We start from the raw sequence: 56,863 nt of genomic DNA on the forward strand, positions 1-56,863 counted from the left end.
CCTCACCACCGGGATCTTCGTCATCAACCTCCTGCTCCACCGCCCGCTGCTCGACGCTCTGCTCTTCTCGCTGGCCATCGCGGTGGGCATCACCCCGCAGCTGCTGCCCGCCGTGGTGAGCACGAGCCTGGCCACCGGCTCACGGCAGCTGGCGCGGCGCAAGGTCCTGGTCAAACGGCTGGTGTGCATCGAGGACCTGGGCGACATGGACGTCCTGGTCACCGACAAGACCGGCACGCTCACCGAGGGCCGCATCCGTTTCGAGGCGGCCCTCGACCCGGCCGGTACACCCTCCGACACGGTGCTGAAGCTGGGCCTGCTGGCCACTGAGGGCGACCTGGACCAGGTGGGCGGGAACGCGCTGGACGCCGCGCTGTGGCAGGCCACGGACACACCCCCGACCGGACACCACCGGCTCGCGCTGCTGCCCTTCGACCACGACCGGCAACTGGGCTCCGCGCTCGTCGAGCGTCCGGACGGCAGCCGCCTGCTCGTCGCCAAGGGCGCGCCCGAGGCGGTCCTGGCCCGCTGCGGTGACGTACCCGAGGAGGCCGCGGCGGTGCTCCAGGAGCACTTCGCGGCGGGCAGCCGGGTGGTCGCCGTGGCCACCCGGGACACGGGCGGGCAGACGTCCCTCACCGCCGCCGACGAATACCGCCTGCGTCTGGCCGGCTTCCTGGTCTTCCTCGACCCGCCCAAGACCGGCGCCGCCGCCTCACTGCGCCGCCTCGCCGACCTCGGCATCACCGTCAAGATCTGTACCGGTGACAACGCGCTCGTCGCCCAGAAGGTCTGCGCCGACCTCGGCATGCCGCCCGGCCGCGCCCTCACCGGCCAGGACATCGGTCAGCTGGACGACGACCAGCTGACCCGTGCGGCCGAGACCACCACCGTCTTCGCCCGCGTCTCGCCCCAGGACAAGGCCCGAGTCGTACGGGCGCTGCGGCGCCGAGGCCGGGACATCGGGTTCCTGGGCGACGGCGTGAACGACGCGCTGGCCCTGCACGCCGCCGACGTGGGGCTGTCCGTGGACACCGCGACCGACGTGGCCAAGGACGCGGCCGACGTCCTGCTCCTGGAGAAGGACCTCGGCGTCCTCGCCGCCGGGGTCACCGAGGGCCGCCGGATCTTCGCCAACACCATCAAGTACGTCCTGATGGGCACCTCCAGCAACTTCGGCAACATGTTCAGCGCGGCCGGAGCCTCCCTGGTGCTGCCGTTCCTGCCGATGCTGCCCTCGCAGATCCTGCTCAACAACCTTCTCTACGACGCAGGGCAGTTGACCATCCCCACCGACCACGTCGACCCGGAGCAGCTGCGCGCGCCCTCGCACTGGGACATCGCCTTCATCCGTCGCTTCATGCTCTTCTTCGGGCCCGTCAGCTCCCTCTTCGACTTCCTCACCTTCGCGGTCATGATCGAGGTCTTCCACACCGGCGCCGAGCTGTTCCGCTCCGGTTGGTTCGTGGAGTCCCTCGCCACGCAGGCGCTGGTCGTCTTCGCCATCCGCACGCGCCGGGTGCCGTTCTACCGCAGCCGGCCCAGCCGCCCCCTGCTGGTCAGCGCCATAGGTGTCGTCACCGTCGGTGTCGCACTGCCGATGTCCCCGCTCGCGGGACCACTCGGTTTCCAATCCCTGCCGCTCGGACTCGTCCTCGCCCTGGCCCTGATGGTCGTGCTCTACCTGGTACTGATCGAGGGCGCCAAACACGTCTTCTACGCCCGCGCCGACGCACGGGCCGCGCTTCCACCGGTACGCCACCGCACCCTCCGGCACCGCATCCAACGGCGTGCCGGCCGCTTCAGCCACCCCGGACCGCTGCGACCCTGGTGACACGCTGTCATCAGGGCCGTCAGCGGCACCCCCCACACCGAGACGATCACGTCACCCCGGGCGGCCCGGAACGGTCAACCGCTCAGGGATTCCTCGGCGTCCCGGCGCGTCGGCCAGTTGTCCCGCCGCTCCCGGGCCACCTCCGCACGGCTGCCGGCCCGCTCCCCGGGCAGGGAGACCGACGGTGTGAGGGCCGGTGCGGGGGTGGCGGGCTCGGGGATCAGGGCGCTGGTGGTCAGCGCGGGGCGCCTGGTGATCCGGTGCACGCGCCGTCCGGCCGACTCGCCGTCGGTTTCCCTGCTCTGGTGGTCGAAGAAGCGGAGCATCTCCACGGGGAACGGCATCACGAGGGTGCTGTTCTTCTCGGCAGAGACGTCCACCACCGTCTGCAGCAGCCGCAGTTGGAGTGCTCCGGGGGTGTCGGCCATCGTCGCGGCGGCGTCGGTCAGCCGCTGGGACGCCTGGAACTCTCCGTCGGCCGCGATGACCCGCGCGCGGCGTTCCCGCTCGGCCTCGGCCTGCTTGGACATCGAGCGCATCATCGACTCCGGAAGGGCTATGTCCTTGATCTCGACGCGTTCGATGCGCAGCCCCCAGGGCTCCTCGGTGGGGGCGTCCATCACCTTCTTGAGTTCCGCGTTGATGTGGTCGCGGTCGGAGAGCAGCGTGTCCAGGTCGGCCCTTCCGATGACCGAGCGGAGCGACGTCTGCGCGATCTGGGAGACGGCGGCAGGATAGTTGCGCACGTTCACCAGGGCCTTGACGGGGTCGATGACCTTGAAGTAGACGACCGCGTCGACGGTGAGCGTCACGTTGTCGGCGGTGATGGATCCTTGCGGCGGGATGCCGAGGACCTCGGTCTGGACGGACACCTTCCTCATCCGGTCCCCGATCGGCCGGATGACGCGCAGGCCCGGCCCGCGGATGTCCGGCAACAGCCGTCCGAAGCGGAACACCACGCCCTTCTCGTACTGCTGGACGTTGCGCACGCTCAGGGCGAGCAGGACCAGCCCGGCCACGGCGCACACCGCCAGCACGGTGATCAGAACACCCATGGTTCTCACTTTCCTTACGTCGATGACGGTCCCGGACCCGAGCGGTCCGGGAAGCACACGGCACGGGAGGACCCCGGCCTGTCGTCTGAGGTGCGGCCGGGGTCTCGGGCTGCTGTTGAGGCTCTGGTGGGTCGGCCCGGCTCAGCCGGGAGCACTCCGCGGTACACCGGTCCGGGCACCGCCGACTGTGGCCCCGGTGGCCGCTGGAGTGCGCACGGCCCTCACCTCGCCGTCGGCGGAACGTAAACGGCCGGGATCCGCGGGCGTGCAGCCGGATCGCGGACCTCGTGGTCTTCCTCGCAGTCCCAGGCCGCCTGAACGGCCGAGCCGGTCTCCGACACCGTGCGCAGGAGCGCCGCGTCCACCATCAGCCGGTCCACGTGCGAGGTGCGCAGGCAGTCTCTGCCGGCGGCCATCAGCCACAGGGCCGAGACGGGCGTCGGCTGCACCTGGCCGCCGAAGAGCACCGCCCCCAGGCCGGCCGGCCAATACGGGCGGTTCGTCAGGCCCCCGGTGATCAGCCCCGACAGCGGATCGGGCACGGCCGTCGGCGAGGAACCGGGAGGAGCGGAAGGGATCCGGAGTGACGTAGAGCAGGCCGGACTGCCGGGGATCGGCGTGGGGGAAATGGTCGCAGTCATGACGCGAACCCTGCTCCAGGCCGACCGAAACCGGCCCGGCGTGATCAAATCACCGAAAGTGACAACGACATGGAAGCCGATGCGCGAAATACCCTCGGTAACACCAGCGTACTCCGTCGACGGTCCGAGCGGACTCCCCGTCGGGTAGCGCGGCCGGTCCAGGGCCGGGCACGTGGGGCCTCCCCAGCCGGGTCCGGTGACAACACCCCCGGGCCCGCACCCGGGGGTGGTCAGAAGGCCACCGTCAACGGACTGCGACTCCCCAGCCCACTCTGTCCCGCACGACGGCGGCCATACTCTCCATGAGCCGCCCGGCCTCCGCGTCCGTGGCGGCGGGCGGCACCACCAGCAGGTCCCACCGGCCGCGGCCGGGCGCCAGCAGGCAGACGGTGGACGGGGAGCGCTGGGTGGTCGTCCGGCGCAGGCGTACGACCTGGTTGGCGACGAGCAGTCGGCCCGGGAACGGGGACCATACGGCCTCATCCACGAGGACGCTGGTGACCTGTCCCCAGGCGTGCGGCAGGACGCCCAGCAGCCCGGGCAGTTCGGACGCCAGGTCGGACGACTGGGGCCACCAGGCGCCGTCGATGCGCTGGGCCATGTGGCCCTGTGCCGGCTGGGGCACCAGGCGCAGGCGGACAGCGGACGTCGAGGAAGGCGGGGGCGGTGGGGCGAGTGTCATGGGAACTCCTGAAGGGGATGCGGTCGCTCGGGTTCACACGCGGCGGGCGGCGATACGGTCCGGGGTGGGCCAGCGCACGTCCCAGGCCCAGCCGAGGCGTTCGAAGAAACGGATCACGGCGGCGGACGGGTCGAGCTGGCCGCGGTCGACGCCGTGCCGGGCGCAGGTGGGGTCGGCATGGTGCAGGTTGTGCCGGCTCTCGCCGAACGAGACCAGGGCCAGGGGCCACAGGTTGGTGGCGCGGTCGTGGCGACGGGTGCGGAACGGCCGCTCGCCGATCACATGGCAGAGGGAGTTCACGCTCCACGTGACGTGGTGGAGCAGGGCGATGCGGACAAGTCCCGCCCACAGCAGGGCGGTCAGGGCGGACACCCAGCTGCCGCCGATCAGCCACCCCACGGCGAAGGGCAGAGCGAGGGTGAGTACACACAGGGCCGGGAAGGCCCGGCACACGGCCCGGATGTCACGGTCGGCCAGCAGATCGGGAGCGATGGGGGTCCCCCCGCGCGAGCGAAGCCGAGTGTGGGGGAGCGCCGCGGACGTGGGGTCGTTGCGGAACAGCCAGCCGACGTGGGCATCCGCCAGTCCCCACAACTGGCCGCATACAGACGTGCCGTAGCGATACGGAGAGTGAGGATCGCCCGGCCGGTCGGTGAAGGCGTGATGGCGGCGATGGATGGCGACCCAGCCGATCACGTCCCCCTGGAAGCTCATGGACCCGGCCACCGCGAGCGCGGTGCGCAGCGGCCGTACGGCCCGGTAGCTGCCGTGGGTCAGACCACGGTGGAAGCCGACCGTGACGCCGAGGCCCGTGACGGTGTAGAGCACCGCGGCGAGCAGGACATCGACGGGATGGATCAGGCGCCCCCGCAGCAGCCAGACGGCCAGAGCGAGTGCCAGGAACGGGAGAAGGACGATCGACGCCGTGATCGCCAGGGACAGCCGCTCGCTGCCGGTGCGCTCGGCAGCCGTTCCCTGGCGCGAGAAAGGTGCCCTCCCGTCGTACTCAGGGGACGGCGGGGCGCCTTTAGGCGGGACGGCGGACGGGCAGCGGAGGATATGGAGAGACATGCGCGGTCCTTGACCTCGGTGATGACAGTGCGGCCGGGGTCTTGGGCTGCGCCTCTTCGACGTGAATGCGTGGCATCGCTGAGAGCGGATGCGAGTCACACGAACGGTGAATACAGGGGCTTGGGCTGGTGAGGACGTGGAGAGTGGGCGGCGGGGCCGTCAGGCGGTCTCGCCCTGGTGGGTGCGATCGGCGGGCGGTCTGCTGGAGTCGAGCCAGGAGCCGAGCGGACCGGCGGCACGCGAGGCGTCCAGTGTGAGGTGCAGCCGCGTCCCGGTTCCCGAGAGGCCGGGATAGCTGCGCTGTTCATCGCCGGCGAACAGCAGCCGGAGCGCGTCCGCGACGCGTCGGGCCGCTTCGGAGTCCGCGGAGACCAGGCGGACCTCCACCCGGCTCTGCCCGCTCGGTTCGTGCTCGGCCTCGGGACGGGGTGGGCGGTGCGGGGCTTCGGATGTCATAGGGCGGAGCCCGATCCGGACCTGAGCGGTCCACATCTCTCTTGCGACGAGGACGAGACCGGTCCGGACACCGGCGTACGACGTGCCCTCGACGTTTTCAGCCTACTCCTGCTCGGGACAGCCGCTCCGGCACCTGTGAAGTGGTGCGGTGACCGCCGAAGCCACCGGCCGGCGCCCGATGAGGGGATGACGGTTCGGTCGATCACGAACAACTCCCGGGACGACGACGTGACTCCGACGCCGGCCACACCGTTGGCCGTCCGTCGTGTGGCAGCCCGGGGAGTCCTGCTGACAGACCGGCTGCGACGACAGAGGTGGGGGGCGGAGCCGTCGGGCCGCCCTGGGTGGGTGCGATCGCCGGGCGGTCCCAGGCGCGCTCGGCAGGTGAAGCGAGACCGGTCCGATCACCTGCGACGCCCCTGGTTCTGTCGGCCCGCTCCTGCCGGTACGACGGCCACCGCGGCGAGCGGCGGCAGGAGTAGAGTGGAGACACCGAGGGCATTTCGCACACCGGCTTCCACGCCGGGTCGTTCTCGGCGAGAGATGAAACCCGGGCCGTAACCCCAGGGGCGGCCCGGAGACGGGTCCGCATCATGACCGCGACCTTCGAAGCAACCCTGCCGCGGCCCGCACCCGTCGCAGCCCCTCCCGCCCGGCTCGTACTGAAGACGGACGGCCCCTCCCGTGGACTCCTGGACGGCGCCTGGTGGCCGCGCTCGCGCGACCTGCTGCGCGAACTACCCGCACTGACCGACGCGCTGGACCCCGTCTGGGGCCGCATCACCCGTATCGCCGTCAACCCCGAGCACTGGCCGGTCATCCCGCGCAAGGTGCCCGTCAACGGCCATGTCGTGAAGGTCGGCTGGTTCACGCCGGAGATCGACCCGCACAAACTGCTGCTGCTCTCCTACGGCACCGGACGCTGGGATCTGCTCGTCATCCCACCCGAGACCGGGGCGCGGTCGGCGGCCCGCCTGCTGGCGGCCGCATCCGACTACGACGGCCCGCCGCTGACCGCGAGCGCACTCATCGCCGCGGACCGAGCCGGGCGCGCAGTCTCCACGGCCGACCGACCACTCGATCCGGACGAGGCTTGGGAGTACGAGGGCGGTACCTGCGTGACGTCCGCAGCGGTACCGGCAAAGGCCGGTGACGTCAGCCGCCTGATCATCGGCATGTGAGGACGACCGTCATGCATGCCTTCTTCACGCCCGTCGGCCGCTGCACGTGAACGCCGAAGAGAGCGACGGGGGCCGTAGCCGCTACCCGCTGGACGCTCCGAGGAGCTTTCACGTTCGTCGACGCCCCGCCACGGGTGTCGACGAACAAGGCGCCACCATGCCGGCCCATTTCCGGGGCATCATCGCCCGGCACATTGTGAGGGTCGGCATCTCGAAGGTGACTTCTGGAGCCGGCTCCCAGCCCCGTCTGCCGACGAGCGCGCAGGAGCGTGTGGTCAGAGCCAGTCCCAGTGCTTGAAAGCGAAGTACAGCGTCAGAGAGACACCGACGATGACGGCGCTGGAGACGATGAATCCCGACTGGTGTGCGAAGCCGGGATAGGGAAGGTTCTGTCCGTAGAAGCCGGTGATCGCCGTGGGCACGGCGATGATCGCGGCCCAGCTCGTCACCTTCTTCATGATCAGGTTCATCCGGTTCGCCTGCACCGACAGGTTGGTCTCCATCACCGAGGCCACCATGTCGCGCAGCGACTCAGTCCACTCGCCGGCACGCAGCACGTGGTCGTACACATCTCGGTAGTAAGGCAGCAAGAGACCGTCGACGACGTCGAGGTCGGGGCGCATGAGGGCGTTGACGACCTCCCGCATGGGCAGGACCACGCGACGGAGCCGGACCAGTGATTTCCGCAGGGCGTAGGACTGGCGCTGTACGGTCTGGATCTGCCGGCCGCCTTCGGCGAAGAGCAGAGCGTCCAGTTCCTCGATACGTTCGTCGAGCTGCCGTACCGCGGCGAAGTGCCCGTCGACGACATGGTCGAGCAGGCCGTGGAGCAGAAAGGCGACCCCGTGTGCCGCCAGAGCCGGGGTACGGTCCCAGCGGGCGACCAGCTCGTCGAGGGCGAACGCGGCGTCCTTGCGGACGGTGATCAGCGCCTGTGGCGTGAGGATGACCGCGAGCTCGCTCATCGTCAGTCCTGCGCCATCCGGGTCGACGGCGACCGCGTAGACACTGAGGAAGTGATGGGTGCGGTAGTTGTCGAGTTTCGCCCGTTGTCCCTCGTGCAGCGCGTCCTCGAGAGCCAGCTCGTGGAGGCCGAGTTCCTCGCCGACCGCCGTGAACTCGGCGCGGTCCGGGCGGTACAGGTCCAACCACACGGTCGAAGACCGGTCCGCCAGATGCTGGGAGATGTCCCGGACCGGGAAGTCCTCCTCGACCAGGGAACCGTCGCGGTACAGCCGAGTACGGGCCATGTCGCGGACCCTAACGGCACCGGCGGAACTTCAGGGGACAACACTACCGGGCATCCACTCCGACGGGCGGCGCCTCGATCGCGTTGAACTCGGGGGGCCGCCCGGCAAGGACAGCCCTGCCGGCGCCCGGACCTGGCAGAGGTCATTCCTCGGGCTCGTGACGTGTCTCGCCGGTCCGAGGGTCCTCCATGGGGATCGGGTGTGCCTGATGGGTGCCGGTGGCGATGAGGATCTGTGCGGCATCGGTGACGTTGTCGGCTCGGACAGCCCTGGCCATCGCGGCAAGGGCGGCGTCGGGTGTCGCGTGCGGCGGGACCACGAGAAGGGAGAAGTGGTCCCCGTCGCCCCGAGTGATCAGGACGGTGTCATCACCGACCGGGAAGGAGTCGATATGGACGACCTGGTCGTCGATGACCAGGCGCGTGGGAAGTTCATCCCAGGCGGTGGCGTCCAGGCCGACACGCGTGATGGGGCCGAGGTGCCCGGTCAGCACGTGGATGAGGCCGGGCAACTCCGCGCCGATGTCGCGGGAACGCGGCCACCACGCGCCGTCGAGATTGCCTTCCCGGGATTGTGTCGTCCGCAGCCGCAGAAGTACCGTCCCCGGTTTCGCGGCCCGGTGGATCGCGTCCGGCAGAAGCCCGGGGGCGCGAGGGGTGTCGGATTCTTTCATGGCGTGTCCGCCTGTCTGCGGGCTTCGGTGTCACCGCCGAACGCGGGACCTCCTCCTCTCAGCGTAAGTCGTGCGCGGCCGCACCGGCTGCGTTCGCCGGTGGTACCGGACTCGCTGCCTCTCGGTAAAGCTCCTGCTCACGTGCACGTTCCGGGGCCTCGGAACGGCGTAGAGTGAAAGGACCGGGAGTACTTCGCACACCAGGCCGCCGTGTCGGTGTCGTTCCCGGCGAGCGACAACACCGGCCTCCGAGAGGGGCCCGGGGACAGGTCCGTGTCATGACCGCGACCATCGAACCCACGATCATCAAAGAGCGCCTGCCTTCGGCGTCGGCCCGGCTGTCCCTGACCCCGGCCGGCCCGGTTCCAGGTCTCCTGGACGGTGCCTGGTGGCCCCGCTCCCGTGATCTCCTCCGGGAGATCCCCACTCTGACAGACGCACTGGACGCCTGCTGGGGCCGGATCACGCACATCACCGTGAACCCGACCCACTGGCCCGTCATCCCGCGCAAGGTCCCCGTCACGGGCCACACGGTGCATGTCGGCTGGTTCGCCGCCGAGCAGGACCCGAACAAAGTGATCCTCCTCTCCTACACGGTGGGCCGCCTGGACCTGCTGGTGATCCCTCCGGAGACGGAGCCGGCCGCCGCCGCCCGGCTGATGTCAGCGGCAACCGTTTCGAGAGGTATCCGCACCGCCAGCGGTCTGATGGCCGACGAGGCCCTCAGCCACGACGCAACAGATGTTCAAAGCCGGGAAGCGGTATGGGAGACCGACGGCGGAGCCGCGATCGGGATCTCGGGATCCGCCCCGAGGAGGTGAGGAGGTGGAGACCGTCGTCACCGTCGCCGTGATCATTTTCGTGATCATCGCGGGAATATTCCTGATTCACCGGCTCAACGCACAGCATGACGAAAGGATCGGGGCGTTCCGTTACAGCGAAGCTCTACCGGGAATCGGTCGGCGGACCCGTAAGAGCCCACCTGGCACCGTGCCGAAGGGCCCTCCTGCCGACGCCGCACGCCATGAGCATCAAGAGGGCAGCCGCTGATGACGCAGACCTGCTTCGAGCCAAGGGGGGGTGCGGGGCAACGGCCGTCACACCCACCGGCACGTCGCCCGTGATCCACGTCGTCCTGAACGAGCAAGGGCTCACATCGAGGTCACTTGAACTGCCGTCGGCCGGGCACGCGGAGGTTCGTATCGTCGCCGCCGACCCGGAGGCGGCTCGCCATGTCGCGGGGATTCTCCGCCGTTGTTTCGGCGCCACGGAAGCGCGCAGCTACCCCGCAGGCCCCGACGGCGGGATCCAGCTCATGGAGACCGAGGAGAGGGACTGCGACTGACGCTGCCCAGGCCACCCTCAGGGCTGCGGCCGGCCGCATGACGGCCATGTCCCGCCATATGACGAAATGGGATCCTGGGCATAGGCTGGTGAGTGGGCCGGCGCACTCTCACGTGCAACGACCCGGAAGGGCGGCCCCGGTGTGTATACGCCGGGGCCGTTGCGTCACCGGCACATGCCACGGGGAGAAGGTGGTGATCCACTCGGCCGATCTCCGCGAGTGACGCAGCTGCGACGTCGTCGACCCGCAGGGCCGAGAGATGAGTCCGCCGTCCACCTGGACGGCGGACCACGTCTTGCCCGCCGCTGACGCCCGGAGGCTGACGCGGTGCTGCTTCTTCTGCTGTTCATCGTGACGGTCGCGCTCGGTGTCATAGGGGCGCTCGCCAGGGGTCGAGAACGGCGTGCCGGAGCACATCAAGACCGCGGCGAACACCACACACCAGGCCCGTCCCCGAACACAGAAACCCCCGCCGGACCAGGTCGGCGGGGGCTCCTCACCTCTCCTGCTATCACCCGCGTATCACCAACAGCGTCGACGCATCTGGGGCACAAGGACCTGAACTGCAAAAACGCTCCTGCCCTAGACCGGCTGGACCCCACAGGACGGCTACTACACGTGTCTCGAAAACGCACGCAGCCGGGGAAGTCGGCGGCCCATGTGATCCTGTTCGCAGCAAACCCTGCGGCCTCGGACGTGGGTCTCGCCCGTTCGGCCGTCCCCGAACCGGGAGGCAGCCGCCCTCTGACGGCGTCGTGCGGCGACTAGGGTGACTCCCCGGACACCGCGCAGGCGGTACGGGGGCGGGGGGAACGCCGTGGGATCCACCGAACTGCTCATCACTCTGGACCGGGCGAGCGGTACGACGTTGCAGCAGCAGGTGTGCGATCAGGTCACCGCGCTCGTGCGCGCGGGCAAACTGCGCCCCGGCGACGCGCTGCCCGCCTCGCGCGAGCTGGCCCAGCAACTGGGCGTCTCGCGGACGGTGATCATCCGGGCCTACGAGCTGCTGCGGGCGCAGGGAGTCCTGACCGCGCGACGTGGCTCGGGCACCCGGGTCGCTGAGCTTCCGGCCACCGGTTCGGCGGGCGCGTCCGGCGAGGCGCCCCGGACGAGGGCCGTACCGCCGGTGCCCACGCCGCCCCGGCCCACCGACGACGGCAATCCGCTGTGGCAGCCGTGGGAGCCACCGCCCGTGCTGCGGCGTCCCGGCAACGTCCTCGACTTCCGGCACGGTACGCCCGCACTCGCCGCGTTCCCCGTCGCCCGCTGGCGGCAGTCGATGCACGAGGCGTACGGGCGGGCCGACGCCGCCGCGCTGGGGTACGGGCCGGCCGAGGGTTCGGCGGCCCTGCGCGCGGAGATCGCCACGCTGGTGCGGCAGAGCCGGGCCATCGACGCCGGTCCGGAGCACATCATGGTGACCGGTGGCGCGACCCAGGCGCTGGACGTCCTGGTGCGGATGCTGGTCGGGCCGGGCGACGTGGTGGTCATCGAGGACCCCAGCCATACCGTGCTGCGGCAGGTCTTCGGGTGTTCCGACGCGGCCGTGGTGCCGGTTCCCGTCGACGAGGAGGGTCTGCGGGTCGCGGACATCGACGAGCGGGTGCGGGCCCACGGACACGACCCGGAGCAGGTGAAGCTGGTGTACGTGACGCCGTCGCACCAGTTCCCCACCGGCTTCATCATGTCGCAGACCCGCCGCCGTGCCCTGATCGCCTGGGCGCACGAACGCGGTGCGACGGTCCTGGAGGACGACTACCACAACGAGTTCACCTTCACCGCGGAGCGGCTGCCCGCGCTCGCCGCCGAGAGGCACCGCGACACCGTCGTCTACGTCGGCAGCTTCAGCAAGACCCTGTTCCCGGCGCTGCGCATCGGTTACGCGGTGCTGCCGCCGCACCTCGTACAGCCGTTCCTCGGGATCAAGTGGATCACCGACCGGCTCACCCCGACCGTGTCCCAGGAGGCGCTGGCCGACTTCATCGCGACGGGTGCGTACGCCCGGCACATCAGCCGGATGACGCGGCTGTACCGGCAGCGCAGAAGGCGGCTGCTGGAGGCGCTCTACGAGCATCTCGGCGCCGAGGTGCGCATCTCCGGAGAGGCGGCGGGGCTGCATGTACTGACCAGCTTCACCGGGGCGCGCGGCGTACCGGAGGAGGAGATCGTGCGGCGGGCGGCCGGACGCGGGGTCCGGGTGTATCCCGCGTCCGGCTACTTCGTCCTGGACCCGCCTGCCGAGCCGACGTTCCTGGTGGGCTACGCCGCGCTGCCCACCGCCCGCATCACCGAGGGCGTCGCCCTGCTGGCCACCGCGGTGCGCGAGGCGCGGGGGCGGAGCTGAGCCGCACGGGCGGTGCGGCGGCGTCCGGTGCCGCCTCGGGCTCCGTGAAGCGGGGCCGGCGGAAGCGGTCGCGCTGCGCGTACGGCACCGTGCAGTCGAAGTGCGCCTTCGCGGTGCGCCCGTCGGCGGAGAGGGCGTCCGAGTAGGCGGTGGACTGCGTCGGGTCGAGCGGGAAGCCCTCGCGGTCGGGCAGGACGGTCAGGTCCCGGTCCGCCTGCAGCCGGGTGACCATCGCCCACCACAGGTCCGCGTCCGATTCGAGGTCGACGTCCGCGTCCACCGAGACGACCAGCTTGGCCATCCGGAACGTCTCCAGGACCGACTCGCCGGACTCGCGGACCAGCCGGTCGTCCGCGGAGGACCGCTTGGCCCGCCACTGGATCACCACCATGAGCTGGCCGCCACCCGCCGTATGGCAGTGCACCGCCCGGACCGGCGCTCCCAGGCGGCGCAGCCGGTCGAGGACCGCGGCCTCCATGCCGAAGCCGAGCAGCACCGACTGCTCGTGGCCGGGGCCCGAGACGGTCTGCAGGATCGCCCCGTCGCGTGCGGTGATCCCGGTGACGCGTACCGTGGGCAGCGCCGGGTGGGCGCGCCCCTGGTAGCCGAGGAACTCGGGGGTGGCGGACGGGCCGTGCGGGTTCTCCGGGGCCAGGTCGGCGAGGAGTTCGCCCTCGATGACGTACTCGGCGTGGGCGACGTACTCCGCGTCGACGGTCAGGCACCCGGCGAGTTCGACCGGCGCGCCGCCGAGGGCTCCCGCCACCGCCAGCTCGTCCACGCCCTCCGGCACCAGGGGCGCCGGGCAGCAGGACGCGAGCAGCAGGGCGGGTCCGAGGCCCAGGTGGATGGCGACGGGCAGATTCCCGCCCCGGCGGCGGGCCGCCTGGTGGGCCGCCTCCAGGTGCCGGCCGGGCACCATCCAGATGGTGAGCCGGTCGGGGCTCTGCACGCACATCCGGTGGATGGACAGATTGCGTACACCGGTGTCCGGGTCGGTGGCCAGGACCGCGCCGAGCGTCAGGTACGGACCCGCGTCCTCGTCGGTGAGGACGGGGATCGGCAGCGCCGTCAGATCGGGGGCGAGCAGGTCGCGGGCCCCCGCCCGGCCGGCCGGCAGGCGTGTCGGAGCCACCGGGGAGGCCGCGGCGTCCAGCAGCCGGTGGGCCATCTCGCCGGGGGCGAGCCCGAGCAGTCCCGCGGCGCGCCGACGGCTGCCGTACAGGCCGATGAGCACGGAGCGGGCCGCGCCGCCGCCGCTGGGTGACACCCGCTCGAACAGCACGGCTGGGCCGGGGCCGGTGGGCGGCGGGGCGGGCGTACCGGCCCACTTCGCGTAGCGGGCGCCGACCCCGAAGCGGGCCGGGACCTCCTCCCGGACCCGCACCAGCTCGCCGGGCAGCGGGTCCAGCCCGGCGAGCGCGGTGCGCAGATCGGCGAGTCCGCGGCGGGTCATGCCGCCCCGTTCACGGCCGCCGAGGCGGCCGGCACCGGGGCGGTGGGTGTTCCGGCGGCGGCCCGGCGTTCGGCGAGCCGCCGCAGTTGCAGGTTCGTCAGCTCATCGATGAGCGTGCGGTACACGGCCTCCGCGATGCCGGGCGGCATGCCCTGCGCGTCGGCCAGACCGCGCACCTCGGCGATCACCTGCTCCACCCGCCGGGGTGAGCGGACCGTCTGTTCGTCCTGCTTGAACTCGGTCAGCTCGCGGACGACGGCGGTGCGTTCGGCGAGCAGGGCGACGATCTGCCGGTCGAGTGCGTCGATCGAGACGCGCAGTTCCTCGATCCTGTCGTGGCCGTTCACGGCGCCGGCACCTCGTCGATGACGTAGACGACGGTGGACTCGCTCTCGGAGCCCTGCGAGCGGTGCCGTTCGTCGCCGGGGATGACGAAGCCCATGCCGGGCCGGCAGGGCACCGAGCGGTTGTCGAAGTGGATGGTGAACTCGCCCCGCAGGACGTAGCCCTGATGGCCCGTCTCGCACCAGTTGAGCTCGTTGAAGCCCGCGGGGAGCTCCAGCAGGCGCACCCGGTACCCGCCGGTGTACGCGATCTTCACTCGGCCGTCGGCGCCGGGCTTGTGCCACTTCTCCCACGGGATGCTGTCGAAGTCGATGCCGACGAGGGCGGGGGTGACGGTGGGCATGGTGTGGCTGCTCCTGTTCGTGCGGTGGGTGGGTGATGAGGGAGTGCGGGTCGGCGCAGGGCCGTCATGCGGGGTGCTGGGCGGCACTGTCGACCAGCTGGGGCCGGCGGAGTACGACGCGTTCGTTCCGGTCGTCCAGCGGCAGCACGGGCTCACCGGTCTCCGCCTCGTGGCGGCGCAGCAGCTGGACCATGTCCACCATCCGGTGGGCCATGCGCTCCAGGGCGTCCACGCCTTCGGGGTCGTTGAGGCCCGGCTCCTGCCCGGTGTTGCGCAGCAGGGCCGGGAACCCGCTGCCCACCAGGATCATCCGGTTGAGCAGCAGATTGTCGACCAGCTGGTGGTGGACGGAGGCGTCGCTGTAGCGGCGGGCCGTGACGATGATGCCGCCGACCTTGTTGGCGAGCGGCCGCTCGAAGCGCAGGAAGCCGACGCCCGCCCGCTCGATGAAGATCTGCATGAGGTGGGCGAGGCCGAAGCCGTGCACGGGCGCGGCGTAGACGATGCCGTCGGCCTGCCGCATCCGGTCGATGATGGCGGGCATGTCGTCGCGCACCGCGCACCGGCTGGTGCGGTTGTTGCAGTCGCCGCACGGGCTGCACGGCGAGATGCGGTGCTCGCGCAGGTACAGGGTCTGGAACTGCGCGCCCCGCTCGCGCACCAGTTCCCCTGTGTACTGGAGTGCCAGGTCGGTGTTGCCGCCCGCCCGTTCCGATCCCGAGATGCCGAGGATGACGGGACCGTCCCCCCGTATGTCCGGCGGTGTTCCCTGTGCTGTGAGCATGTTCTCCCCCTGTGGTGATCGCAGGGCGGAGCGGGGCTCCCTCCGCCCCGCTCCGCCTTCGGTTCTCGCGTCAGTCGGTCAGCTTGCCGCCGAAGTAGTCGATGTAGGCCTGCATGTCGAAGTGGCCGTGGCCGGAGAGGGAGAACAGGATGGTCTTCGCCTCGCCGGACTCCTTGCAGGCGAGCGCCTCGTCGATGGCGGCGCGCACCGCGTGCGTGGACTCCGGGGCGGGCACGATGCCCTCGTTGCGGGCGAAGGTGACGCCCGCCTCGAAGCACGCGGTCTGCGGCACCGCGCGCGCCTCCAGGTAGTCCAGCTCCTTGAGCTGGCTGATGATCGGGGACATGCCGTGGTAGCGCAGGCCGCCCGCGTGGATGCTCGGCGGCACGAAGTCGTGGCCGAGGGTGTGCATCTTGGTCAGCGGGGTCATGCCGGCGGTGTCGCCGAAGTCGTAGTCGAAACGCCCCTGGGTCATGGTCGGGCAGGACGCGGGCTCGACCGCGACGGCCCGCACGGACCGCCCGCCGCGCAGCTGCTCCCCGATGAACGGCAGCGCCAGGCCGCCGAAGTTGGAGCCGCCACCCGCCGCGCCGATCACGATGTCCGGGTAGTCCTCGGCCAGCTCCATCTGCAGCTGCGCCTCCTTGCCGATGATCGTCTGGTGCATCAGCACGTGGTTGAGCACCGAGCCGAGCGCGTATTTCGCGGTGCCGCCGCTGGTCACCGCGGCTTCCACCGCCTCCGAGATGGCGAGGCCCAGGCTGCCCGGCGAGTCCGGGTCGTCGGCGAGCGCGTCCCGGCCGGCCTGGGTCAGCTCGCTGGGGCTGGCGGTGACGGTGGCGCCGTAGGTCTCCATCAGGCCGCGGCGGTAGGGCTTCTGCTGGTAGCTGACCTTGACCATGTAGACCTCGCAGACGAGGCCGAAGTACTGGCAGGCGAGGGACAGGGAGCTGCCCCACTGCCCGGCGCCGGTCTCCGTGGTCAGGCGGCCCACGCCGGCCCGCTTGTTGTAATAGGCCTGCGGGACGGCCGTGTTGGGCTTGTGGCTGCCGGCCGGGCTGACGCCCTCGTTCTTGAAGTAGATCCGCGCCGGGGTGTCCAGGGCCTTCTCCAGCCGCCGCGCCCGCACCAGCGGGCTGGGGCGCCACTGCTTGTAGACGTCCAGCACGGCGCCGGGGATGTCGGTATCGCGCTCGGTGGAGAACTCCTGGGCTATGAGCTCGGCGGGGAACAGCGGCTCCAGGTCGTCCGGGGTGACCGGCTGCCGGGTGCCGGGGTGCAGCATCGGCTCCAGCGGCTTGGGCAGGTCCGCCACCACGTTGTACCAGGTGGTGGGGAGCTGGTCTTCGGACAGCAGGAACTTGGTCTGAGACATGAACACTTTCCTGTGATCGTCGGTGCGTCGGTACGAGAGGTCGGTGGTCCGGGTGGTCCTGGTGGCGGTCGGTCGGGGTGGGCGTCGTTCGGGTAGCGGGCAGTTCGGGTGGTCCGCGGGGGGGGCGGTCGGTCCGGCAAGGACGCCGGTCGCGGCACTAGGTGCCGACTGCGGCCGGGGCGGGCTCCGGCGGGCGGGCGGCAGCCGTGGGCCGGATCCGCAGCACGGCGTACGCGGCCATGCCGACGAGGGGCGCGGCGAGCAGGGTGAGGAAGACGGGCCGGTGACCCTGGGCGGTCCACAGGGCGCCGAGGCCCGCGGGCACCGCGAGCCGGGCCAGCCCCAGGACGAAGCCGTTCAGCGCCATGAAGCTGCCGACCCTGCGCTCGTCGACGTGGTCGGCGATGTACGTGGGCACGACCACCGAGGCGATGATCTCGCCGAGCGTCCAGATCACCGTGGACAGCAGGATCGCCGGCAGCGAGAAGCCTACGACGATGACGGTGAGGCCCGCGGCCCAGAGCGCTCCGCTGACGAGCAGCAGCGGCTTCGTGCCCCGGCCCTGCATGCGCTTCTCCATGGCGAGCCCGAGGCCGACCACGACGACGCTGTTGACGGTGTAGACGACGCCGACCAGTCCCGCCGAGTCGTGCAGGACCGTCGTGACGGCGAGCGGCAGCGCGTACTCGAGACCGATCAGCGGCACCACGTAGAAGAAGGACACCAGCACCAGGAGCAGGACGTGGCGGTGGCCGAGCGGACCCGAACGCGTTCTGTCCTTCCGGGCCTTGTCCCGGTCACGCCGCTCGGACGGCACCCACAGGGCGATCATCGCGGCGCACACGAGGCCGGCGATGATGTTGCCCGCGAACATGACGTGGTAGGAGTACGCCGCCGCGAGGCCTCCCAGCAGCGGGCCGATGCCCATGCCGAGGTTGTTGCCGATGTAGCTCACCGTGTAGGCGAAGGGTCGCTGATCGGGCTCGGTCAGGTCGGCCACCAGGGTGTTGGACGCCGGCCCGAACATGCCCATGCCGACCAGCGCGACGAACAGCAGTCCGGCGTACGTCCACGGCGGCCCGTCCAGCACGGCGAGGCCGAGATAGCCGCCGGCGTTCAGCAGCAGCGCGGTGAGCAGGGCCGTACGCCGGTCGCGCAGGGGCCCGCTCAGCAGGCTGCCCGCGAGCAGGCCGGTGCTGCCGACGGAGATCAGCAGGCCGGCCTCGCCGGGGCTGAGGTCCTTGCCGCGCACCAGGTAGACGGCGAGCAGCGGGAAGACGAACATGCCCGCGCGGTTGATGAAGGAGGCGAGGAACAGCACCCGCAGCGCGAGCGGGAGTGCCCGTAACCGGGTCAGCCACGTCATCGCTGCGCCTGCCCGCCCGCCGTCGCGGCGACGGACCCGGCCATGGCGCCGGTGCCCTCGCCGGGCTCCGTCTCCACGCGGAAGGCGTCCCGCACCGCCTTGAAGCGGGCCCGGATGTCCTCGAAGTCGGTGCCCTCGCAGACGTACCAGCCCAGGACGTCGTTGGAGGCGGTCGGCGGCGCCAGGACGTCGTCGACCTGCTTCCACACGTCGGCGTCCAGGACCCCGTCCAGCGCCACGAGTTCGGCCGGGGTGGTGATGGCGGTGATGTGGCCGTACCGGTCGGAGGTGAGGTACTCGGTGCCGATCTCGGGGCCCGGCCGGGCCTCGGTGCGGTGTGCCGGGTCGAGCTCCAGCCGGCACCACTCCCCCGCGAGATTGATCCCGCGCCCGGCCTCGATCGCCGGGACGATGGAGCCGCCGCCGGCCCGCGCCCCCGCCTCCCCGAACACCACGTCGCCGTCGTCCAGCAGGAAGAACTCGGCGTGCACCACACCGGTGTCGAGGCCGAAGCCGCGCAGCACCACCGTGTTGAGGTCCAGGATGCGCTGCTCCCCCGCCGACAGGTCGTACTTGCGGGAGATGGTGCCGCCGGGCTCGTTGCGGTACTCCAGGACGGAGTAGGTGTAACGGGAGAGCTGCGCGAAGACCGCTTCACCGTCCTTGAAGAGCGAGTCGACGTGGTACTCCGTGCCGCGGATGAACTCCTCGACCCGGTACTCGTGCCGGTCGTCGCCCATCTCCTGCCAGACGTCCCGCAGTTCGGCGGGGCCGTCCACCCGGTAGGTGCGGCCGCAGGCCCAGCCCGCGTACGGCTTGACGACGATCGGGTAGCCCACCTCCTCGGCGAACTCCGTGATCGCGCCGATGGTGTCCGGGCGGCAGGACCTGGCGACCCGCACGCCCAGTTCCTCGGCCCGGCGGTGCATCACGTTCTTGTCGCGGAAGTTGAGCGCCTGGTCCGGGGTGAGGCCGGGGATGCCGTGGTCGCGCCGGGCGCGGCTGGCGGGCAGCACATCGCCCTCGAACAGCGGGAAGACGCGCTCGACACGGTGCCGGGCGACGATCCCGTCGACGGCGGCCCGTACGGCCGCCGTGTCGTCCAGGTCGGCGTGGTACTGCGCCAGGCCCTCGGCCTCGGGCGCCTGCCACCCGGTGGGCAGCAGCACCACGGTGGCCACACCGAGGTCGCCGGCGGCGGCCACGATGCTGCGGAACTGGGCGGTGTAGCGCCCGGCGGCGGGCCGGTAGATCACCAGGATCGAACGGTTCATGTCCTGCTCCTCATCCATGAGTGGGGCCCGGTTCAGCGGACCGGCGCGGCCGACGGCGTGCCGAACAGCTCCACCCGGGAGGTGGCGCCGTCGAGGATCCGCGGCGGGTGCGGGGCGGCACCGAGGCCGGTGAGCGCCTCCGTGAGCTGTCCGAGCGTCCGCTCCACCTCGGCCCGGCCGCCCTCGTGCACCGATTCGACGGTGAGCAGGAGCCGGCGCCGTCCGAGGCCGGACTTGACCAGGTCGCCCTGGCGCCAGTTCCAGCGGCGCGAGTGGGCGCGGCCCTGGTCGTCGGCGTAGACGACCTCGCCGGGCTCGGGGTGCTCGGGGGCGTCGGGTGTGCCGAGCGGCAGGTAGACCTCGCTGCCGCCGGCGGGCCGCACGACGAGCTCGGACTCGATGCCGCCCACGTCGCAGGAGGCCACGGGCAGCCGGCTCTCCAGGGACACCGCGTTGCACAGGTCCACCAGCGAGTTGATGCGCGGCAGCCGGTCCCCCTTGGCGACCCTGCGCAGGACCGACTCGGCGGCGCAGGGGAACCGGTTGGGGTTCACGTCCATCTCCCGGTAGGCGTCCCGCCAGGCCGAGATGGAGGGCAGGGCGGAGACGTCGGCCTTGGAAAGCCCGGCGCTGTGCAGGGCGTCCTCGGCGGCGGTGAGCCGGTCCGTCACCTGGGGGGCGTCCGCGACGACGCCGACGTCCGGTACGGCGATCAGGCCGAGGACGTAGCCGGGCACGCGCTCCCGGACGCGCGCGTCGACGCCGACGCCGAGGGAGCGGGTGTCCGAGTCGGGGCGGGGGCTTTCCATGGGTGTGTGGTCCTTCGTTTCCGGGCTTCGGCCGCCCGTGTCGAGCGCGGGCGGTTTCCTTGTTGACGGGTCGACAGTAGGGAGCGGACGGGGTCGCGGCGGTGGCCAATTACGGGGCGATGCGTGAGGCCACTTGCCGGGTGCGGCGGGTCCGGCGGGCCGGACGCGGAGGTTCCGCCGCGCCCGGCCCGGCGCGTGGAGTGCGCCGCGCCGGATGTCAGCCCGCGTCGCCCGCGGGTGCGGGGGCCGGCTCCCTGTCGGTGCGGGGTCCTTCGGTCCGCAGCCGCGCTCCGAGCACGGCGGTCAGCAGGCCGACCGCCGCGAGAGCGGCCCCGAGCAGGCCGAGCCGGTCGACCGCGTCGGCCCCGCCGTGCGCCAGGACCCGGCCGCCGATGAAGCCGCCGAGCGAGATGCCGAGGAACGTGGCCGAGGAGTTCAGGGAGAGCAGGAGCGGCCCGGACTCGGGTGCGATCGCGAACAGCCGGTGCTGCTGCGGCGGTTGGGTGGCCATCGCCGTCACGCCCCAGGCCGCCATGCCCACGCTCGCGCCGGCCGGCGTGTCCCGGGTCAGGGGCAGTGTCACCAGGACGGTGGCGAGACCGGCGACCGACGCCAGCAGGACCGGCGTCGGCCCCCAGCGGTCGGTGGCCCGCCCGCCGACCACGGTGCCGCACACCGCGAACACGCCGAAGTCCAGCAGCAGCACGGCGAGCTTGGTGCCGTCGCCGTCGGTCGCCGGGGCGAGGACCGCGCCGATGTACGTCAGCGCGAGGTAGCCGCCCGTCAGGAAGGCGAGCGTGGTGAGCGCCGTGACCAGCACCCGCGGATCGCGCGCCGGGGCGAGCCGGGCCACGAGTCCGGGCGCGGCGGGCAGCCGCACCGGGGGCAGTCCGACGGCGACGGCGACCGCGCACACCGCGCCGAGTCCGGCCAGCAGCCAGAACGTGACGGACCAGTGCAGGTCGGCGGCCAACCAGGTGCCGAACGGCACACCCGCGAAAGTCGCCGCCGACAGCCCGCCCAGTACCACCGCCATGGCGCGTCCTCGGCGTTCCGGGGCGGCCAGGGCGGCGGCCGACGCGGAGGCGGCCGGGACGTAGAGGGCGGCCCCGGCCGCGGTCACGACCCGCGCCGCGAGGAGCGCGCCGAGCCCCGTCGAGAGGGCGGAGGCGACGTTCCCGATGGCGAACACGGTCAGGGAGACGACGAGGACGGAGCGGCGCTCCAGGCGTCCGGTGAGCGCTCCGAGCACGGGGGCGAGAACGGCGTAGGTGAGCGCGAAGAGGGTGCTCACCCAGCCGGCGTCGGCCAGGCTCGTTCCGAGGCCGCGGGCGACTTCGGGCAGCACTCCCGCCACCACGAAGGTGTCGGTGCCGATGGCGAACGCGCCGACGGCGAGCAGCGGCGTGACGGGGAGGCGGGCTCGGGTTCCGGTCATCGCACGGCTCCCGCGGGGGCCGGGGCGCCGCCGGGCTCGGCGTGCCGCTGTGGGCCGGTCCGGAAGGGCTCGGGGCTGCCGGCGACGGGGGTGCCCCCCAGGAGGACCAGTTCGATGCCTCCCGGCCGGCTCAGGACGGAGATGTCCCGGGCGGGGTCGCCGTTCGTCACGACGAGGTCGGCGAGGCGTCCGGCCTGCACCGTGCCCGCGTCGTCGCCGCGTCCCGCGAGCCGGGCCCCGTTGGCGGTCGCCCAGGTGAGCACGGTCGGTGCGGGGATGCCCGCCATCTCGACGTACAGTTCGAGCTCCTTGGCATAGGTGCCGTGCGGGGTCCAGGCGAAGCCGAAGTCGTCGCCCGCCACCACCGGGATGCCGAGCTCGACCATGATCGGCAGGATGCGCAGGGTGTTGGCGACCTCGGCCTCGAACTCCAGCGTCTCCAGGTATTCGGTGGTCTTGCCGTGCCGGGTTCCGGTGGTGAGCAGCATGTGTGGCTGGTAGAGGCTCGGTACGACGAAGATGCCGCGCGCGGCGATGGCGTGCAGGGCCTCGTCGTCGGCGTAGGTGGCGTGGTCGATGACGTCGACCCCGGCCGCGATGGCGTTGCGGATGCCGTCGAGCCCTCGGGAGTGGGCGCGGATCAGGGCACCATGCTCGTGCGCGGTGCGCGCCGCGATCTTCAGTTCCTCGGGGGTGAAGAGGAGTTCGTGGGAGCGCCCGTTGGGGAAGGTGTCGTCGCCCGAGGAGAAGACCTTGACGATCTCCGCGCCTTGCGCGATCTCCGTGGCGACGTACTCCGCCATCTCCTCCGGGGTCTCCGCCAGCCGCATCAGATCGGTCGGGATGCGCTTCTTGACCTCGGGGTTTCGGCGCTCGGGCGGTCCGGACACCATCAGGTCCCGGCTGCACGGCGTGATGCGGGGGCCGCGCAGCTCGCCCCGGTCGACGGCGCGGCGCAGTGCCATGTCGATGCCGGAGACCGAGCCGGCGCCCACGAAGGCGGTGTAGCCGAGGGCCGGCAGGTTCTCGGCGTTGCGCGCGGCGGCGAGGGTGAGGTCGGGGACGGAGTACTTGAACAGCATCTCGCGTCCGTCGAGGACGTTCAGGTAGGCGATGTGGGTGTGCCCGAGGGTCATGCCGGGCATCACGGTCCGCCCGTCGAGGTCGAGCACGTCGATGCCGGGGGCGTTCAGCGGGGCGAGCCCCTCGGGCAGCACGGCCTCGATGCGGTCGCCGTCGATCAGCACGCTGTGCCGTGGCAGTGAGGCCCGGCCCAGGCCCTCCTGGACCGTGGCGCGGTGGAGCAGGGTCTTGCGTGACACGTCGTCTCTCTCCTGGTCTCAGGGTTGCCGGCCGGCGGTGCGTGGCCGGTCCGGCGGGTCGTCCGTCCCGGGCTCCTCCGTGTGGTCGAAGAGGGTCCAGAGGATCTCCGCGCCGGGGCGGGTCGCCATCCAGCGCAGTCCGTACGCCGTGACTCCCGGGGCGTTCGTCACGGCGAGCTGGGCGCCGCCGCGCGCGACGATCTGGGCGGCGTGCTGGGTGGAGGAGGCGTCCACCCAGTCGACGTCCCGGCCGCGCAGCGCGGGCGGCACGACCTCGGCGTAGATCCGCCGGACCTCCCACATCGCGGCGACGGACACCGGTCCGTCGCCCGTCGGAAGCCGGCTGTGCGCGGCCGCGGCGATGCCGTACTCCGGGGTGGCGCGCGGGAAGAACGCGCGCAGCCGCAGGTCCCGGTGCCAGTGGAAGCGGGTGAGGCCCGCGTAGGCGCTCGGTACCAGGGCGAAGTCGAGCTTGCGCAGCAGGAGTCCGTCCAGCACGTCGTCGAAGGTGTCGTGCAGCTCCACGCGCAGGTTGTGCTCCGCCGCGAGGTAACGCGCGACGAGGTCGCTGGAGGTGCCTGCGGGGCCGAGGGTGCCGAGCACGGATCCGGGGCGGGCCGCCCACCGCTCGGACAGTTCGCTCCAGCGCGCGGCGTACTCGCTCGCCAGGGGGCGGGGCAGCGGGGCCACCCGGACGGTGCCGCCCGCCAGGTCAGGTCGTATAGCCACGGTTCGCCGCCATCCGCTGTGCCACCGAGGTCTCGTGGTCGGTCACGGTGCGCCGGTCCACCACGCGGGCGGCCTTCCAGCTCACGAACGCGCCGGTGCTGACGATCGGGTCGAGTCCGTCGCTGAGCTCGACGGCGACGGGCACCCCGAGGGCGTCCGCCGTCCGTGCACGTACCGCCTCGGCCAGGGCCTCGGGGTCGGCCACCAGGCCCGTGAGGAGCTCCAGTCGCACGGTGAGCCGGTCCTGCCCGGCGGCGTCCTGTTCGATGACCACCTGGTATCCGGCGGACCCGGTGACCCCGGTCAGTACGGCCGTCTCGATCTGGCCGGCCGTGAACCGGCGTCCACCGAGGTCGATGCGGTCCAGGGTGCGTCCGACGATCCGTACCAGGTCGCCGGGCATCTCGCAGTCGCAGTCGGACTCGGCCACGTCCACGACATCGCCCGTGCGGTAGCGGACCAGCGGCTTCACCCCGTCCGTCAGCATGGTGAGCGTCAGCTCGCCCGTGCCGCGCGGGCCGTGGGACTCGCCGGTCTCCGGGTCGACGACCTCGACGACGTAGTTGGTCTGGGACAGGTGCATCCGCTTGTTGCGGCAGGCCGTCGCGACGACGAAGGCTTCCTGGGAGCCGTAGAGGATGTTGTAGACGTCGGCGCCCCAGACCGCCTCCAGGTTGTGCGCGAGGGCGGGGGTGCACATCTCGCCGGTGACGAAGAGCAGCTTGACCGCGAAGTCCCGCCGCAGGTCGTAGCCGTAGTGCTCGGCGGCCTTCGCCAGGGTGAGGGCGACGCCGGGCGTGCAGCAGACGACCTCCAGTTCGAGGTCCTTCATCAGCTGCAGAGCCTTCTGGAAGCCGATGACGGGCGAGTACGGCCAGATCTTGGCGTTCATGGAGCCGGTGTTGCGGGCGACGTCGCCGAGCGTGTCACCGAAGGAGTGCACCTCGGTCGGTCCCATCAAGCCGATGCGCGGCGGGTGTTCACCGAAGTGGTGCCGGAAGACCGAGCTCCAGGACTCGGTCACATGGGCGTTGCTGGCGACGATCTCGCGCCCGTCGCGGGGGCAGGGTGTGGCGCGTCCGGTCGTGCCGGTCGTCTCGTAGAAGAACAGGGCCTCGGCCAGCGGCCGGCTGAGGACGTCCAGCATCTCCTCGCGCAGGTCGGCCTTGGTGGTGAAGGGCAGCGCGGTGAGGTCGTCCGGGGTGACGGCGGACAGGTCGGCCCGCTTCAGGAGGCGTGCGTAGAACGGCGAGCGGGTGCTGACCTGTTCGAGGACGGCGGCCAGCTGGGTCCGGCGCCAGTCGTCGAGCTCGGCGGTGGTCAGGGTGCGGTTGTAGAAGGCGCGGTGGAGTTCGAGGTACCGCGCGGCGAACTCGGCCGCGGGTCCGTGCGTGGGAAGCCACATGGGCGTCGGGTTCCTTCGTACGTTCGTCGGTGCTGCCGTGCGCGGGCGCGTGGGGCAGCCTGGTGTGCCGTGTCCGCACGGCAGGGCGTGCGTGGGCGGCGGCTGTCAGGGGAGTGGATGCCGTCGCCCCCGGCGGGCAGGACGGCGCGTGGCGCTCCGTCGTCGGAGCACGGCCGTTGCCGCGGGCGGCGGTGGCCGCTTCGGCTCGGGCAGGAAGGCGACGACGCGGGGCGAAGACGCTCGGCGGTGCGTGCTGGTGCCGGAGCGCGGCCGCTTGCGAGGGTCGGTGGTTGTCGCTTCGGCGGTACGGCGGTGCGCGCTACCGCTGCGGTGGCGGCGACGGCAGTGCGTCGGTGGCCGCTCCGCAAGGGAGCCGCCCCGCAGGCACGGCGATCGCAGCTATCGCAGTGCGGCGGCGGTGGGCGTCTCGGCTCGGTCCAGGAAGTTGCGGAAGAGGCGCATCCCCTCCTGCGTCATGACGCTCTCCGGGTGGAACTGGACTCCTTCCACGTCCAGGGCCTCATGGCGTACGCCCATCACATGGCCGTCGTCCGTGGAGGTGGCCGTGACCACGAGCGGCGCGGCCGGTTCCCGGACCACCAGGGAGTGGTAGCGGGTGACGGTCAGCGGGAGCGGGGCACCGGCGAAGACGCCCTGTCCGTCGTGCTCGACGAGGCTGGTCTTGCCGTGCATGAGCCGGTCGGCGACGGCGATCCGCGCCCCGTAGGCGAGGCCGATGGCCTGGTGCCCCAGACACACCCCGAGCAGTGGGACCTGCCCGGCGAAGGCGTGCACCAGCTCGACGTGCCCCGAGTCGGCGGGATGCCCGGGCCCCGGCCCGAGGACGACCGCGTCGGGTGCCGAGGCCATCAGTTCCTCGGTCGGGCGGGTGCGTGAGCGCACCACCTCGGTGCGTGCGCCGAGGCTGAGCAGGTACTGGTCGATGATGTGGGTGAAGCTGTCGTACGCGTCCACGAGCAGGACCTTCATGCGAGCAGCTCCTCACCGGTCAGCGCCCAGTAGGCGGCGCTCATCTTGGCCAGCGTCTCGCGCCATTCGGCGACCGGCTCGGAGTCCGCGACCACCCCGGCCGACGCCTGGGTGCTGTAGCGGACGCCGTCGTGGACGACGGTGCGGATGCACAGCGCGAGGACCGCGAAGCCGCGCACGTCGACAAGGCCGAGCGCGCCGGCGTAAATGCCGCGGGGCTCGTCCTCCAGATCGTTGATGATCTCCATGGCCCGCAGTTTGGGCGCGCCGGTCATGGTGCCCGCGGGGAAGGTCGCACGGACCGACGCCCACACGTCGAGGCCGTCACGGACCCGGCCGGAGACCGTCGACACCAGGTGGTGGACGTAGGCGAAGGGTTCCACCTCCATCATCGTGTCGACGCACAGGGTGTCGGGCACGCACACCCGTCCGATGTCGTTGCGGCACAGGTCGACCAGCATGACGTGCTCGGCCTGTTCCTTGGCGCTCGCGCGCAGCTCGGCGACCCGGCGGGCGTCCTCGGCCGGATCGGCGGCCCGGGGCGTGGTACCCGCGATGGGCCGCATCGAGATGTCGCCGTCCTTCATGCGCACGAACAGCTCGGGGCTGGCCCCGATGACGGTGCGGCCCGCCCAGGGCACGAGGTACATGTAGGGGGACGGGTTGCGGTGGCTGAGTCGCCGGTAGACCTGTACAGGTGTCAGTTCACTCTCCACGTCGACGCGGTGGCCGATCTGGATCTGGTAGCTGTCGCCGACCCCGATGTGTTCCAGGCACCGCCGGGCTCGGGCGGTGAACGTCTCCTCGTCCACCGTGTCGCGCACCGAACGAGGGCGCGGCGCGTCGGGCACCGCCGGCCGTGTGTTTCCCCTCGACCGCGCACGGTCCACCGCTGCCCGCAGCTCGAGGGTGGTGTCGTCGAACTGCGGTCCGTGGGCGGCGAGATGGAGCACTCCGCCGTCGCGCAGGTCGTACCAGACGGTGTCCTGGAAGAGGGTCAGGGTGCAGCGCGGCAGATCGGATGCGGTGCGCTGGGCGGGCAGGTCCTCGATGGCCCACGCCGCCTCGTACGACAGGGTCGTGAGGAAGCCGAAGGCGAAGGTGCCGGTGGGTACGTCGGTGTCGAGGTCGAAGGCTCCCTGTGCCGCCCGCAGCACCCGCCACACGGTGTCCGGGCCGGCCAGGGGCCAGCTGTTCGTGTCACCGGCGTGCCCCGGGGGCCGGCCGGCGGCGGCCGAGACGGCGGCGGTGAGCGCCTCGCCGAGCTCGCCGGGGGCGACGAGGTCCACACGGTCGGCGTACACCCGCAGTTCGGCCAGGCGTCCGCAGCCGACGGCGGCGAAGTGGCGGTCCTGGTCGGGGCCGTCGAGGCTTTCGAAGAGAAAGACGTCGTCCTGCGACCGGACGGCGGACAATTCCTGGTAAAGATTGAGGGCATCGACGTAAGCAAGTGCGTCCGACGTCACCCGCACCGCAATTCTTCCCGTGCGTCCGTTCCCCTCGGGTGCGGATTCCCCCGTCGAATCGACCCCCGTGGCCGGGAACGGGTCCTGCTTGTCCGATGACCGCGGCGACGCCGCAGCCGATGCAACCGAAACCACTGACACAACGCTTGCCTTTCGATCTCAAGGACCGCAGGGGCGTCGAGGAGCCATTCCCCCGTACTGCGGGAGCGCCCCTTCTTCCGGGCGCGACACCGCACTTCGCACGCTCCGGCCCGCACGGGCCGGATCCCCCCTGCCGCATTCGGCCACCGGGTCCGAGGTGTCCGAATGTGCGTGCGAGGCCACTCCATCAAATGTTTGAATGCTCCGGCCATACCACTTCGACCCTTCGAGAGGAGACCACTTGTCGCGCCACATCGCGCTCATGGTGGAACGGGATTCCCGGATTCCGCTGGCCATGCAATTGCGGGAGTCCCTCCGAAACTTGGTTGAGAGTGGAACTTTAAAGCCCGGAACTCGCATTCCCTCGACCCGTCAGCTCGCCGTCGACATCGGGGTTTCCCGCAGCGTCGTGGTCGAGGCGTACGACCAGCTCGCGGCCGAGGGCTATCTGACGAGCCGACGCGGTTCCGGCACCTCCGTCGCCGAGCACACCGGCGGACAGGCAGCCGCCTCCGCCCTCGCGCCCCCCACCGAGGAAGCGGGCGCCGACGCCATGTGGGACCTGCGCACCGGCACGTCCAACACCATCGACTTCCCGCGCGCGGAGTGGCTCCGCTGTGCCACCGCCGTGATCAACGAGGCGGGTCACCAGGAGCTCGGCTACGCTCCGCTGGCCGGAGTCCTCCACGCCCGGCACGTCCTGACCGGCCATCTCGGCCGCGTGCGCGGGGTACGCAACCGGCCCGAGGACCTGATGATCACCTCCGGCTTCGCCCAGGGCCTGGCCCTGGTCTGCAGGGTCCTGCTCGATCGGGGGCACACCGCGCTGGCGGTCGAGGACCCGGGCCATCCGGGCGAGCGCGAGTTCATCGCCACGTCGGGACTGCGGCCCGTCGGCATCCCCGTCGACGAGGACGGAATCGATATCGAGCGCCTCGGGGCGAGCGGCGCGCGGGCCGTGCTGGTCACGCCCGCCAACCAGTTCCCCACCGGCGTACGCCTGAGCCGTGAGCGCCGCGCACAGCTCGTCGCCTGGGCGCGTGAGGTGAGCGGCTACGTCCTGGAGGACGACTTCGACAGCGGCCTGCTGGACACCGCCGACCGGCCGCCCGCCCTGCAGAGCCTCGCACCGGACCGCGTCGTCTACGCGGGCAGCGCCAGCAAGACCCTCGCCCCGGCGCTGCGGCTCGGCTGGCTGGTGGGCCCGTCCGAGCTCATGGCGTCGGTCGAGCACGTACGCGCGGGCTGGGACATCGGCTGCTCGGGTTTCGAACAGCTCACCTTCGCGCGCTTCGTCGACACCGGTGCCTTCGACCGTCACCAGCGCAGGCTCCGCTCCGAGTTCCGCCGCCGCCGTCGGACCGTGCTCGGTCACCTCGACACCCAGCTCCCGGGCGCGTGGCCGCTGGGCGGCGCCGGCGGTCTCCAGGCCTACATCCGGCTCCCGCCCCACATCGACGAGCAGGCACTCGTCCGCGCCGCCCGCCGCCGCTCGGTGCTCCTGCGCGGCGGCCGCCACTACCGCGCGTCCACCGCCGCGAGCCCACCCGCCCTCGTCATCAGCTACGCGACGGCCAACTGCGCGGCCCTGTCCCGCAGCCTCACCGAAGTGGGCTCGGCCTACCGGGAACAGCTGGACCGGCACGACAGGAGCGCTCAGCCCTCGATGTGACAACGGCTCCGGGACACGCCGGTTCGGCGAACCTTGGTCCGGCGTCCCCACCTCGCCCCGGGATCACCGGCGACACCTCGCACCGCCCTCACCGAGTCGCCGGAGCCCGCCCTACGCCCTTTTCGGGCAGTGGTCGTCGGTCACAGGTCGTCCGGGGTGCCGAGCCCCGTCAGGGCACCCACCGGGTCGAGGTCCGGGGTGCCGCGGGGCCACCAGTCCTCCTGACCGGGCTCCGACTCGTAGGCGTACCAGAGGCCGTCGCGGCCGAGGCGGAGCTGGACGTGACCGCGTGGATGGGTGAGGCGGTTGCGCCACGGGCGGAACGCGGGCAGGTCGGCGGCGAGCAGCAGCGGGCGGGCCCGGTCGAAGCGGCCGGCCGGCGGATCCCAGGGCTCCTCCAGGACGGCCAGCCCCTCCGGACCGCCCTGCCGCCAGGCCGCGACGGCCCGGGCGAGGTCGGCCGTGGTGCGGCCGACGGCCGTGGCGAGCGTGGAGTACAGCGTGCGGGTGGCCGCGGTCAGGCCCGAGCCGGGGCGGCCCGCGGCGAGGCGTACCGCGTCCTGCCACAGGGTCAGTTCGCCGACCGGGTCGCGGCCGGTGCCGAGCAGCGCGTGGGCGCGGGCGGCGGCGTCGGTCGCCAGCTGGTCCAGCGCGAAGGGATCGGGGCCGCCGGGCGCGGCCGGATAGACCGGGGGCTGCTCGGGGTGCGGCGGGACCGGCGCCGGTGGGGGCAGCGGCGGCAGTCGGCGGGGCGCGAGGGCGTCGGTGGCGCGCACGCCGGGCAGGGACTGCGGCTGACGTTCCTGCGCGGCGCGGGCCGCCCGGGCGGCGCTGCGCCGGGAGAGCGCGTCGAGCAGCTCCTTCTCGCCCCGGCCGCGCAACAGGAGCAGCACGAAGGGGTCGGCGTCGAGCAGGCGTGCCATCTGGTAGCAGAGGGCGGCGGCGTGCTTGCAGGGGTGCCCGGAGTCGGGGCAGCTGCACCGGGGGGCCAGGTCACCGGGGCCGGGCAGCAGGGGTACACCGCAGTCGGCGAGGGACTGGGGCAGCTCCTTGTCGAGCAGCGCGGCGATGTGTCCCGGCCGGTCGGCGGCCGCGTCCAGGAAGCGTGCCCAGTCGTCGTCCGCCAGGGTGCGCACCCGCACCTGCACGCGGTACGGCCGCGGCCGGCTTCCGCGCACGTAGGCGAGCACGAGCCCCGGTGTGACGGTGATGGCGTCCACCTTGCCCTGGTCCGCGTAACCGCGGCCGCGGGCCAGCCGCTTGGGGTCCAGCGCACCCCGCTCCAGCGCCTCGACCCAGGCGTTCCCCCACCAGGTCCCGGCGAACTCCGTACCCTCCTCGGCACCCGCGCGCACCGCGAACGCCGGGAACGTACGCCGCAGTTCCGTGTCCCGGTGGAAAGTGGCCATGGTGGACGGCGCGTGGGGGACGGCGGGGGCGGGGGGCGCCGGTGCCGGGACGGGGTCCAGGGCCGGGGACGGGGTCGGCTCGTCGGGGGCCGTCTCGTCGGAGGCCGTCTCGTCGGCGGGCTTCTCCGGGCCGGGCGCCGTCTCCTCGGTCCCCTGCGTCTCCCGACTCCCCTTCTTCTCCGACGTCCCCTCCGGCTCCTCCGCTCCCTCGGGTTCCTCGGCCCAGGTGGGCATGCGGAAGGCGTTCGCCAGGTAGTTCCGCATGTCGTGGGCGGTCCTGCCCCGCGCGGCGCGGGACGGGGCCGTAACCGGACGTGCGGTGGTGCGCCTCTCGTTCCGGGGTTCCGCCTCCTCCGCGCGCCGTGCCTCCCGCCGGGCCGCACGGAGCGCCTCACGGGCGGCGTCCCCGGGGCGGTGTCCGCCCGCGGCACCGGCGGTCACCGCACGCGTCGTGGCGGTCGGTTCCGGGTCGGGGGTCTGTTCCCGGGCCGGTTCGTCGGCATCGGCGGTCGCGTGACCGTCGGCGTCGCCCCGGCGGTCGGCGATGGCGGCCCGGAGGGCGGCCCGCGCCGCGTTCCCCGGCCTCGGCTCCGCGCCCTGCCCGGGCCCGGCGCAGGAATCCGAGCCCGTCAGGGCGGCCGTGCCGTCGGCACCCGCGGTCGCAGCGGTCTCGTCGAGAGGCCCCTCGGCCTCGCCGGTGTGGTCCTGCGGCGCGTCCGCGTCCGGTACCGCGTCCTCCGCCGCAGTCGGCGCCGACCCGGCCGGTTCGTCCCGCTCCGCCTCCGTGCGCTCCCGCGCCTCCCGCAGGGCGCGGCGGGCGGCGTCGGCGGGGCGCGGCTGCCCGGTGGCCGTCATGACGTCCTCCGCAGCGAGACGAGGTCGGACAGTTCACGGTCGGTCAGCTCGGTCAGCGCCGCCTCGCCGGAACCGAGAACGGCGTCGGCCAGGGCCCGCTTGGACTCCAGCATCTCGGCGATGCGGTCCTCGACCGTGCCCTCGGTGACCAGACGGTGGACCTGGACGGGCTGGGTCTGGCCGATCCGGTAGGCGCGGTCGGTGGCCTGCTCCTCGACCGCCGGGTTCCACCAGCGGTCGAAGTGGACGACATGGCCCGCCCGGGTGAGGTTCAGGCCGGTGCCGGCCGCCTTCAGGGACAGCACCAGGACGGGGGTCTCGCCGTTCTGGAAGCGGTCCACCATGCGCTCGCGCTCCGGCACCGGGGTGCCACCGTGCAGCAGGTCCACGGGGACCGCGCGGGCGGAGAGGTGCGCGGTGATGAGGCGGGCCATGCCGACGTACTGGGTGAAGACCAGCGCCGAGCCGTCCTCGGCGAGCAGGGTGTCCAACAGCTCGTCCAAGAGGGCGAGTTTGCCGGACCGGGCCGCGAGCCGGTCGGCGCGCGGGTCCTCCTTCAGGTACAGCGCCGGGTGGTCGCAGATCTGCTTGAGGGCGCCGAGCAGCTTCAGGACGAGGCCGCGGCGGGCGATGCCGTCGGCGGTCTCGATGGCCAGCAGCGACTCGCGCACCACCGCCTCGTACAGCGCGGCCTGCTCGCGGGTGAGCGGAACCGGGTGGTCCGTCTCGGTCTTGGGCGGCAGTTCGGGCACGATGCCGGGGTCGGACTTCTTGCGGCGCAGAAGGAAGGGGCGGACGAGGCGGGCCAGGCGCTGCACCGCTTCCTCGTCCTCGCCGTTCTCCACCGCGCGGGCGTGCCGGGCGCGGAAGGACTTGAGCGGGCCGAGCAGCCCGGGGGTGGTCCAGTCGAGCAGGGCCCACAGCTCGGAGAGGTTGTTCTCCACCGGTGTGCCGGTGAGCGCCACGCGCGCGGGGGCCGGGATGGTGCGCAGCGCCTTGGCGGTGGCCGAGTAGGGGTTCTTCACGTGCTGGGCCTCGTCCGCGACGACCATGCCCCAGGGCTGCTCGGCGAGGCGGGCCGCGGCGGAGCGCATGGTGCCGTACGTGGTGAGGACGAAGCCGCCGCCCGGGCCGTCCAGGCTGCGGTCGGGGCCGTGGAAGCGGCGGACGGGGACGCCGGGCGCGAACCGGGTGATCTCGCGCTGCCAGTTGCCCAGCAGGGACGCGGGGCAGATCACGAGGGTCGGCTCGCTGCGCGCCCGCTGCAGATGCAGGGCGATGAGTGTGATCGTCTTGCCGAGGCCCATGTCGTCGGCGAGGCAACCGCCGAGACCGAGCGAGGTCATCAGGTCGAGCCAGGCGAGGCCGCGCAGCTGGTAGTCGCGGAGGGTGGCGGCGAGACCGGCGGGCGGGTCCGCGGGGCTCAGGCCGGTCGTGAGCCGGTCACGGAGGGTGGCCAGGGCGCCGACGGGCACGGCCTCGACGGTCTCGCCGTCGACCTCGGCGGTGCCGGTGAGCGCGACGGACAGCGCGTCGACCGGGTCGAGCAGGCCCAGCTCGCGCTTGCGGGCCTTGCGGACGAGGGCCGGGTCGACCAGCACCCAGCTGTCCCGCAGCCGTACGACCGGCCGGTGGGCCTCGGCGAGCATGTCCATCTCGGCCTCGCTGAGCGGTTCACCGCCGAGCGCCAGCTGCCAGCGGAACCGGAGCAGGTCCTCGCTCTCGAAGAAGCCGGTGCCGTCGGTCGCCGAGCCGGGTGCGGGCCGGACGACCGCCGCGGCCGTCAGGTCGCGGGCGAGGTCCCGGGGCCAGTGCACGGCGACGCCCGCGGCGCCCAGACGGCTCGCCGCGACGCCGAGCAGTTCGCCCAGCTCCTCCTCGGACAGGGCGAGGACGTCGGGCACGTCCTGTTCCGCGAGCCGGTCGAGGGGCTGCCACACGCGGGCCGCGCGCCGGACGGCGAGGGCCGCGTCGACGCGCGCGCGGGGCCCGAACGCGGTGTCGGCCTCTCCCGCCCACAGGGCCGCCGCGTCGGCGACCAGGGTGGGGTCGGCGAGGCTGTGCACCTGCACGATGGCCGCCCCGGCGCCGCGCGCGCCGTCGGCCGAGCCGGCGTCGAAGAGGTCGTACGCGGACAGGTCGAGCCGGAGCGAGATCCGCACGCCGGCGTCCATCCCGGCGGCGACCTCGGCGGCCCACGCGTGGGCCTGCGGCAGGGACTGGGGCTCGCGGGCGGCGAAGGGCCGGCCGGAGGTGTAGGGGGCCGCGGGGGTGCGGGGCAGGGTGTCGGCGACCGCGTCCAGGAACGAACGGACCAGGGCCTCCGGCTCGGGCAGCCGGAGCGGTCCGGGGTCGGGGAGGGGCACGGCGTGGCCCTCCGGGGGCAGGGCGGCGGCGATCGCGCGCAGGTGGGCGATGTCGTCGGGCTCCAGGGGGCCGGCGCGCCAGGCGTCGTGGCCGCTCGGGGTGAGGCCGGGCAGCAGGCGGCCGCGGGCGACCAGTCGCAGGGCGTGCAGGGCGGCGGCGCCCCAGCATGCCGTGGCCGGGTGGGCGGCCGGGTCGCGGCGGGCCCGGACCAGCAACGGCAGGGCCTCGGCGAGCGGCAGGGTCAGGGCGGGGACCTGCCGGCGGCGCGCGCCCCTGCCGTGGCGTCGTACGACCGTCAGTTCGGCCGGGTCACCGCCGGTGCCGCCGTCGGCGGGCAGGGGGCCGTCGTCGGGGTCCCAGAAGGCGATGCGGCCCTCGCGCGGGAGGGGTGCGGGCAGGTAGACCGACGCGAGACGGACCGGGACCGGGTTCCCGGCCCGCGCGGATGCCGCCGCGCGCTCGGCCACCGCCGCCGGACCGCCGCTCATACGTACTGCCACCTCCCGCCCTGTCCCGGATCAGATGTCTCCGACTCTACGGGCGGGGTCTGACAATCGGCTCCGGCGGCCGGTCCGGGCCCGCGCTACGGCACCGTGCGGGAGACGACGTAGAGCACCGGGTTCTTCGGGTCGGACGTGTTCACGACGACGTCCTGGGTGGGTGAGGGGTTCTTCTGCTTGTGCGTGAACCCGGACCACGGCCCGGGACCGTCGAACGTCCAGCCGGAGATCTTGCGGTCGCGCGCGCCGATGGTGATGTGGTCCTTCTTCAGCTGGTCCTCGCGCACGCCCATGGCCGCGAGGAAGCTGTCGAGTCCGGCCTGGTTGGTGCTGAACATCACGTAGAGGCGGCTGGTCTTCCAGTTGTTCGTCTCGTAGTAGGCGACGTGGTCGGCGGGGTGCGGGACGTTCACCTGGTAGAGGCGGCGCTGCACCTTGGAGGGCCAGCCGGCGGTGAGGCCGGTCGCCGAGTACTTCGCCTCCTTGTCCTTGCCGCTGTCGCGGCTCTGGTTCGCGGAGATCACCAGGTAGCCGGCCGGGACGCCGATGAGCAGGCCGATGATCAGCAGGGTGATCGCCCGTCGCTCGGCCTTGTGGCGCGGGTTCTCGGGCGGCCGGCTCGGCTCGTCCGGCGGGGCGGCCTGGTGCGGCAGGGAGGCGGTCATGCGGTGTCCCGGTCGCGACGGGCCTGGACGTACCGCTCGTAGCGCTCGAACCGCTCCACGCGGCGCCGCTTGGCGCGGCGGAAGCGGCGGGCGACCAGCCGGGCCAGGTCGGCCGCGCCCACCATGCCGGCCTCCGGGCCGAGCTGGGCGCGGGTGATACGGGCCTCGGGGCGGTAGCCGCGGCCGGTGAGGTGGCGCTTGAAGGCGTCCCGGGCGGGGCCGATGAGCAGGTCGTCGGCGGCGCTGACGCCGCCGCCGATCACGAAGCAGGACGGGTCGAGGGCGGCCGCCAGGTTGGCGATGCCGACGCCGAGCCACTGGCCGATGTCCTGGAGGAGCTCCACGCACATCGCGTCGCCGTCGCGGGCCAGCTCGGTGATCATCGGGCCGGTGATGTCGCCGATGTTGCCCTTGACGTGCTCGATGATCCCGTAGGCCACCGGCGAGTCGGCGGCGGCCAGCTCGCGCGCCTCGCGCACCAGCGCGTTGCCGGAGCTGTACTGCTCCCAGCAGCCGCGGTTGCCGCACGGGCAGCGGTGGCCGCCGGGGACGACCTGCATGTGGCCGAACTCGCCGGCCACGCCGAACTTGCCGCGCTTGACCTGGCCGTCCTCCAGGATGGCGCCGCCGATGCCGGTGCCGAGCGTGATCATGACGAGGTGGTCCTCGCCGCGCCCGGCGCCGAAGCGCCACTCCGCCCAGGCGGCGGTGTTGGCGTCGTTGTCCACGAGGACCGGCACGGAGAGGCGGCCGGCGAGACGGTCCCGCAGGGGTTCGTTGCGCCAGGACAGGTGGGGGGCGAACAGCACGCGGTTGCGGTCGGCGTCGACCCAGCCGGCCGCGCCGATGCCGACCGCGTGCACGTCGTGCCGGTCGGACAGGTCCAGGACCAGTTCGACGATGGTGTCCTCGACGACCTTGGGGCTCTTGGACTTGTCCGGGGTCTCCGTGCGGAGCCGCTCCAGGATGTTGCCGTCGGCGTCCACGACACCCGCCATGACCTTGGTGCCGCCGATGTCGATGCCGACGGTGGGGACACGGGGGGCGGTCAGGTGTGACCGGCGCTCCCGGGTACCGACCGTTCGCAGGACGGGGGCCCGGCGGGAGCCTATGGGGGCCGTGAGGTCGCGGTAGGTGCTCATCGCGGTCGATTGTGCCGCACGCTCACGCCGGGTGCTGCGCGGGGCGGGGGGACGCGAGCCGCGGGCGCCGCCGTCCGCGGGCACGTCGCGGCTCGTCGCGCGGCCCCCCGCGCCCTTCAGTCGCGCCGCAGTTCGTGACGGAGGGCGTCCAGGTCGGACCCGCCCGCCATCTGCCGGGTCAGTTCGTCCACGGTCGTTTCGTCCCGTGTGCAATTGCCCACCATCGTGCCGCGGCGCAGGAGGACGAACCGGTCCCCCACCAGGTACGCGTGATGCGGGTTGTGGGTGATCAGGACGACGCCCAGGCCCTCGTCGCGGGCCGCGGCCACGTACTTCAGCACCACGCCGGACTGTTTCACGCCGAGTGCCGCCGTCGGCTCGTCCAGGACGAGGACCTTCGCACCGAAGTGGACCGCGCGGGCGATGGCCACGCACTGGCGTTCGCCGCCGGAGAGGGTGCCGATGGGCTGGTCGACGTCCCGGAGGTCGATCCCCATGCGCAGCAGGGCCTCGCGGGTGGTGCGGCGCATGAGGTCGATGTCCAGGCGCTTGAAGGGGCCGGCGCCCTTGCGCGGCTCGGAGCCGAGGAAGAAGTTGCGCCAGACCGGCATCAGGGGGACGACGGCGAGGTCCTGGTGGACCGTGGCGATCCCCCGGTCCAGGGCCTCGCGCGGGGAGGCGAGCGCGGTCTCCTCGCCGTCGATGCGCAGCGTGCCGTCGTCGTGCCGGTGCAGTCCCGCGATGATCTTGATGAGGGTGGACTTGCCCGCGCCGTTGTCGCCGAGGACGCAGGTGACGTCGCCCGCGTGGACCTCCAGGGAGACGCCCTCCAGGGCGCGGATGTTGCCGTAGCGCTTGCCGACGCCGGACAGCGCCACCAGGGCCGTACGCGATTCGGTCTGCGTCATGCCGTCGCCTCCGCGCGCTTGCGGACCCAGGCGTTGAGCAGGGTCGCGAGGAGCAGCATCGCTCCGAGGAAGAACTTGAACCAGTCCGGGTTCCACTCGGCGAAGACGATGCCCTTGCTGGTCATGCCGAACAGGAGCGCGCCGACGGCCGAGCCGACCGCGCTGCCGTAGCCGCCGGTGATGAGGCAGCCGCCGATGACGGCCGCGATGATGTAGATCAGCTCGTTGCCGACGCCCTCTCCGGACTGGACGGCGTCGAAGGAGAAGAGCAGGTGCTGGCCGGAGATCCAGGCGCCGAACGCGACGCCCATGTAGAGGCCGATCCTGGTCCCGGCGACCGGGACGCCGACGGCGCGGGCCGCGTCGGCGTTGCCGCCCACGGCGAAGATCCAGTTGCCGGCGCGGGTGCGCAGCAGGATCCAGGAGCCGAGGGCGACGAGTCCGAGCCACCACAGGACGGTGACCTTGAGGCCGACTCCGCCGACGGTGAGGGTGGAGGCGAAGACGGCGTGGGCGCTGGGGAAGCCCTCCATGTCGCCGATGGTCTTGGTGGAGACCGTGCCGTCGATCAGCTTGGTGAAGCCGAGGTTCATGCCGGTCAGCATCAGGAAGGTGCCCAGCGTGATGATGAAGCTGGGCAGCCGCGTGCGGGTGAACAGGAAGCCGTTGAGGGCGCCGACGGCCAGGGTGACCAGGAGGGACACGCCGACCCCGACCCAGGTGTTCGCGGTCATCTGGTAGCTGAACATCGACGAGATCAGCGCCGAGGACGTCACGAGGACGCCGGCCGACAGGTCGAACTCACCGCCGATCATCAGCAGGGCGACGGGTACGGCCATGATGCCGATGGTCGAGGACGCGTACAGGACCGTGCCGAGGCTGGCGGGGCGCAGGAAGCCGTCGGCGGCGAGGGCGAAGAAGACGAGGACGGCGAGCGCGCCCACGACGGAGCCCAGTTCCGGGCGGGCGAGCAGCTTCCGCAGCGAAGACGTCCGCAGAATCCTTTCGTCGGCCGTCTTGCCCACCTCGCCGGCCGCCGAGCCCGCTTCGTCGGCCGCTCCGCCCACCTCGTCGGTCGCCGCGCTCATCGGGTGCCCCGCGCGGTGTACTCGGCCAGCGCGGACGCCTGGTCCTTGGTGATGATCTGCGGTCCGGTGAGCACCGGCTTGCCGCCGCCGAGGACGTCGCCGTTGTACTTGTACAGCCACAGCAGGTCGACGGCCTGGTAGCCCTGGAGGTACGGCTGCTGGTCCACGGCGAAGCCGAGGGTGCCGTTCTTCAGCGAGGCCGCGACCCCGGCGTTGAGGTCGAAGGTGTCGATCTCGGCCTTGCTGCCCGCGTCCGTCCTGGCCTTCACGGCCGTGTCGGCGTAGGGCGCGCCGAGGGTGACGACGGCGTCGAGGGACTTGTCGGCCTGGAGCTTGGCGCCGATCGCGGACTGCACGTCGGGCATGTCGGTGCCGTTGACGTAGAGCTTCCGCAGCGTGCCGTGGAACGTCTTGGCGACGCCGTCACAGCGCTGCTCGTGGCCGACGTTGCCCTGCTCGTGCAGCACGCACAGGGCCTTCTTCCTGCCGCGCCTGTTCAGCTCCTCGCCGACGGCCTCGCCGGCGACGGTCTCGTCCTGGCCGATGTGGGTCAGGGCGCCGAACGCCTTGGAGACCTCGGAACCGGAGTTGACCGTGACCACCGGGATGCCGGCCTTCTCGGCGCGGGCGACGGCCGCCTTCATGGCGTCCGGCTTGGCGAGGGTGACGATGATGCCGTCGACCTTCTTGTCGACGGCCGCGTCCACGAGCTGTGCCTGCTGCTGGGCCTCGTCGTCGTGCGAGTACAGGAAGTTGATGTTGTCCTTGACGGCAGCCTGCTCGGCGCCGCTCTGCACGATGTCCCAGAAGGTGTCGCCGTCGCCGGAGTGGGTGATCATCGCGATGGTCCAGCGGGGGGTGTTCACCGCCGCCCTGCCCTGGGCCGCGGCGGCCTTGCGGGCGTCCTCGGCCCGCTTGCCGCCGGTGCTGCTGCATCCGGCCAGGGACACGGAGAGTGCCCCTGCCAGCGCTATGCCTACCCAGGTCCGAAACCGTGCCACGAGGCCGTGCCCTTCTCGCTGTGCTCTTGGTCTGACGTGCGTAAGGGGCGGGCGACCTCGGTCGCCGGTGTGTCCCGGCGTCGATTCACCAGCCCCAAACACCTCAGTATCGAACACGGGGAACACCCATGACACGGCCGGGGCACCGCAGGCCGGTCACATTGTCCGGACATTGCGACGAAGGTCCGGGGGCACCGTCAGGGACGTACGAGCAGCTGGAACTCGAAGGAGTAGCGCGTCGGGCGGTAGGTGTGGTCGCCGAACTCGACCGCGCGGCCGGTGTCGTCGAAGGTGGTGCGCTGCATGGTGAGCAGCGGGGCGCCCTCGGTCTCGGTGAGCCGCTCGGCCTCGTCGGCCGTGGCGCCGCGCGCCCCGATGGACTGCCGGGCACTGTGCAGGGTGATCCCGGCCGAACGCATCAGCCGGTACAGGCCGGTGGCCTCCAGCTGGCCGGTGTCCAGGTCGAGCAGGCCGGGCGGCAGGTGGTTGATCAGGTAGGCCATCGGCTCGCCGTGCGCGAGCCGCAGCCGCTCGACGCGGTGGACGTCGCCGCCCTCGGCGACCCCGAGCGCCGCGGCGACCTCGGGGGAGGCCGGCACGACGGAGTTGACCAGGACCTTGGTCGCGGGCCGCTGGCCGGCCGCCTCCAGGTCGTCGAAGAGGCTGCTCAGCTCCAGGGGGCGCTTGACCTGGCTGTGCACGACCTGGGTGCCGACGCCCCGGCGGCGGACGAGGAGCCCCTTGTCGACGAGCGACTGGATGGCCTGGCGGACGGTCGGCCGGGACAGGCCGAGCCGCGCGGCCAGCTCGATCTCGTTGCCCAGCAGGCTGCCCGGAGTGAGGCTGCCCTGCTCGATGGCGGCCTCCAGCTGCTGGGAGAGCTGGAAGTACAGCGGCACCGGGGAACTACGGTCCACACGAAGGTCGAGCGACACGGTCGGGTCCACATCTGGTTTCGGCACGGGCCCGAGCGTAGCCCCGTGCCCGGTTGACGGGAAGTTGTGTAGTCCGATTGTCCGGACATACGCATTGACAGCGTACGGGGTCGGCCCTCACTTTGTTTCCATGCGCATCGGGGTCATCGGTACGGGCCGCATCGGCACCATTCATGCGAGGACGCTCAGCCGGCACCGCGAGGTCGGATCGCTGATCCTCACGGACGCGGACCCGGCACGGGCGCAGGAGCTCGCGCACCGGCTGGGCGAGACGGCGGCGCCGGGGGTGGACGAGGTCTTCCGGTGGGGCGTGGACGCGGTGGTGATCACCGCGGCGACCGCCGCCCACGCCGAACTGATCGGCCGGGCGGCCCGCTCGGGACTGCCGGTGTTCTGCGAGAAACCGATCGCCCTCGACCTGCCGGGCACCCTCCAGGCGCTCGCCGAGGTGGCGGCCGCCGGGACGGTGCTGCAGATGGGCTTCCAGCGGCGGTTCGACGCGGGGTACGCCGGCGCCCGGGAGGCGGTGCGCGCGGGACGGCTCGGGCGGCTGCACACCGTACGGGCCATGACCTGTGACCAGTCCCCTCCGCCCGCGGAGTGGCTGCCGCTGTCCGGCGGGCTGTTCCGGGACACGCTGATCCACGACTTCGACGTGCTGCGCTGGGTGACGGGCCGCGAGGTGGTCGACGTGTACGCCACCGGGTCCGACGCCGGTCCAGCGATGTTCCGTGAGGCCGGCGACGTCGGAACGGGCGCGGCGCTGCTCACCCTGGACGACGGCACGCTGGCCACGGCGTCCGCGACCCGGCTCAACGGCGCGGGCTACGACGTGCGCATGGAGCTGGCGGGCGAGCGGGACACGGTGGTGGTCGGTCTGGACGACCGCACACCGGTCGCGTCCACCGAGCCGACCGGGCCTCCGCCCGCCGACAAGCCGTGGCCGGGGTTCCTGGAGCGTTTCGGGCCGGCCTACGAGGCCGAGCTGACCGCGTTCGTGGCCCTGGTCCGCGGCGAGCGGGACAATCCGTGCGACGGCCGGGAGGCGCTGCACGCCCTGCGGATCGCCGAGGCCTGCGAGATCTCCCGCCGGGAGCGGCGGCCGGTGGCGCTGGCGGAGATCCCGGACCGGGCGCGGCCGTCGTACGGCTGAGCAGCCGTACGACAGCCGCGGGTGCGGGCCGCTCACCAGCGGACCGGGAGACTGCGCACCCCTCTGATCAGCATGCCTGGCAGCCACTCCCCCGGCTCGCCGTCCAGCGCCAGGCCGGGGGCGCGCTCCAGCAGGGAACCGATGGCCGTGCGGGCCTCCAGGCGGGCCAGGGGCGCCCCCAGGCAGTAGTGGAGGCCGTGGCCGAAGGCGAGGTGGCCGCGCGGTTCGCGGCGGATGTCGAAGCGGTCCGGGTCGGTGTGGCGGGAGCCGTCCCGCTGGGCCGCGGCGAGACCGATCACCACCTGGTCGCCCTGTGCGATGTGCGTGCCGCCGATCTCCAGGGGCTCGGCGGCGAAGCGGAAGGTGGCGTTCTCCACCGGGCCGTCGTAGCGCAGCATCTCCTCGACCGCGCCGTCCAGGAGGCTCATGTCGGCCCGCAGCAGGGCGAGTTGGTCCGGGTGCGTGAGCAGGGCGAGGACGCCGTTGCCGATCAGGTTGACCGTGGTCTCGTGGCCGGCGATCAGCAGGAGGAAGGCCATGCCGCGCAGCTCGCCCGGGGAGAGGCGGTCGCCGTCCTCGGCGGTGGTGCGGATCAGGTCGCTCAGCAGGTCGCCGGTCGGCCCGGTGCGGCTCTTGTCGTCGATGAGTTCGGTCAGGTACTCGGCGAGGCGGACGACCGCGTCGTACTCGGCCTCCGGGCCGGAGGGGGCGACGACCTCGGTGGACATCTTCCGGAACTCCGCGCGGTCCATCTCGGGGACACCGAGCAGCTCGCAGATGACGGTGATGGGCAAGGGGTAGGCGAGGGACTCGACGAGGTCGGCGCGGCCGTGCGGCAGCATCTCGTCGAGCAGGTCGTCGGTGATCCGCTGGATGCGGGGGCGCAGTGCCTCGACGCGGCGCATCGTGAACGCGCGCGTGACGAGGCCGCGCAGCCGGGTGTGCTGCGGCGGGTCGGCGAGCAGCATGTGCTTGCCGATCAGCTCCTCGTCGAAGAAGGTGGCGTCGATCTTGGTGGCGTCCTTGGCCAGCCGGGGGTCGGCGAGGGCGGCGCGGGCCTCCTCGTACCCCACGACGAGCCATGGCCGGTGGCTCTCGTCCGCCCCCGGGATCCGGATCCGGTGCACCGGGCCCTCGGCGCGCAGACGGGCGTACACCGTGTGGGGGTCGCGGCGGAACGCGTCGCCGAACTCCCCTAAGTCGACCAGCTGTCGGCTGTCCATCGATCCCCTTCCGGACTCCGCCGAGGTCCGCCGGGCGTCTCCCGGCAAGGGGACAACGCCCGGGACGGCGGCTTAGTGCCCGTCCTCGAGAAGTCCCGCGTCGTAGGCGAGCAGGGCGATCTGGACGCGGTTGTCGAGGTCCAGCTTGGCGAGGATGCGCGAGACGTGGGTCTTGACGGTGGCCACGCTCATGAAGAGTTCGGTGGCGATCTGGGCGTTGGCCAGTCCGCGGCCGACGGCGACGGCGACCTCGCGCTCGCGGTCGTTGAGCACGGTGAGGGTGTCACGCGCGCGTGCGTGGCGGGTGTCGGCGGCGGAACCGGCGGCGTGCCGCATCAGTTGCCGGGTGACGGCGGGCGACAGGACGGGGTCGCCGGCCGCGACCCGGCGGACAGCCTGGACGATCTCGTCGGGCGGGGTGTCCTTGAGGACGAAACCGGCGGCGCCCGCGCGCAGGGCGTGCAGCACCTGTTCGTCGGCGTGGAAGGTGGTGAGCACCACGACCTGCGGGGCGTCCGGGCGGGCGCGCAGGCGCCGGGTGGCGGTGAGACCGTCCACCGACGGCATGCGGATGTCCATCAGGACGACGTCCGGCCGGGTGCGCCGGACGAGTTCCTCGGCCTCCGCGCCGTCGGCGGCCTCCCCGACGATCTCGATGTCCTCGGCCCCGCCCATCATCAGCGCGAGCCCGGCCCGCACCAGGGGATCGTCGTCGACGAGGAGGAGTCTGATCGGCGTCGCAGTCATGGCCCTACGTAACCACGGAGCGGGCGGCCGGCGGAGCGGGCTTCGCAAGCCGGTGCCCCGTTCCCCGGCGGCACGCGTACGCCGGGCGGCCGGGGCGGCGCGCCCGGTTCCGGGTCGGCCGCTCGCCTCAGGTGCGTGGCCACGGCAGCCCGCACCGGACCTCGAAGCCGCCGTCCCGCGTGGGGCCGTGTTCGAGGTGGCCGCCGGCCAGCGTGGCGCGTTCCGTCAGGCCGATGAGGCCCTGGCCGGAGCCGGGGACCGGTGGGGCGACGATCCGTGGGGGCGGATTGGTGACGGTGACGGTCAGGCCGCCGCCGGGGGCGCCGGCGAGGCGGACGGTGACCTCGCTGCCGGGGGCGTGCTTGCGGGCGTTGGTCAGGCTCTCCTGGGCGATGCGGTAGGCGGTGCGGCCGACGGAGGCGGGGACGCCGGCCGGGTCGGCGATCCGGTGGTCGAGGGTGACCTTCATGCCCGCCTCGCGGCACTCGGCGACGAGGGCGTCCAGCGCGCCGAGCGTCGGCTGTGGCCGGCCGCCGGCGTCGTCGGACTCCCCGGTCCGCAGCACGCCGATGATCTCCCGCAGGTCCTGGAGGGCCTCGTGGGCGCTCTCCCGGATGACGCCCGCCGCCCTGGCGATCTCCTCCCGGGGCGCGTCCGGCCGGAACTCCAGGGCGCCCGCATGCACGCTGAGCAGGGTGAGCCGGTGGGCGAGGACGTCGTGCATCTCGCGCGCGATGGCCTCACGGGCCAGGCGCTGCGCCTGCTCGGCGCGCAGCCGCGCCTCGGTCTCCGCCCGGTGGGCGCGGTCCCGCAGGCTCAGCATCAGCATCCGCTTGGAGCGGCCGAACATGCCCCAGCCGATGACCGCCAGGGTGAGCAGTACGGTGAAGGCCACGACTCCGGCGTAGGGCAGGTCGGGGTCGGGCCGCAGCCAGTAGAAGACCGGGATCAGGGCGAGTTCGACGCCGCCGATCCAGGCCACGTACCGGAAGGGCCGGTGCACGGCGAGGGTGAACAGGATGACCATCGCCACGCCGCCCGCGGTGTTGGACAGCAGGCCGACCGGGATCGTCGCGACGGCGAGCCCGACCGGCCACCGGCGCCGCAGCCAGACCGCCGCGCAGGCGACGGCACCGAGCGTCTGGTCGAGGACGGCGAAGCCGTGCGGGAGCCCGGGTTCGTCACGGAGGGATGCGGCGGCCGCCAGGCCGAGGAGGACGGCCAGCAGGAAGCAGGAGAAGTCGACGACCCAGTCGCGTGCCGTACGCCGCGGCCGCCGGCCGAAGCCGTGGTCGTCCGGGGACAGTTCGTGGACCAGGGCGGACGGGAGGAGCCAGCGCCGGCCCGCGAACTCCTGCGGCGCCCGGGCCGACTCGTCAGTGCTCACGGTCGGCAAATCTACGCAGGATCCGCCCGGGCGAGCGCGTCGCCGAGGGGATCGTCGACCAAAGTCGCGGCCCTGTGGACTTTCGGTGGTGCGGCAGCGCCGTGGCGCAGCCTTGTGGCGGTACGGGACTCGCCCCGCGGCCGATGTGTGGGGGGAAGCCGCGGGGCGAGGGTCGTCATATGAAGCAGTCGCTGGAACTTCTCGGATTTCTCGCCCTGGTGCAGGGCGTCCTGGGCCTGGTGCACGAGTTCACGCACTGGCACGTGGGTCTCGTGCAGCGGTGGCTCGGGTTCCTCGACGGCTACGAGGTCTACGCGAGCGTCGCGCTCGTGGTGCTCGCGTTCGCGCTGTTCGCCGCCGCGGAGAGCCGGGGGTCCGGCTGAGCTCGGACTCGGACCCCCGGCCGACGCGCCGTTCCTCGGTTCGGCGGCCCGACCGGCCGGTCTCAGCAGCCGAAGTCGATCAGGTCGAACGTGGCGTAGTGGTCCGAGGTGTAGTAGTCCTCCTGCTGCTTCTCACCGGTGACGATGCGCCGCGCACCGCGGTCCGGGGAGCCGGGGGTCTTCACCGTGTACTCGTGGTAGTAGCCGGACTGCTGCGTGGGCAGCACGCCTTCGCGGTTGGAGAAGACGGTGCCGTCCTGGTCGTACGGGAAGGGCCCGCCCTGGTCGATCAGCTGCAGGGTGTCGTCGGCCTGCGACGGCAGGGCGCTGTGGCAGATGCTGCCGACCGAGGCGGTCGCGGCGTCCGCCGTCGTGACGGAGACGGTGCCGCCGACGAGGAGGGCGGAGAGCAGGGCGCCCGCGGCGCCGATACGGGTGATGCGTGGGGGGAAGGTCATGACTTCATGATGACGCGCGTAGACGTTGGCATGTCAACGACAAGGTTGAAGAGTTTCCGTTCAAGTCCCGTGAAGCTTCGGGAAGTCAACCGGTCGCACGGCGTCCCCACGCCGTCCCCACAAGTACCAGCGCGCCGCCCGCGAGCCCCACGGCGCCGAGCCGGTCCCCACCCAGGGCGATACCGGCCGCGGCGGCCCAGAGCGGCTCGGTGCCGAGCAGCAGACCGACCCGGGAGGGCGAGGTGCGCCGGACGGCCCACATCTGCACGAAGAAGGCGAACACCGTGCACAGCACGGCCAGGAACAGCAGCCCCGCCCACTGGCGCCCGTCGAGGCCGGCCGCGACGGTCCAGGGCGCGGGGCCGCCGCCGACGGCCGACAGCAGGACGAAGACGGTCACGCAGGTGCCGAGCTGGACCGTGGTGAGCGGCAGCGCGTCGGCGCCCCGCACGGCCCTGATCCGCGACATGACCAGGACGTGCGCGGTGCGGGCGAACGCCGCGAGCAGCACGAGCAGGTCGCCGGCGGACGGGCGGGTGAAGCCCGCGCCCTGGGTGAGCAGGACGACGCCGAGGACCGAGAGGCCCGCCGCGCCGAGGAAGGGGACCGTGGGCCGGGTGCGGGTGACGGCGGCCTCGGCGAGCGGGGTGAACACCATGGTGAGGCTGATGATCAGACCGGCGTTGGTCGCGGACGTGTGGACCACGCCGTAGGTCTCCAGCAGGAAGATCCCGCTGAGGATCAGCCCCAGCACGGTCGCGCCGCGCCACTGGGCGGCGGTCAGCGCGCGCAGGGAACGGTGTCCCGCGGCCGCCAGGGGCGGGAGCGCGAGGGCGAACCGCAGCACCAGGACGGCGAGCACCGTACGGGCGGTGGTGACGTCCTTCGCCGCGAGGTAGCTGGCGCCCCAGCAGACCGCCACGAGGAGGACGGGCAGGTCGGTGTGCCAGGCGCGACGGGGCGCGAACGCGCCCGGTACGGCGATCGACGACATGCGGCGGCTCTCCAGGTCTCCGGCAGGGGGTGCGCAGACGTCGGCGGCTCGCACGGGACGCGATCACCGTACCCACGGCGACGATCTTCGGCCAGGGCCGTCCCGCAGGTGGGACCGCTTGCCGTCGGGGCGTCAGTACGACCCGTACTCCGGGCGGCCCGCGAGGTCGTACGTCTGGATGGAGACGCCCGCGCCGGTCACGTGTCCCGAGCGGCGGGTGAAGCGGGTGGGCAGCGCGCCGTCCGCGAAGAGGCGGCGGCCCTCGCCGAGGACGACCGGGAAGGTCATCAGGTGCAGGGTGTCGAGGAGCCGCAGGTCCACGAGCGAGCGGACCAGGGTGCCGCTGCCGCTGATCTGGAGTTCGCCATCCGTGCGCTCCTTGAGGGCCGCCACCTCCTTGGCGAGGTCGCCGGAGACGACGGTGGTGCCGGACCACTCGGGAGCCGTGAGGATGGAGGAGACGACGTACTTCGGGAGGGTGTTCAGCCTGGACGCGATCGGGTCGGCGGGGTCGGTCCTCTTCGGCCAGTACGAGGCGAAGATGTCGTAGGTGCGGCGGCCGAACAGGAAGCCGCCCGCGCTGTCGAAGACCCCGGTGATGAAGCGGCCGGAGTCGTCGTCGCCGTACGGGAAGGTCCAGCCTCCCTGGTCGAAGCCGCCGCTGGTGTCCTCCTGGGGACCACCGGGCGCCTGGTACACGCCGTCGAGGCTGATGAAGACGGTGGAGACGAGCTTGCCCATGGCGGGTGCCTTCTTCCGGGTGCGGGGTCTGCTGTCATCACTTCAGACCCCGCGGGGCCCCGCGACTCATCGGCTCAGCCGGTGTGCGTGGAGAACAGTCCGCCGGTCGGGCCCTGCTTGTCGCCGCCCTGGGCCTTCTTCAGGGCGTTGGCGAGGCTCTCGATGGTGAGGGACTGCAGGATCACCCGGCCGTTGCCCTCCAGCGTGGCCAGGGACAGCCCCTCACCCCCGAAGACGGCGTTCATGATCCCCTGCCGGTTGAGGCCGCCGACGCGCTGGACGCCGTACTCGATGCCCTCCTCGAAGGCGACCACGCAACCGGTGTCGACCTCGATGCGGCCGCCGAAGTCCGCCGGGTTCAGGTCGATGAAGTTGCCCGCTCCGGCGATGATCACCGTGCCCTGACCGGTGAACTTCTCCAGCACGAAGCCCTCGCCGCCGCTCATGCCGGTGCGGCCGCCGGCGAAGGCGATGCCGAAGTCGACGGTGGACTCGGCGGCCACGAAGGCGTCCTTCTCGGCGAACCACGCGCGCGTGCCGTCGAGCTCCAGGGCGCGCATCTCCCCGGGCAGCACGCCCGCGAAGCCGACGGTGCCCTCGCCGCTCTGGGCGGTGAAGTACTGGAAGGCGAGCGACTCGCCCGCGAGCATGCGCTGGCCGACCTGCATGGCGGTGCCCATGGCCTGGCGCAGCATGCCGCCCATGCCGCCGCCCGAGCCACCCGAGCCGCCCGCCTGCCGCCCGCCGTCGCCCGACGGGCCGGACAGCCGGGTCTCCATGGTCACGTTGGTGGTCTTGAACAGGAACTTCCCGGCCTCGCAGTACACGGTCTGGCCGGGGAACAGGTTGACGACCGCCATCTGCATGGCGTTGCCGACGATCTCTTGCTTAAGGGTCACGACGGGAAGAACGCGAGAGACGGACGGAAGAGTTCCGCACCGGGGAAACATGGCCCTCAGGAGTGACGGACGTGCGGGCGGAGGGACACGCGGGGCGCCCCGGTGCGGTCCGGCCGGGGCGCCCCACGCGCGCGTGCGGGCGGGTCAGCCGCCCAGCTCCTGGTGGCGGGCGGCGAGCCGGGCCGCGCCCTCCTCGGTCAGGGAGCCGAACAGGCGCAGCCGGGAGATGCCGCCGTCGGGGAAGATGTCGACGCGCGCGTGCGTGCCGACCGCCGGCCGCGGCAGGACGAAGCGGTGGTCGGTGTCGGGCTGGAGGCGGGTGCGCGGCAGGATCTCCGTCCACTCGCCGTCCTCCCCGTCCTTGACGGAGACCGAGGCCCAGCCGGCGCTGTTGCCCTTCAGGTAGGCGGTGTCGATCTCGACGGCCCGGATCTGCGACTCGGACACCAGGCGGTAGCGGATCCAGTCGTTGCCCTGGTCGCGGCGGCGGCGGGTCTCCCAGCCGTCGTCCATCTTGCGGGAGCGGCCCGGCTGGATGGTGTTGGTGGCCGGGGAGTAGAAGAGGTTGGAGGCGTCCTCGACCTGTCCGCCGTTCCCCAGCGCGACCACGTCGAAGGTGCCCAGCACCGTCAGCCACGCGGGGTCGGGCACGACCTCGCCGTACACGCGCAGCCGGGCGATGCCGCCGTCGGGGTGCTGGTTGACGCGCAGGTGCGTGAAGCTCTGCTCGACGGAGACGGCGAAACCGTTCGCCGCGTGGCCGCCGACCGCCGTGCGGGGGACGAGGGTCGTCCACTTCACGTCGTCGGAGAGCAGTTCCTCCGGGGAGGGCGAGCCCGGCACGGAGGTGCCCTCGACCGAGACGGCCTGCGGGTAGTTGCCGCGGAAGTGCGCGGTGTCGACGACGATCCCGCGGATCACACCGGGCGCGCCGAGCCGTACCAGGGCCCAGTCGTGGTCCTCCGCGGTCGGCCAGGGGTGCTCGGCGGAGGCGCCGCGCCGGCGGCGGGTCTCCCAGCCGTCCATGATCTTGCCCTTGTGGCCGAAGTGCTCGGGGTCGAACTCGGCCGGCTCGGGCACCAGCAGGTTCTCCCGCTGGGCGAAGAACTCGTCGTTGGCGGCGATGACACCGGCGCCGAGCTGCCGGTCGGCGAGGTTGGCGTACTGGGTGAAGGGCAGGTCGGCGGTGCGGTAGTCCGCGTACGGGTCGCCGCCTCCGTAGGGGTTCGCGTCGCCGGTGAAGGTGGCCCAACTCGAATGTTGCTGCGCCGTCACGGTGATCAGGGGTTCCTTTCTGGAGTCGGCCGGGTTGGGGGGGTGGGTCACTGTGGGCGGGCGAGCAGCGTGCCCTTCGGCCCGGTGAACTCGCCGTCGGCGACGATGCGCTCGCCGCGCAGCCAGGTGGACTTGACGACGCCGTACAGGGTCTTGCCGGCGTAGGCGGTGACCCGGTTGCGGTGCTGGAGGCCGGCCGGGTCGACGGTGAAGGTCTCGTCGGGGGCGAGGACGGCGAAGTCGGCGTCCCGGCCGGGGGCGATGGCGCCCTTGGAGCCGTCGAGGCCGACGAGTTCCGCGGTCCGCGTGGACATCCAGCGGACGACGTCCTCCAGCCCGTGGCCGCGCCTGCGGGCCTCGGTCCAGACGGCGGACAGGCTCAGCTGGAGGCCGGAGATGCCGCCCCAGGCGGTGGCGAAGTCGTCGGTCTTGAGGTCGGCGGTGGACGGCGAGTGATCGGTCACGACGCAGTCGACCGTGCCGTCGGCGAGGGCCTCCCAGAGCAGGTCCTGGTTGGCGGCCTCGCGGATGGGCGGGCAGCACTTGAATTCGCTCGCGCCGTCCGGGACCTCTTCGGCCGTCAGGGTGAGGTAGTGCGGGCAGGTCTCCACGGTGACGCGGACGCCGTCGGCGCGGGCCGCGCGGATCAGCGGCAGCGCGTCGCTGGAGGACAGGTGCAGGACGTGCACGCGCGCGTTCAGCCGCCGGGCCTGCGCGACGAGGCTCGCGATGGCCGTGTCCTCGGCGTCGCGGGGGCGGGAGGCGAGGAAGTCGGCGTACTTGGGGCCGCCGTGCTGCGGGGCGGCGGCCAGGTGGTGCGGGTCCTCGGCGTGCACGATCAGCAGCCCGTCGAACCCGGCGATCTCCGCCAGGGACCGGGCCAGCCGGTCCTGGTCGAGGTGCGGGAACTCGTCGACGCCGGACGGGGACAGGAAGGCCTTGAAGCCGAAGACGCCTGCGTCGTGCAGCGGGCGCAGGTCCTTGACGTTGTCGGGCAGGGCCCCGCCCCAGAAGCCGACGTCGATGTGCGCCTTGTCCCGGGCCACGTTCTGCTTGATCCGCAGGTGGTCGACGGTCGTGGTGGGCGGGAGGGAGTTGAGCGGCATGTCGATCAGCGTGGTGATGCCGCCGGCCGCCGCCGCGCGCGTCGCGGTCCAGAAGCCCTCCCAGTCGGTGCGGCCCGGATCGTTGACGTGCACGTGGGTGTCGACCAGGCCGGGCAGCAGGACGTGGTCGCCGACGTCCTCCAGCCGGGCCGCGGCCGGGACCTCGGCGTCGTACGGCAGGACGGCGGTGATCCTCCCGGCGGACACGGTGACCGTCGCGGCCCGCGTCCCTTCCGGGGTGATGACGCGCGTCGAGCGCAGCACCAGTTCAGCGTCGGACACCCGAACCCCTCTCTGTACCGCTGTTGTACGTCCAGGAAACGGGATGTACACCCACGTAACGGATTTCAACGTTCTGTTGAAGGAGTCTTCACTCCCGCTTCCGCGCCGTCAAGGGGCAGACTTCTGGGCAGTACGTCACCCGCGTCCACTCTGGACGTTTCCACAAAGCGGAATTAGAATTCCAGCAAGCAGAACGTAGCTACGTACAAGCGGGCAGTCAACCGGCCGCCGGGTAGGCTTCTGCCCTCCCGCCAGTCCCGAAAGGAACGCGCCGTGCCGACGTCCAGCGCCAGCACCACCGACTCCGCCAAATCCTCCACCGGAGGCGGGGTCCAGTCCCTGGAGCGCGCCTTCGACCTGCTCGAGCGCATGGCGGACGCGGGCGGCGAGGTCGGCCTGAGCGAGCTGTCCGCGACCAGCGGGCTGCCGCTGCCGACCATCCACCGGCTGATGCGCACGCTGGTCGCCTGCGGGTACGTCCGCCAGCAGCCGAACCGGCGCTACGCGCTCGGCCCCCGGCTCATCCGGCTCGGCGAGTCGGCGTCCCGGCTGCTCGGCACCTGGGCGCGGCCCTATCTGGCCCGGCTGGTCGAGGAGACCGGCGAGACCGCGAACATGGCGCTGCTCGACGGCGACGAGATCGTGTACGTGGCGCAGGTGCCGTCGAAGCACTCGATGCGCATGTTCACGGAGGTCGGCCGGCGGGTCCTGCCCCACTCGACCGGGGTGGGCAAGGCCCTGCTCGCGGGCGTACCGGACGACGAGGTGCGCGCGCTGCTGTCCCGTACGGGCATGCCGGCCGCGACGGAGAAGACCATCACCACGCCGGAGGGGTTCCTCGCCGCGCTGGAGGACGTCCGGCAGGCCGGGTACGCCGTCGACGACAACGAGCAGGAGATCGGGGTGCGCTGCCTCGCGGTGTCCGTGCCGGACTCCCCGACCGCCGCGGCGATCTCCATCTCGGGGCCGGCCGGGCGGGTCACCGAGGCCGCGACCGACAAGATCGTGCCGGTGCTCCAGCAGATCGCCGTCGAACTGTCCCAGGCACTGGCCAGCTCGGGCGCCTAGCAGCCGGGGCGGCGGCGTCCCGCGTCCGAGCGGGCTCACGAGCGACGCCGCGCATCCGGACCAGGGCCGAACGCTCCCCGGCTCCACGCGCGTCACGGCGGTCCGACGCATCCCGAGCCGCCATCAGCTGACGCACCGGGCGGCGCAGGGCCATGTTCGACCCGCTGGGCAGGGTCGGCATCGCGCGGCCCCGGTCAGGCGTCCGGCGGGCGATCCACGCCTGGGGTCTGCTGTGAAGGTGCTGGGCATCGTCCCGTGACTGATCTCCGACACGTCGGTCGGCCGCCGCCACTGCCTCTCATTCGACCGGAGTGAATCGCACCCCGCCGGTGCCGGGTGCATCCGCTCGTGCGAGGCGAAGACCGTCTGACGCCCGATCGTGATCCACGGGTGTACAACCCCGCGTGTATCCCGGCCGTCTGAGAGGCGCCGGAGGATGAGTCCCCGGCGCCTTCCAGTACAGAGATCGGGGATCATATGGGGAAGAAGGTCTGGAGAGCTGTCGTGGCCGGTGGCGCGGCGGCGGTGTTCACGGGCGTGGCCGCGGCGCCGGCCGGGGCGGCTGAGGGAGGGGTCTCCTTCACCCGTGTCCAGGTGAACGGCGGCAAGCCCATCGTGATCGGGGTGTCGAAGGAGGTCGCAGCGCCGACCTCCTTCCGGATGGCGACCACCCACAAGTGGAAGTGGCCGGCGGTGTTCCTTTACCGCGGCGGTACGGGTGATCGCCTGTGGCACGCCATCGAGACGAGCGACTGCATCAAGGTGAGCTCGGGCGTGTGCGACTTCAACGAGACGATGTACTTCGACCCGACCGTGTGGGACATGCACAACAGCGAGGCCGGAGCCTGGAAGGTCGCGGCCGAGGTCTCCTTCGAGGGCGGCGGCGGTGACACCGATGGTGAGGACCTCACGGTCTACGTCAAGCGCAGTTCCCGCCTGACCGTGAACGCCTCGCCCGAGCCGGTGTCCAAGGGCGGGACCATCACGGTGACCGGAAAGGTCACGCGGGCCAACTGGGAGACCAAGAAGTACGCCTCCTACGAAGGCCGCCTGGTGAGCCTGCAGTTCAAGCCGACTGGAGCCACCTCCTACACCACGGTGAAAAAGGTGTACGCGAACGGTTCGGGTGATGTCAGGACGACCGTGAAGGCGTCGAGGACGGGCACGTGGCGCTGGGTGTACTACGGCAACACCACCACCGCGCCGTCGACTTCGGCCGGGGACCATGTCGTAGTGAAGTGAGTGGTCCCGGGGCGCCGGATCCCGAACAGCTCGACTGGTCGCAGCCATCAACGAACGGCTGCGACCAGCACCTTCACCACAGAGCCTGGGGAGGATGGGCGCCTCCGTCGTCCTGTTCCCGTACATCGCCGACGCCGTCCGGGCACCCGCCACCGGTTTCGTCGTGGGCGCCCTCGCCGCTCTCGGCCCGCTGATCCCGGCCGTACGGCTCGCGGCGCTCCAGCCCTGCCTGCACGTGCCTGGAGCCGGTCGGCTGCTCGGCGGCGAGCGGCCGGTCTGCACTGGGCCCAGGTCGCAGCCGCCCGGCTCACCCGCAGTGACCAGCACCGGCGGGGGGCGCCACGCGGGTGCCCCCCCCGGCCGGCCAGGGCGCAGCGTGCTACAGAGAACCGCCCTGGTCCTCCGCGATGGGGACACGGTTGAACGGGGTGTCCGTGGGCGGCACGCGGATGCGGCGTCCGCCGATGGACCCGCTCGGTGCGGCGCTGGAGAGCCGCCCCCTGCACCGCTCGCGATCCCGGAACGCTCGGTCCGGGCTCGCTCGAGCACCCCGGAATCCGGCCCGGCCACCGGAACGCGGCTGCCTGCGACCGGACCCAAGAAGGTGCCGCCACCGACCGGCCGCATCCGGACCGGCCACTCGCACACCCCCCGACGCCACCGCGAGGGCCCCGCTGTCAGGATCGTGGGGGTTCGCCGAAGAGGTCCACCGCTTCACGTACCTCCCTGAGTGCTCTCGCCAGCGCGCTCACCGAGCCGATCGCCGCCGCGATCAGTAACAGGCTGCCGCGCAGCCGCAGCGTCTCCGGGGTGCCGCCTGAGGCCATGGCCGCGAGGGAGGCCAGTTCGTCCTCGGCTATGCCCCGGTCGGGGAAGTCGGTGGGAAGCGCGGCGAGTTCGCGGCGCAGCCGGGAAACGGCGGTATGCAGTTCCACCACCCTCGGGTCCTCGTCGCTGCCGGTCACTGGCCTCTGCCCCAAGCTCCGCAACACAGCCCTCCCCCAGACACGCCGTCGTGCGCGGGTCAGTAAACGCCACCCCGTACGGGAGCGCCACAGCGCGGACCGAAATTCAGCCCAACGGAATCGGCACCGGAAATCAGGACGCTTCCGCCGTCGTCGGGTATGCAGGACTCATGACGGACAACCAGGATCATCGGGGGGACGTCGCCGGGCTGCTGCTCGCCGCCGGCGGCGGCCGGCGGCTCGGCGGGCGGCCCAAGGCGCTGCTGGAACACCGGGGGCGGCCCCTGGTCGAGCACGCGGTGGGGGTGCTGCGCGCGGCCGGATGCGGACGCGTCCACGTCGTCCTGGGCGCCGGCGCGGACGACGTACGCAAGTGCGCCGAGCTCGACGACTGCGTGCTCGTGGAGAACCCGGACTGGGCCGAGGGCATGGGCACGTCCCTGCGCGCGGGGCTGAAATCGCTCGCCGGCACGGGCGTGCGCGCGGCCCTCGTGAGTCTGGTCGACCAGCCCGGCATCGGCCCCGCCGCGGTGGCCCGGGTGCTGAGCGCGTACGAGGACGAGAACTCGCTGGTCTCGGCCGCGTACGACGGGCAGCGGGGGCATCCGGTGCTCTTCGGGGCCGCGCACTGGGCGGGCATCGCGGCGACCGCCACCGGGGATCGCGGGGCGCGCGCCTACCTGAAGGAGCACGCGGCCTCGGTCAGGCTCGTGGAGTGCGCGGACGTGGCCGAGCCGTACGACATCGACACCGCGGCCGACCTGCGCCACCTTGAGTGAACGGGGTGGCACCGGGCGCCACCTTGCCTCGACTCAGAGAATCTCGACATCAACAAACCATTGAAGTTCCACGATGAGGAAACTACTATCCACTGTTCAGAAGCGCCTGGCCGCACAGCTGGCGCAGTTCGTCCCGTTCGTGCCCCTAGGCACCCGGTGCCACCGCTGAAGGAAGTGACAGCTCATGTCCGCACCAGCGCCGTCCCCGCTGGCCATCGTCGACGCCGAGCCCCTGCCCCGGCAGGAAGAGGTCCTCACGGACGCCGCGCTCGCCTTCGTGGCGGAGCTGCACCGGCGGTTCACCCCGCGCCGTGACGAACTCCTCGCCCGCCGGGCCGAGCGCCGCGCCGAGATCGCCCGCACCTCCACGCTCGACTTCCTCCCGGAGACCGCCGCGATCCGCGCGGACGACTCCTGGAAGGTCGCCCCGGCCCCGGCCGCGCTGACCGACCGGCGCGTCGAGATCACCGGCCCCACCGACCGCAAGATGACCATCAACGCGCTCAACTCGGGCGCCCGGGTCTGGCTCGCCGACTTCGAGGACGCCTCAGCGCCCACCTGGGAGAACGTCGTCCACGGCCAGCTCAACCTGATCGCCGCCTACACCCGGACCATCGACTTCACCGACCCCGGGTCCGGCAAGTCCTACGCCCTGCGCCCGGACGAGGAGCTGGCGACCGTCGTCATGCGCCCGCGCGGCTGGCACCTGGACGAGCGCCACCTCGTCGACGCCGACGGCCGCGCCGTCCCCGGCGCCCTCGTCGACTTCGGCCTGTACTTCTTCCACAACGCCCAGCGCCTGCTGGACCTCGGCAAGGGCCCGTACTTCTACCTGCCCAAGACCGAGTCGCACCTCGAGGCCCGCCTGTGGAACGACGTGTTCGTCTTCGCCCAGGAGTACGTCGGCATCCCCCAGGGCACGGTCCGCGCGACCGTCCTGATCGAGACGATCACGGCCGCGTACGAGATGGAGGAGATCCTCTACGAACTGCGCGACCATGCCGCCGGGCTGAACGCCGGCCGCTGGGACTACCTGTTCTCCATCGTCAAGAACTTCCGTGACGGCGGGGCCAGGTTCGTCCTGCCGGACCGCAACGCGGTGACGATGACCGCCCCGTTCATGCGGGCGTACACCGAACTCCTCGTGCGCACCTGCCACAAGCGCGGCGCGCACGCGATCGGCGGCATGGCGGCCTTCATCCCGTCGCGGCGCGACGCCGAGGTCAACAAGGTGGCCTTCGAGAAGGTCCGCGCCGACAAGGACCGCGAGGCCAACGACGGCTTCGACGGCTCCTGGGTCGCCCACCCCGACCTGGTGCCGATCGCCCTGGAGTCCTTCGACCGGGTCCTCGGCGACAAGCCCAACCAGAAGGACCGGCTGCGCGAGGACGTCCACGTCGAGGCCGCCGACCTGATCGCCGTCGACTCGCTGGAGGCGAAGCCGACGTACGCCGGTCTCGTCAACGCCGTGCAGGTCGGCATCCGTTACATCGAGGCCTGGCTGCGCGGGCTCGGGGCGGTCGCCATCTTCAACCTGATGGAGGACGCGGCCACCGCCGAGATCTCCCGCTCCCAGATCTGGCAGTGGATCAACGCGGGCGTCGAGTTCGAGAACGGCGACAGGGCCACCCCGGAGCTGGCGCGCAAGGTCGCCGCCGAGGAACTCGACGCCATCCGCAAGGAGATCGGCGAGGAGGCCTTCGCGGCCGGCCACTGGCAGGAGGCCCACGACCTGCTGCTGCGGGTCTCCCTCGACGAGGACTACGCCGACTTCCTCACCCTGCCGGCGTACGAGCAGCTGCGCGGCTGAGCCGCACACCGACCCGTCCGCGCGACCGAAT

At 72.2% G+C, this 56,863-nt stretch carries 52 protein-coding genes (1 of these 52 only partly in view); 13 read left to right on the forward strand and 39 right to left on the reverse strand.

Annotated elements, in window-relative coordinates:
• Nucleotides 1-1,834 carry the 3' portion of a magnesium-translocating P-type ATPase gene (gene mgtA, locus BLW57_RS09230; protein WP_256339444.1) on the forward strand. It extends 809 nt beyond the left edge of the window, so the window shows 1,834 of its 2,643 coding nt (coding positions 810-2,643); its start codon lies beyond the left edge, outside the window; it ends in the stop codon at nt 1,832-1,834.
• Nucleotides 1,835-1,908: 74 nt separating this feature from the next.
• Here mgtA and BLW57_RS09235 read toward each other — a convergent pair whose 3' ends face one another.
• The 5 genes from BLW57_RS09235 to BLW57_RS09255 all read right to left on the reverse strand — a co-directional run bounded on the left by BLW57_RS09235 (nt 1,909) and on the right by BLW57_RS09255 (nt 5,739).
• Nucleotides 1,909-2,889, reverse strand: a complete 981-nt coding sequence (locus BLW57_RS09235; protein WP_093473565.1) for a slipin family protein — start codon at nt 2,887-2,889, stop codon at nt 1,909-1,911.
• A 221-nt stretch (nt 2,890-3,110) separates the two neighbouring features.
• Complete coding sequence (locus BLW57_RS09240) at nt 3,111-3,431, reverse strand: hypothetical protein (protein ID WP_101377012.1); 321 nt, start codon at nt 3,429-3,431, stop codon at nt 3,111-3,113.
• A gap of 343 nt (nt 3,432-3,774) precedes the next feature.
• On the reverse strand, nt 3,775-4,212 hold the full coding sequence (locus tag BLW57_RS09245; protein WP_093473569.1) for a DUF5994 family protein: 438 nt from the start codon (nt 4,210-4,212) through the stop codon (nt 3,775-3,777).
• Between the two features lie 33 nt (nt 4,213-4,245).
• Nucleotides 4,246-5,283 carry an acyl-CoA desaturase gene (locus tag BLW57_RS09250; RefSeq protein WP_093473571.1) on the reverse strand — a complete coding sequence of 346 codons (1,038 nt, stop codon included), beginning with the start codon at nt 5,281-5,283 and terminating at the stop codon, nt 4,246-4,248.
• A gap of 159 nt (nt 5,284-5,442) precedes the next feature.
• Entirely contained in the window at nt 5,443-5,739 is a 297-nt protein-coding gene (locus BLW57_RS09255; protein ID WP_256339445.1) for a hypothetical protein, read from the reverse strand.
• A gap of 593 nt (nt 5,740-6,332) precedes the next feature.
• On the opposite strand from BLW57_RS09255, the gene BLW57_RS09260 reads away from it, so the two are divergent.
• The gene (locus BLW57_RS09260) at nt 6,333-6,920 is read left to right on the forward strand and encodes a DUF5994 family protein (RefSeq protein WP_256339446.1); all 588 of its coding nucleotides are present in this window, start codon (nt 6,333-6,335) and stop codon (nt 6,918-6,920) included.
• Between the two features lie 275 nt (nt 6,921-7,195).
• On the opposite strand, the gene BLW57_RS09265 is transcribed toward BLW57_RS09260, so the two are convergent.
• Together BLW57_RS09265 and BLW57_RS09270 are read right to left on the reverse strand one after the other, a co-directional pair.
• Nucleotides 7,196-8,170: a magnesium transporter CorA family protein gene (locus BLW57_RS09265; protein WP_093473577.1), complete on the reverse strand. Its 975-nt coding sequence runs from the start codon at nt 8,168-8,170 to the stop codon at nt 7,196-7,198.
• Nucleotides 8,171-8,312: 142 nt separating this feature from the next.
• A complete protein-coding gene (locus tag BLW57_RS09270) occupies nt 8,313-8,843 on the reverse strand; it encodes a DUF5994 family protein (RefSeq protein WP_093473579.1) in 531 nt (176 codons plus the stop codon).
• A gap of 278 nt (nt 8,844-9,121) precedes the next feature.
• Here BLW57_RS09270 and BLW57_RS09275 point away from each other — a divergent pair, with 278 nt between their 5' ends.
• The 4 genes from BLW57_RS09275 (at nt 9,122) to BLW57_RS09290 (ending at nt 12,535) form a co-directional block, all read left to right on the forward strand.
• Entirely contained in the window at nt 9,122-9,664 is a 543-nt protein-coding gene (locus BLW57_RS09275) for a DUF5994 family protein (protein ID WP_093473581.1), read from the forward strand.
• Nucleotides 9,665-9,668: 4 nt separating this feature from the next.
• The gene (locus BLW57_RS40860; RefSeq protein ID WP_143051592.1) at nt 9,669-9,893 is read left to right on the forward strand and encodes a hypothetical protein; all 225 of its coding nucleotides are present in this window, start codon (nt 9,669-9,671) and stop codon (nt 9,891-9,893) included.
• Complete coding sequence (locus BLW57_RS43065) at nt 9,868-10,188, forward strand: hypothetical protein (RefSeq protein ID WP_371127780.1); 321 nt, start codon at nt 9,868-9,870, stop codon at nt 10,186-10,188. The genes BLW57_RS40860 and BLW57_RS43065 overlap by 26 nt, the downstream gene beginning before the upstream one ends.
• An 817-nt stretch (nt 10,189-11,005) precedes the next feature.
• Nucleotides 11,006-12,535 (forward strand): MocR-like pyridoxine biosynthesis transcription factor PdxR, encoded by a 1,530-nt coding sequence (locus tag BLW57_RS09290; RefSeq protein ID WP_093473585.1) that lies wholly within the window; start codon nt 11,006-11,008, stop codon nt 12,533-12,535.
• Here BLW57_RS09290 and BLW57_RS09295 read toward each other — a convergent pair.
• From BLW57_RS09295 to BLW57_RS09360, 14 genes are all read right to left on the reverse strand, one after another.
• Entirely contained in the window at nt 12,477-13,991 is a 1,515-nt protein-coding gene (locus BLW57_RS09295) for a UbiD family decarboxylase (RefSeq protein WP_093473587.1), read from the reverse strand. The two genes, BLW57_RS09290 and BLW57_RS09295, sit on opposite strands and share 59 nt — an antisense overlap.
• Entirely contained in the window at nt 13,988-14,338 is a 351-nt protein-coding gene (locus BLW57_RS09300; RefSeq protein WP_093473589.1) for a chorismate mutase, read from the reverse strand. Before BLW57_RS09300 ends, BLW57_RS09295 begins: the two co-directional genes overlap by 4 nt.
• Entirely contained in the window at nt 14,335-14,679 is a 345-nt protein-coding gene (locus BLW57_RS09305) for a cupin (RefSeq protein WP_093473591.1), read from the reverse strand. Before BLW57_RS09305 ends, BLW57_RS09300 begins: the two co-directional genes overlap by 4 nt.
• A 64-nt stretch (nt 14,680-14,743) precedes the next feature.
• Nucleotides 14,744-15,463, reverse strand: coding sequence for a flavodoxin family protein (locus BLW57_RS09310; RefSeq protein ID WP_093473592.1), 720 nt, complete (start codon nt 15,461-15,463; stop codon nt 14,744-14,746).
• Between the two features lie 70 nt (nt 15,464-15,533).
• Nucleotides 15,534-16,838 carry a TrpB-like pyridoxal phosphate-dependent enzyme gene (locus BLW57_RS09315; RefSeq protein ID WP_093473594.1) on the reverse strand — a complete coding sequence of 435 codons (1,305 nt, stop codon included), beginning with the start codon at nt 16,836-16,838 and terminating at the stop codon, nt 15,534-15,536.
• A 157-nt stretch (nt 16,839-16,995) separates the two neighbouring features.
• On the reverse strand, nt 16,996-18,204 hold the full coding sequence (locus tag BLW57_RS09320) for an MFS transporter (protein ID WP_093473596.1): 1,209 nt from the start codon (nt 18,202-18,204) through the stop codon (nt 16,996-16,998).
• Nucleotides 18,201-19,478: an ATP-grasp domain-containing protein gene (locus tag BLW57_RS09325; RefSeq protein WP_093473598.1), complete on the reverse strand. Its 1,278-nt coding sequence runs from the start codon at nt 19,476-19,478 to the stop codon at nt 18,201-18,203. Before BLW57_RS09325 ends, BLW57_RS09320 begins: the two co-directional genes overlap by 4 nt.
• 32 nt (nt 19,479-19,510) lie before the next feature.
• A complete protein-coding gene (locus BLW57_RS09330) occupies nt 19,511-20,287 on the reverse strand; it encodes a B3/B4 domain-containing protein (RefSeq protein WP_093473600.1) in 777 nt (258 codons plus the stop codon).
• A 217-nt stretch (nt 20,288-20,504) separates the two neighbouring features.
• On the reverse strand, nt 20,505-21,725 hold the full coding sequence (locus BLW57_RS09335; RefSeq protein WP_093473602.1) for an MFS transporter: 1,221 nt from the start codon (nt 21,723-21,725) through the stop codon (nt 20,505-20,507).
• Nucleotides 21,722-23,047 carry an amidohydrolase family protein gene (locus BLW57_RS09340; protein ID WP_093473603.1) on the reverse strand — a complete coding sequence of 442 codons (1,326 nt, stop codon included), beginning with the start codon at nt 23,045-23,047 and terminating at the stop codon, nt 21,722-21,724. The genes BLW57_RS09335 and BLW57_RS09340 overlap by 4 nt, the downstream gene beginning before the upstream one ends.
• An 18-nt stretch (nt 23,048-23,065) precedes the next feature.
• The gene (locus BLW57_RS09345) at nt 23,066-23,776 is read right to left on the reverse strand and encodes a type 2 periplasmic-binding domain-containing protein (RefSeq protein WP_176985521.1); all 711 of its coding nucleotides are present in this window, start codon (nt 23,774-23,776) and stop codon (nt 23,066-23,068) included.
• Nucleotides 23,760-25,181, reverse strand: a complete 1,422-nt coding sequence (locus BLW57_RS09350; RefSeq protein ID WP_093473605.1) for a phenylacetate--CoA ligase family protein — start codon at nt 25,179-25,181, stop codon at nt 23,760-23,762. Before BLW57_RS09350 ends, BLW57_RS09345 begins: the two co-directional genes overlap by 17 nt.
• A 399-nt stretch (nt 25,182-25,580) precedes the next feature.
• Entirely contained in the window at nt 25,581-26,171 is a 591-nt protein-coding gene (locus tag BLW57_RS09355) for an anthranilate synthase component II (protein WP_093473607.1), read from the reverse strand.
• Nucleotides 26,168-27,637 (reverse strand): anthranilate synthase component I family protein, encoded by a 1,470-nt coding sequence (locus BLW57_RS09360; RefSeq protein ID WP_256339447.1) that lies wholly within the window; start codon nt 27,635-27,637, stop codon nt 26,168-26,170. Before BLW57_RS09360 ends, BLW57_RS09355 begins: the two co-directional genes overlap by 4 nt.
• A gap of 436 nt (nt 27,638-28,073) precedes the next feature.
• On the opposite strand from BLW57_RS09360, the gene BLW57_RS09365 reads away from it, so the two are divergent.
• A complete protein-coding gene (locus BLW57_RS09365; RefSeq protein WP_256339808.1) occupies nt 28,074-29,450 on the forward strand; it encodes a MocR-like pyridoxine biosynthesis transcription factor PdxR in 1,377 nt (458 codons plus the stop codon).
• A gap of 140 nt (nt 29,451-29,590) precedes the next feature.
• Here BLW57_RS09365 and BLW57_RS42230 read toward each other — a convergent pair whose 3' ends face one another.
• The 8 genes from BLW57_RS42230 to BLW57_RS09405 form a co-directional block, all read right to left on the reverse strand.
• The gene (locus BLW57_RS42230) at nt 29,591-31,714 is read right to left on the reverse strand and encodes an SWIM zinc finger family protein (RefSeq protein ID WP_093473612.1); all 2,124 of its coding nucleotides are present in this window, start codon (nt 31,712-31,714) and stop codon (nt 29,591-29,593) included.
• On the reverse strand, nt 31,711-34,569 hold the full coding sequence (locus tag BLW57_RS09375; RefSeq protein ID WP_093473613.1) for a DEAD/DEAH box helicase: 2,859 nt from the start codon (nt 34,567-34,569) through the stop codon (nt 31,711-31,713). Before BLW57_RS09375 ends, BLW57_RS42230 begins: the two co-directional genes overlap by 4 nt.
• 95 nt (nt 34,570-34,664) lie before the next feature.
• A complete protein-coding gene (locus BLW57_RS09380) occupies nt 34,665-35,246 on the reverse strand; it encodes a sugar kinase (RefSeq protein WP_093473615.1) in 582 nt (193 codons plus the stop codon).
• The gene (locus tag BLW57_RS09385) at nt 35,243-36,388 is read right to left on the reverse strand and encodes an ROK family glucokinase (RefSeq protein ID WP_093473617.1); all 1,146 of its coding nucleotides are present in this window, start codon (nt 36,386-36,388) and stop codon (nt 35,243-35,245) included. Before BLW57_RS09385 ends, BLW57_RS09380 begins: the two co-directional genes overlap by 4 nt.
• 116 nt (nt 36,389-36,504) lie before the next feature.
• Entirely contained in the window at nt 36,505-37,296 is a 792-nt protein-coding gene (locus tag BLW57_RS09390) for an ATP-binding cassette domain-containing protein (protein WP_093473618.1), read from the reverse strand.
• Nucleotides 37,293-38,384, reverse strand: a complete 1,092-nt coding sequence (locus BLW57_RS09395; RefSeq protein ID WP_093473620.1) for an ABC transporter permease — start codon at nt 38,382-38,384, stop codon at nt 37,293-37,295. Before BLW57_RS09395 ends, BLW57_RS09390 begins: the two co-directional genes overlap by 4 nt.
• Nucleotides 38,381-39,385, reverse strand: a complete 1,005-nt coding sequence (locus BLW57_RS09400; RefSeq protein ID WP_093473622.1) for a sugar ABC transporter substrate-binding protein — start codon at nt 39,383-39,385, stop codon at nt 38,381-38,383. Before BLW57_RS09400 ends, BLW57_RS09395 begins: the two co-directional genes overlap by 4 nt.
• Nucleotides 39,386-39,582: 197 nt before the next feature.
• Entirely contained in the window at nt 39,583-40,320 is a 738-nt protein-coding gene (locus tag BLW57_RS09405; RefSeq protein ID WP_093473624.1) for a GntR family transcriptional regulator, read from the reverse strand.
• 130 nt (nt 40,321-40,450) lie between these two features.
• On the opposite strand from BLW57_RS09405, the gene BLW57_RS09410 reads away from it, so the two are divergent.
• Nucleotides 40,451-41,473: a Gfo/Idh/MocA family protein gene (locus BLW57_RS09410; RefSeq protein ID WP_093473626.1), complete on the forward strand. Its 1,023-nt coding sequence runs from the start codon at nt 40,451-40,453 to the stop codon at nt 41,471-41,473.
• Nucleotides 41,474-41,505: 32 nt separating this feature from the next.
• Here BLW57_RS09410 and BLW57_RS09415 read toward each other — a convergent pair whose 3' ends face one another.
• The 3 genes from BLW57_RS09415 to BLW57_RS09425 form a co-directional block, all read right to left on the reverse strand.
• A complete protein-coding gene (locus BLW57_RS09415; protein WP_176985522.1) occupies nt 41,506-42,696 on the reverse strand; it encodes a cytochrome P450 family protein in 1,191 nt (396 codons plus the stop codon).
• Nucleotides 42,697-42,768: 72 nt separating this feature from the next.
• A complete protein-coding gene (locus BLW57_RS09420) occupies nt 42,769-43,443 on the reverse strand; it encodes a response regulator (protein WP_093473628.1) in 675 nt (224 codons plus the stop codon).
• A gap of 127 nt (nt 43,444-43,570) precedes the next feature.
• Nucleotides 43,571-44,839, reverse strand: coding sequence for a sensor histidine kinase (locus BLW57_RS09425; protein ID WP_093473630.1), 1,269 nt, complete (start codon nt 44,837-44,839; stop codon nt 43,571-43,573).
• Between the two features lie 170 nt (nt 44,840-45,009).
• Here BLW57_RS09425 and BLW57_RS09430 point away from each other — a divergent pair, with 170 nt between their 5' ends.
• A complete protein-coding gene (locus BLW57_RS09430; RefSeq protein WP_093473632.1) occupies nt 45,010-45,213 on the forward strand; it encodes a hypothetical protein in 204 nt (67 codons plus the stop codon).
• 62 nt (nt 45,214-45,275) lie between these two features.
• On the opposite strand, the gene BLW57_RS09435 is transcribed toward BLW57_RS09430, so the two are convergent.
• From BLW57_RS09435 to allB, 6 genes are all read right to left on the reverse strand, one after another.
• A complete protein-coding gene (locus BLW57_RS09435; RefSeq protein ID WP_093473634.1) occupies nt 45,276-45,671 on the reverse strand; it encodes a guanyl-specific ribonuclease in 396 nt (131 codons plus the stop codon).
• Nucleotides 45,672-45,756: 85 nt separating this feature from the next.
• A complete protein-coding gene (locus BLW57_RS09440; protein ID WP_093473636.1) occupies nt 45,757-46,665 on the reverse strand; it encodes a DMT family transporter in 909 nt (302 codons plus the stop codon).
• Nucleotides 46,666-46,797: 132 nt separating this feature from the next.
• Nucleotides 46,798-47,406, reverse strand: a complete 609-nt coding sequence (locus tag BLW57_RS09445; RefSeq protein ID WP_093473638.1) for a dihydrofolate reductase family protein — start codon at nt 47,404-47,406, stop codon at nt 46,798-46,800.
• A gap of 74 nt (nt 47,407-47,480) precedes the next feature.
• Nucleotides 47,481-48,305, reverse strand: a complete 825-nt coding sequence (locus tag BLW57_RS09450) for an AIM24 family protein (RefSeq protein WP_093473640.1) — start codon at nt 48,303-48,305, stop codon at nt 47,481-47,483.
• A 144-nt stretch (nt 48,306-48,449) separates the two neighbouring features.
• A complete protein-coding gene (gene alc / locus BLW57_RS09455; protein WP_093480620.1) occupies nt 48,450-49,580 on the reverse strand; it encodes an allantoicase in 1,131 nt (376 codons plus the stop codon).
• A gap of 47 nt (nt 49,581-49,627) precedes the next feature.
• Nucleotides 49,628-50,968, reverse strand: coding sequence for an allantoinase AllB (gene allB / locus BLW57_RS09460; RefSeq protein ID WP_093473642.1), 1,341 nt, complete (start codon nt 50,966-50,968; stop codon nt 49,628-49,630).
• Nucleotides 50,969-51,241: 273 nt separating this feature from the next.
• On the opposite strand from allB, the gene BLW57_RS09465 reads away from it, so the two are divergent.
• A complete protein-coding gene (locus tag BLW57_RS09465; RefSeq protein ID WP_093473644.1) occupies nt 51,242-52,036 on the forward strand; it encodes an IclR family transcriptional regulator in 795 nt (264 codons plus the stop codon).
• Nucleotides 52,037-52,513: 477 nt separating this feature from the next.
• Nucleotides 52,514-53,278 carry a hypothetical protein gene (locus BLW57_RS09475; protein WP_176985523.1) on the forward strand — a complete coding sequence of 255 codons (765 nt, stop codon included), beginning with the start codon at nt 52,514-52,516 and terminating at the stop codon, nt 53,276-53,278.
• A 677-nt stretch (nt 53,279-53,955) separates the two neighbouring features.
• Here the strand turns inward: BLW57_RS09475 and BLW57_RS09480 are convergent.
• On the reverse strand, nt 53,956-54,270 hold the full coding sequence (locus BLW57_RS09480; RefSeq protein WP_093473650.1) for a DUF5955 family protein: 315 nt from the start codon (nt 54,268-54,270) through the stop codon (nt 53,956-53,958).
• Nucleotides 54,271-54,413: 143 nt separating this feature from the next.
• On the opposite strand from BLW57_RS09480, the gene BLW57_RS09485 reads away from it, so the two are divergent.
• Both BLW57_RS09485 and aceB read left to right on the forward strand, forming a co-directional pair.
• Nucleotides 54,414-55,022, forward strand: a complete 609-nt coding sequence (locus tag BLW57_RS09485; RefSeq protein ID WP_093473652.1) for a nucleotidyltransferase family protein — start codon at nt 54,414-54,416, stop codon at nt 55,020-55,022.
• A 184-nt stretch (nt 55,023-55,206) separates the two neighbouring features.
• A complete protein-coding gene (aceB, locus tag BLW57_RS09490) occupies nt 55,207-56,832 on the forward strand; it encodes a malate synthase A (RefSeq protein ID WP_093473654.1) in 1,626 nt (541 codons plus the stop codon).
• Nucleotides 56,833-56,863 lie beyond the last annotated feature (31 nt).

Origin of the sequence: Streptomyces sp. 1222.5, assembly GCF_900105245.1 — a bacterium.
Classification (GTDB): Bacteria; Actinomycetota; Actinomycetes; order Streptomycetales; family Streptomycetaceae; genus Streptomyces; species Streptomyces albidocamelliae.

Coding starts and splice junctions, on each gene's coding strand:
- BLW57_RS09235 (WP_093473565.1), bottom strand. CDS start 2,889: ATGGGTGTTCTGATCACCGTGCTGGCGGTGTGCGCCGTGGCCGGGCTG.
- BLW57_RS09245 (WP_093473569.1), bottom strand. CDS start 4,212: ATGACACTCGCCCCACCGCCCCCGCCTTCCTCGACGTCCGCTGTCCGC.
- BLW57_RS09250 (WP_093473571.1), bottom strand. CDS start 5,283: ATGTCTCTCCATATCCTCCGCTGCCCGTCCGCCGTCCCGCCTAAAGGC.
- BLW57_RS09255 (WP_256339445.1), bottom strand. CDS start 5,739: ATGACATCCGAAGCCCCGCACCGCCCACCCCGTCCCGAGGCCGAGCAC.
- BLW57_RS09260 (WP_256339446.1), top strand. CDS start 6,333: ATGACCGCGACCTTCGAAGCAACCCTGCCGCGGCCCGCACCCGTCGCA.
- BLW57_RS09265 (WP_093473577.1), bottom strand. CDS start 8,170: ATGGCCCGTACTCGGCTGTACCGCGACGGTTCCCTGGTCGAGGAGGAC.
- BLW57_RS09270 (WP_093473579.1), bottom strand. CDS start 8,843: ATGAAAGAATCCGACACCCCTCGCGCCCCCGGGCTTCTGCCGGACGCG.
- BLW57_RS09275 (WP_093473581.1), top strand. CDS start 9,122: ATGACCGCGACCATCGAACCCACGATCATCAAAGAGCGCCTGCCTTCG.
- BLW57_RS43065 (WP_371127780.1), top strand. CDS start 9,868: ATGAGCATCAAGAGGGCAGCCGCTGATGACGCAGACCTGCTTCGAGCC.
- BLW57_RS09295 (WP_093473587.1), bottom strand. CDS start 13,991: ATGACCCGCCGCGGACTCGCCGATCTGCGCACCGCGCTCGCCGGGCTG.
- BLW57_RS09305 (WP_093473591.1), bottom strand. CDS start 14,679: ATGCCCACCGTCACCCCCGCCCTCGTCGGCATCGACTTCGACAGCATC.
- BLW57_RS09310 (WP_093473592.1), bottom strand. CDS start 15,463: ATGCTCACAGCACAGGGAACACCGCCGGACATACGGGGGGACGGTCCC.
- BLW57_RS09315 (WP_093473594.1), bottom strand. CDS start 16,838: ATGTCTCAGACCAAGTTCCTGCTGTCCGAAGACCAGCTCCCCACCACC.
- BLW57_RS09320 (WP_093473596.1), bottom strand. CDS start 18,204: ATGACGTGGCTGACCCGGTTACGGGCACTCCCGCTCGCGCTGCGGGTG.
- BLW57_RS09325 (WP_093473598.1), bottom strand. CDS start 19,478: ATGAACCGTTCGATCCTGGTGATCTACCGGCCCGCCGCCGGGCGCTAC.
- BLW57_RS09330 (WP_093473600.1), bottom strand. CDS start 20,287: ATGGAAAGCCCCCGCCCCGACTCGGACACCCGCTCCCTCGGCGTCGGC.
- BLW57_RS09335 (WP_093473602.1), bottom strand. CDS start 21,725: ATGACCGGAACCCGAGCCCGCCTCCCCGTCACGCCGCTGCTCGCCGTC.
- BLW57_RS09350 (WP_093473605.1), bottom strand. CDS start 25,181: ATGTGGCTTCCCACGCACGGACCCGCGGCCGAGTTCGCCGCGCGGTAC.
- BLW57_RS09355 (WP_093473607.1), bottom strand. CDS start 26,171: ATGAAGGTCCTGCTCGTGGACGCGTACGACAGCTTCACCCACATCATC.
- BLW57_RS09365 (WP_256339808.1), top strand. CDS start 28,074: ATGCAATTGCGGGAGTCCCTCCGAAACTTGGTTGAGAGTGGAACTTTA.
- BLW57_RS42230 (WP_093473612.1), bottom strand. CDS start 31,714: ATGACGGCCACCGGGCAGCCGCGCCCCGCCGACGCCGCCCGCCGCGCC.
- BLW57_RS09375 (WP_093473613.1), bottom strand. CDS start 34,569: ATGAGCGGCGGTCCGGCGGCGGTGGCCGAGCGCGCGGCGGCATCCGCG.
- BLW57_RS09380 (WP_093473615.1), bottom strand. CDS start 35,246: ATGACCGCCTCCCTGCCGCACCAGGCCGCCCCGCCGGACGAGCCGAGC.
- BLW57_RS09385 (WP_093473617.1), bottom strand. CDS start 36,388: ATGAGCACCTACCGCGACCTCACGGCCCCCATAGGCTCCCGCCGGGCC.
- BLW57_RS09390 (WP_093473618.1), bottom strand. CDS start 37,296: ATGACGCAGACCGAATCGCGTACGGCCCTGGTGGCGCTGTCCGGCGTC.
- BLW57_RS09395 (WP_093473620.1), bottom strand. CDS start 38,384: ATGAGCGCGGCGACCGACGAGGTGGGCGGAGCGGCCGACGAAGCGGGC.
- BLW57_RS09410 (WP_093473626.1), top strand. CDS start 40,451: ATGCGCATCGGGGTCATCGGTACGGGCCGCATCGGCACCATTCATGCG.
- BLW57_RS09415 (WP_176985522.1), bottom strand. CDS start 42,696: ATGGACAGCCGACAGCTGGTCGACTTAGGGGAGTTCGGCGACGCGTTC.
- BLW57_RS09420 (WP_093473628.1), bottom strand. CDS start 43,443: ATGACTGCGACGCCGATCAGACTCCTCCTCGTCGACGACGATCCCCTG.
- BLW57_RS09430 (WP_093473632.1), top strand. CDS start 45,010: ATGAAGCAGTCGCTGGAACTTCTCGGATTTCTCGCCCTGGTGCAGGGC.
- BLW57_RS09435 (WP_093473634.1), bottom strand. CDS start 45,671: ATGACCTTCCCCCCACGCATCACCCGTATCGGCGCCGCGGGCGCCCTG.
- BLW57_RS09440 (WP_093473636.1), bottom strand. CDS start 46,665: ATGTCGTCGATCGCCGTACCGGGCGCGTTCGCGCCCCGTCGCGCCTGG.
- BLW57_RS09445 (WP_093473638.1), bottom strand. CDS start 47,406: ATGGGCAAGCTCGTCTCCACCGTCTTCATCAGCCTCGACGGCGTGTAC.
- BLW57_RS09475 (WP_176985523.1), top strand. CDS start 52,514: ATGGGGAAGAAGGTCTGGAGAGCTGTCGTGGCCGGTGGCGCGGCGGCG.
- BLW57_RS09485 (WP_093473652.1), top strand. CDS start 54,414: ATGACGGACAACCAGGATCATCGGGGGGACGTCGCCGGGCTGCTGCTC.
- aceB (WP_093473654.1), top strand. CDS start 55,207: ATGTCCGCACCAGCGCCGTCCCCGCTGGCCATCGTCGACGCCGAGCCC.